Origin of the sequence: Terriglobus albidus, assembly GCF_025685425.1 — a bacterium.
Taxonomy (GTDB): domain Bacteria; phylum Acidobacteriota; class Terriglobia; order Terriglobales; family Acidobacteriaceae; genus Terriglobus; species Terriglobus albidus.
In genome coordinates this window covers 403700-451011 of sequence record NZ_JAGTAS010000056.1, presented here as the reverse complement: position 1 = coordinate 451011, position 47312 = coordinate 403700, and the positions used below count along the sequence as shown (strand labels likewise).

32 protein-coding genes and 1 tRNA gene (1 of these 33 cut by a window edge) are annotated in these 47312 nt (G+C 56.9%); 24 read left to right on the top strand and 9 right to left on the bottom strand.

The window, feature by feature from the left end; genetic code table 11:
- Positions 1 to 374: 374 nt before the first annotated feature.
- Positions 375 to 1862, bottom strand: a complete 1488-nt coding sequence (locus tag OHL21_RS16330) for a multicopper oxidase family protein (RefSeq protein WP_263418343.1) — start codon at positions 1860 to 1862, stop codon at positions 375 to 377.
- Positions 1863 to 2051: 189 nt separating this feature from the next.
- On the opposite strand from OHL21_RS16330, the gene OHL21_RS16325 reads away from it, so the two are divergent.
- The 13 genes from OHL21_RS16325 (at position 2052) to OHL21_RS16265 (ending at position 22199) form a co-directional block, all read left to right on the top strand.
- A complete protein-coding gene (locus OHL21_RS16325) occupies positions 2052 to 2846 on the top strand; it encodes a DUF4159 domain-containing protein (protein ID WP_263418342.1) in 795 nt (264 codons plus the stop codon).
- A 39-nt stretch (positions 2847 to 2885) separates the two neighbouring features.
- Positions 2886 to 5171, top strand: a complete 2286-nt coding sequence (locus OHL21_RS16320; protein WP_263418341.1) for a hypothetical protein — start codon at positions 2886 to 2888, stop codon at positions 5169 to 5171.
- Entirely contained in the window at positions 5168 to 6100 is a 933-nt protein-coding gene (locus OHL21_RS16315) for a hypothetical protein (RefSeq protein ID WP_263418340.1), read from the top strand. The genes OHL21_RS16320 and OHL21_RS16315 overlap by 4 nt, the downstream gene beginning before the upstream one ends.
- Positions 6097 to 8295, top strand: a complete 2199-nt coding sequence (locus tag OHL21_RS16310; protein ID WP_263418339.1) for a tetratricopeptide repeat protein — start codon at positions 6097 to 6099, stop codon at positions 8293 to 8295. The genes OHL21_RS16315 and OHL21_RS16310 overlap by 4 nt, the downstream gene beginning before the upstream one ends.
- Before the next feature lie 14 nt (positions 8296 to 8309).
- Positions 8310 to 9335, top strand: coding sequence for an AAA family ATPase (locus OHL21_RS16305; RefSeq protein ID WP_263418338.1), 1026 nt, complete (start codon positions 8310 to 8312; stop codon positions 9333 to 9335).
- Positions 9335 to 10225: a DUF58 domain-containing protein gene (locus OHL21_RS16300; RefSeq protein ID WP_263418337.1), complete on the top strand. Its 891-nt coding sequence runs from the start codon at positions 9335 to 9337 to the stop codon at positions 10223 to 10225. The genes OHL21_RS16305 and OHL21_RS16300 overlap by 1 nt, the downstream gene beginning before the upstream one ends.
- On the top strand, positions 10225 to 12234 hold the full coding sequence (locus OHL21_RS16295; protein WP_263418336.1) for a vWA domain-containing protein: 2010 nt from the start codon (positions 10225 to 10227) through the stop codon (positions 12232 to 12234). The genes OHL21_RS16300 and OHL21_RS16295 overlap by 1 nt, the downstream gene beginning before the upstream one ends.
- Positions 12231 to 16025 carry a DUF4175 family protein gene (locus OHL21_RS16290; protein WP_263418335.1) on the top strand — a complete coding sequence of 1265 codons (3795 nt, stop codon included), beginning with the start codon at positions 12231 to 12233 and terminating at the stop codon, positions 16023 to 16025. Before OHL21_RS16295 ends, OHL21_RS16290 begins: the two co-directional genes overlap by 4 nt.
- 132 nt (positions 16026 to 16157) lie before the next feature.
- Complete coding sequence (locus OHL21_RS16285; RefSeq protein WP_263418334.1) at positions 16158 to 17021, top strand: ChbG/HpnK family deacetylase; 864 nt, start codon at positions 16158 to 16160, stop codon at positions 17019 to 17021.
- A 15-nt stretch (positions 17022 to 17036) separates the two neighbouring features.
- Positions 17037 to 18179: an N-acetyl-alpha-D-glucosaminyl L-malate synthase BshA gene (bshA, locus tag OHL21_RS16280; protein WP_263418333.1), complete on the top strand. Its 1143-nt coding sequence runs from the start codon at positions 17037 to 17039 to the stop codon at positions 18177 to 18179.
- A gap of 46 nt (positions 18180 to 18225) precedes the next feature.
- Positions 18226 to 18313 (top strand) — tRNA-Ser (locus tag OHL21_RS16275).
- Between the two features lie 391 nt (positions 18314 to 18704).
- A complete protein-coding gene (locus OHL21_RS16270; RefSeq protein ID WP_263418332.1) occupies positions 18705 to 20987 on the top strand; it encodes an Ig-like domain-containing protein in 2283 nt (760 codons plus the stop codon).
- A gap of 804 nt (positions 20988 to 21791) precedes the next feature.
- Positions 21792 to 22199, top strand: a complete 408-nt coding sequence (locus tag OHL21_RS16265) for a YciI family protein (RefSeq protein ID WP_263418331.1) — start codon at positions 21792 to 21794, stop codon at positions 22197 to 22199.
- 106 nt (positions 22200 to 22305) lie between these two features.
- Here the strand turns inward: OHL21_RS16265 and OHL21_RS16260 are convergent, their stop codons facing one another.
- On the bottom strand, positions 22306 to 22593 hold the full coding sequence (locus OHL21_RS16260) for an MGMT family protein (protein ID WP_263418330.1): 288 nt from the start codon (positions 22591 to 22593) through the stop codon (positions 22306 to 22308).
- A 492-nt stretch (positions 22594 to 23085) separates the two neighbouring features.
- On the opposite strand from OHL21_RS16260, the gene OHL21_RS16255 reads away from it, so the two are divergent.
- The 4 genes from OHL21_RS16255 to OHL21_RS16240 are packed head-to-tail and all read left to right on the top strand — an operon-like array spanning position 23086 to position 29101.
- The gene (locus OHL21_RS16255) at positions 23086 to 24111 is read left to right on the top strand and encodes a P-loop NTPase family protein (protein WP_263418329.1); all 1026 of its coding nucleotides are present in this window, start codon (positions 23086 to 23088) and stop codon (positions 24109 to 24111) included.
- The gene (locus tag OHL21_RS16250) at positions 24093 to 25619 is read left to right on the top strand and encodes a DNA polymerase Y family protein (RefSeq protein ID WP_263418328.1); all 1527 of its coding nucleotides are present in this window, start codon (positions 24093 to 24095) and stop codon (positions 25617 to 25619) included. The genes OHL21_RS16255 and OHL21_RS16250 overlap by 19 nt, the downstream gene beginning before the upstream one ends.
- The gene (locus OHL21_RS16245) at positions 25612 to 28827 is read left to right on the top strand and encodes a DNA polymerase III subunit alpha (RefSeq protein WP_263418327.1); all 3216 of its coding nucleotides are present in this window, start codon (positions 25612 to 25614) and stop codon (positions 28825 to 28827) included. Before OHL21_RS16250 ends, OHL21_RS16245 begins: the two co-directional genes overlap by 8 nt.
- On the top strand, positions 28814 to 29101 hold the full coding sequence (locus tag OHL21_RS16240) for a hypothetical protein (protein ID WP_263418326.1): 288 nt from the start codon (positions 28814 to 28816) through the stop codon (positions 29099 to 29101). Before OHL21_RS16245 ends, OHL21_RS16240 begins: the two co-directional genes overlap by 14 nt.
- 13 nt (positions 29102 to 29114) lie before the next feature.
- On the opposite strand, the gene OHL21_RS16235 is transcribed toward OHL21_RS16240, so the two are convergent.
- A complete protein-coding gene (locus OHL21_RS16235) occupies positions 29115 to 30395 on the bottom strand; it encodes a hypothetical protein (RefSeq protein ID WP_263418325.1) in 1281 nt (426 codons plus the stop codon).
- Between the two features lie 186 nt (positions 30396 to 30581).
- Positions 30582 to 31469 (bottom strand): aldo/keto reductase, encoded by an 888-nt coding sequence (locus OHL21_RS16230; RefSeq protein ID WP_399258729.1) that lies wholly within the window; start codon positions 31467 to 31469, stop codon positions 30582 to 30584.
- Between the two features lie 502 nt (positions 31470 to 31971).
- Between OHL21_RS16230 and OHL21_RS16225 the strand changes: the two genes are divergently transcribed.
- From OHL21_RS16225 to OHL21_RS16215, 3 genes are all read left to right on the top strand, one after another.
- Positions 31972 to 32694 carry a 3-keto-disaccharide hydrolase gene (locus tag OHL21_RS16225; RefSeq protein WP_263418324.1) on the top strand — a complete coding sequence of 241 codons (723 nt, stop codon included), beginning with the start codon at positions 31972 to 31974 and terminating at the stop codon, positions 32692 to 32694.
- A 96-nt stretch (positions 32695 to 32790) separates the two neighbouring features.
- The gene (locus OHL21_RS16220) at positions 32791 to 33642 is read left to right on the top strand and encodes a c-type cytochrome (RefSeq protein ID WP_263418323.1); all 852 of its coding nucleotides are present in this window, start codon (positions 32791 to 32793) and stop codon (positions 33640 to 33642) included.
- Positions 33642 to 35309 (top strand): acido-empty-quinoprotein group A, encoded by a 1668-nt coding sequence (locus OHL21_RS16215; protein ID WP_263418355.1) that lies wholly within the window; start codon positions 33642 to 33644, stop codon positions 35307 to 35309. The genes OHL21_RS16220 and OHL21_RS16215 overlap by 1 nt, the downstream gene beginning before the upstream one ends.
- A 68-nt stretch (positions 35310 to 35377) precedes the next feature.
- Here the strand turns inward: OHL21_RS16215 and OHL21_RS16210 are convergent, their stop codons facing one another.
- From OHL21_RS16210 to OHL21_RS16190, 5 genes are all read right to left on the bottom strand, one after another.
- Positions 35378 to 36517 carry a sugar phosphate isomerase/epimerase family protein gene (locus OHL21_RS16210; protein WP_263418322.1) on the bottom strand — a complete coding sequence of 380 codons (1140 nt, stop codon included), beginning with the start codon at positions 36515 to 36517 and terminating at the stop codon, positions 35378 to 35380.
- 40 nt (positions 36518 to 36557) lie between these two features.
- Positions 36558 to 37394, bottom strand: coding sequence for a sugar phosphate isomerase/epimerase family protein (locus OHL21_RS16205; RefSeq protein WP_263418321.1), 837 nt, complete (start codon positions 37392 to 37394; stop codon positions 36558 to 36560).
- The gene (locus tag OHL21_RS16200) at positions 37385 to 38362 is read right to left on the bottom strand and encodes a Gfo/Idh/MocA family protein (RefSeq protein WP_263418320.1); all 978 of its coding nucleotides are present in this window, start codon (positions 38360 to 38362) and stop codon (positions 37385 to 37387) included. Before OHL21_RS16200 ends, OHL21_RS16205 begins: the two co-directional genes overlap by 10 nt.
- A gap of 37 nt (positions 38363 to 38399) precedes the next feature.
- Entirely contained in the window at positions 38400 to 39932 is a 1533-nt protein-coding gene (locus OHL21_RS16195) for a M81 family metallopeptidase (RefSeq protein WP_263418319.1), read from the bottom strand.
- 77 nt (positions 39933 to 40009) lie between these two features.
- The gene (locus OHL21_RS16190) at positions 40010 to 43381 is read right to left on the bottom strand and encodes a TonB-dependent receptor (RefSeq protein ID WP_263418318.1); all 3372 of its coding nucleotides are present in this window, start codon (positions 43379 to 43381) and stop codon (positions 40010 to 40012) included.
- 360 nt (positions 43382 to 43741) lie between these two features.
- On the opposite strand from OHL21_RS16190, the gene OHL21_RS16185 reads away from it, so the two are divergent.
- The 4 genes from OHL21_RS16185 to OHL21_RS16170 form a co-directional block, all read left to right on the top strand.
- The gene (locus tag OHL21_RS16185; RefSeq protein WP_263418317.1) at positions 43742 to 44887 is read left to right on the top strand and encodes an ROK family protein; all 1146 of its coding nucleotides are present in this window, start codon (positions 43742 to 43744) and stop codon (positions 44885 to 44887) included.
- 24 nt (positions 44888 to 44911) lie between these two features.
- Positions 44912 to 45901 (top strand): sugar phosphate isomerase/epimerase family protein, encoded by a 990-nt coding sequence (locus tag OHL21_RS16180; protein WP_263418316.1) that lies wholly within the window; start codon positions 44912 to 44914, stop codon positions 45899 to 45901.
- A 14-nt stretch (positions 45902 to 45915) separates the two neighbouring features.
- Positions 45916 to 47181, top strand: a complete 1266-nt coding sequence (locus OHL21_RS16175) for a Gfo/Idh/MocA family protein (RefSeq protein ID WP_263418315.1) — start codon at positions 45916 to 45918, stop codon at positions 47179 to 47181.
- Positions 47182 to 47302: 121 nt separating this feature from the next.
- Positions 47303 to 47312 carry the 5' end (the start) of a UdgX family uracil-DNA binding protein gene (locus OHL21_RS16170; protein WP_263418314.1) on the top strand. Its footprint extends 656 nt past the window's final position, so only the first 10 of its 666 coding nucleotides appear in the window; it begins with the start codon at positions 47303 to 47305; its stop codon lies off the right edge, out of view.

Sequence of the window (47312 nt, the reverse complement as noted above, 5' to 3'; positions counted from 1 at the left end):
AGCCAAGCTTCCACAACGAACCAAACATCGATCTTACCCTCGCGAAATCTGGGGAAAAGGAAAATCCTTCCCCTCAAAACATCACTTCGGTCCTCTCCCAAAATCAAAAAGTAAGTGACATTAGGCTGAAAGCCCACGGCTCCCACCGAATCGAGCTTCGCTCGAACATTCCGCCCATCGCGATGCGATGGATGGGGCACCAGAGTATCTGCTATCTGAATTTGTCGATACACCCAGCTATATGTCGACAGGCCCTTAGAGCATTTTCCCTGTAGGTGTAGAGTCGGGCCTCCGCATCTATGGGCGTTTTCCGCAATGAAAACGCCGCTTCGCGCCCGTTCCGGAGTACCCAGCAACAGGGAAATGCTCTCGGGTCAGGCGTAGCGGAAAAGAGCTTTGAAGCCGTAATCCATGTGGTTCTGGATGTGGCAGTGGAAGAGAGTCAGCCCTGGCTGGTCAGCGACAAAATCTATGGAGGCACGGCCAAAATACGGCACGACTACGGTGTCTTTGATCAGACCATGGGTCCATTTCCCGTTGACCTCCACAAGCTCAGTCTGATGGCGATGCAGGTGCATCGGGTGGGCATCATCGGTGCGATTGCGATAGATGAGACGGTAACGCTTGCCCTGCTCCAGCACAAACTCGCGTTCATGCGGATATGGTTTGCCGTTGATGAGCCAGGCATTGAACTTTCCCATACCGGATGGCATCTTCTCAAAGACCATGTCGATCACTGCATCCGGCTTTTGCGCCGGTCCTCCCGGTTTGCCGAAGATGGTATAGTCCCAATTTGCCGGCCCGGGCTTGTTCCATACCGCTTTCTTGTGCTGGTTGGCGTATTCCACGATGACGCCAAGACCGGCGTTGCGGATCATGTCATTCGTCGCCCCTAGAATCCATACACCCGGATTGTTCATCTCCACGACGGCGCAGACACGTTCCCCCGCTCCTAGAAAGATCGCATCCACCTCCGTCGGTGTGGGGACGGGATTACCGTCCATGGCGATGATCCGGAATTTGTGCCCGGCGAACGCAATGCGCCGGTTCTCGATCGCCGATGCGTTCAGTAAGTGGAAAAGAACTCGCTCTCCCTGTTTCACCCGGATAGGCTGGCCTGCCCCTAACGCCTTGTCATTGATGGAGTAGGTCATGGAACTGACCTCGAGCCCTGGTGAGCCAGGCAGGTCGCGGGTCGGCTTCTCGGGTTGAACCGCCGGTTTGCCGTCTTCATCGTCATCGTCTTCCATGGTCGAGGAGAAGAATGGCTCCCAGTCTCGGAGAGCGAGAAAGTGTTCCTGGTCGTAATGGCCCGGATCGCCCGATGCCGGGTCAATGTAGACGAAGCCGAATTGCCCGGTGTAGGCGCCTTTGTGCAGGTCAGATTCCGCCATGGCGTGGGTGTGATACCACCGCGAGCCGGCAAGGCTCGGCGTAAATTGCAGGCGGCGTGCTCCCTGCGGCGGAATAGGACGAGCGCCCTGCTCCTCTACACCGTCCATCTCCGGCGAGATCAGAAAGCCATGCCAATGGACAAGTTCCGGAGTATCCGTCCGGTTGATGACGTCCACCGTGACGGACTTTCCCTCTTTCATGCGAAGGATCGGTCCCGGCGACGTCCCGTTATACCCAATCGTCGACAGAATGCGGTCCGGGGCGAGCTCCACGGTCACCGGTTCAATGTGGAGAGTAATATCGGCAGGCGATGCTGAAGGCGATTCCGGACCGGGAGCGGCAGACGGTTTCCCTTGGGAAGGCGTGGCCATCTGCCCCATCTGGGATAGGCCATACGGGCCTGCGTCTCGCAGACTAGGAGCCGCCAGCACCATGGCGGCGGACCGTAAAAAATCTCGCCGTTTCACCTCGGGCCTCGTGTGAAGGTGATGGTCTCACGGTAAGAATTTCTCAGGCAAGCAGCGGCCGGCATACCGGTAAGACGCAGTACATGGAAAAAAGACGAGACTTTCGTGGAAACAACTCCTTGAGTCGCTTCGTCTATCCTGCAAGCCTTATACGCACGTAGACTGAGTACCTTCTCAGGAGGTCGCACGATGAAGCTGCTTGCCGCTACCGCAGTTGCTGCCCTCGCCCTTGCCTGCTGCTCCGTCGTTCGGGCTTACCAGCGGACCGCTTACTTCGGGTTTGATGATTCGGAGCAGCACCAGGCTCAGAAGGCCGAGTTCGTCTGGTCGCGCCTGGCCTATACCTCCCGCTCCGGCGGCAACGGATACGGCTGGGGTTGGGGTCGCGCCGCCTGGTCGCGCGACTATCCCAAAGCCGATCGCCAGCTTCTGGTCGCGATGAAGCGTCTTACGCGTATTGAAGGTCGCCCCTACGAGCAGGTCGTCGATCTGGATTCAGACGCCATCTTCGAATATCCCTGGATCTACGCCGTGCAGGTACAGGCCTGGACCTTCTCCGATGCGGAGGCGAAGCGCCTGCGCGACTACCTCAATAAAGGCGGATTTCTGATGGTGGATGACTTCCACGGCACCCAGGACTGGGAAGACTTTATGGAAGGCATGCGCCAGGTTCTTCCCGACCGCCCGGTAGAAGACCTGCAGAGCGGAGACGAAATCTTCCATGTTTTGTATGACATGGATGACCGCATCCAGGTCCCGGGCGAACACTACATCCGGACGCACAGGACTTATGAGAAAGACGGCTTCACTCCGAAGTGGCGCGCCATCCGTGACGATAAAGGGCGCATCATGGTGGCTATCTGCCACAACATGCATCTGGGTGATGCATGGGAGTGGGCTGATGATCCCGAATACCCAGAAAAGTTTGCCGCACAAGCATTTCGTGTCGGTCTGAATTACATCGTGTATGGCATGACGCATTGATCAACCAAACCATAGGCAGGACACCAGGCTCCGCGGCACATGTTCGAATTCTTCTTCAAGTATCCCTACACGGCCTTCGCCCGCGGACGGCTGATCCTGCTCAGCTCATGGCCACGCTGGATGCTCGTGATTGCCATCGTTCTGGGCGCTGTGGGTCTGGCAGGGCTGATCTGGTTCCGCTGGAGTGCAGCGGCGCCGAAGTTGAAGTCATGGAGATCCGCCGTGATCTGGGTCCTGCAGGCCGCGATGTTGACGTTACTGCTGCTTCTGCTATGCCAGCCGGCCCTCAACGTTGCGGAACTGCGTTCTCAGCAGAACATCATTGCCATTCTGGTGGATGACTCACACAGCATGGCACAATCGGATGCGGGCAATCAGCAGACGCGCGAACAAGCCGCAGTTGCTGCACTGAAGAACGGTGTTCAGGATGGCCTGAAGCAGCGTTTTCAAACCCGGCTTTACCACATCGGTGCTTCCATGGGGGAGGTCGACAGTCCGGATAAGCTGCAGGCTGCCGGACGCTCCACGCATCTCAGCGACGGACTGCGGCAATTCCTCACCCAGACACAGGATCTGCCGATCGGCGCCATTGTGCTGATGAGCGACGGCGCGGAGAACGCCTCTGGCGGTGACGAAGGGGGAGGCGGTGTCGACATTGCCGCACTCGATGCTCTCCGTAATCGTCACATTCCGGTGCATACGATCGGCTTCGGCAGTGAAACCGCAGAGCACGACGTGGAGATGGAAGGCGTCAGTGTCGCCCCCCGCGCCCTGGCGTCTTCACGCATGGTCGCGACAGTCAGGTTTCATCAGCACGGATTCTCAGGACAGAAGGCGATGTTGACTGTGCGCGAGAGCGGCAAGGCACTCGCCGGGCACGAGATTATTTTGCCTGCGAATCGCGAAACACGCACCGATACTCTTTATTTCGATGCCGGCGCCGCGGGCGCAAAGAGCTTTGAGTTTTCCATCTCGCCGATGCCAGGCGAACCCAATGTCATCAACAACAGTCTCAGCCGCATGGTGAACGTCAGCGGTGATAAACGCAGGATCCTGTTCGTGGAAGGCGAGCCCCGTTGGGAGTTCAAGTTCATCCGCCGCGCGTCAGATGATGACCCGCAACTGCAGATGGTCTCCATGCTACGGACGACGGAGAACAAAATCTATCGCCAGGGCATCAGCGACCCGAGTGAGCTTGCGGAGGGGTTCCCGACAAGAGCGGAGGATCTCTTCGGCTACTCCGGCATTATCATTGGTTCGGTCGAGAACGGATACTTCACACCGTCGCAACAAGAGTTGTTGCGGGAGTTCGTCGATCGTCGCGGAGGCGGCGTGCTCTTCCTCGGTGGCCGTTTTTCTCTCGCCGACGGCGGCTGGACAAGTTCCGGAGCTTCGGATCTTATTCCCACCTTTCTGCCGAAGACGAAGGAGACTTTTCATCGCGATCCGGCTTATCCGCTGCTAACCCAGGTCGGCGCCGAATCACCGGTGACGCGTCTTGCCGACGACGCCACTGTCAATGCTGCGCGATGGAAGAAGCTTCCCTATACCGCTGATTACCAGGATGCCGGCTCTCCCAAGCCCGGAGCGACGGTGCTTCTGGAGATGACTGACACGCACCGCAAGATGCCGATGCTGGTCACGGAACCATATGGCCGTGGACGTACAGCATTGATGGCCACTGCAGGTACGTGGCGCTGGCAGATGAGTATGCCCGTCGGCGACGGGTCGCACGATCAGTTCTGGAGACAGCTTCTGCGTTATATCGCGGCCGAGTCGCCCGGACCTGTCACAGCAAGCGTTCCGGCGCAGACGTTGATGGACGAAGGTCACGTCGTTCTCTCTGCCACGGTGCGGGACAAGCAGTATCAGCCCGCTTCTGATGCCGATGTCATGGCCCGCATCGTGGGTCCGGATGGTACGTCGTCCATGGTGCAACTGGCGGCTGTTCCTGGTGAAGCCGGAAGCTTCCGCACGGAATGGACCGCCGATAAACCCGGCTCTTATGCGGTGGAGGTTACGGGATCGCGCGCGGGTGAGGTTCTCGGCTCTGACATTGTCACGCTGGAACGGAAGGATGGCATAGCCGAGAACTTTCATACAGAACAGAACCGCGAGCTGCTGGAGCGTCTGGCAAACAGTACTGGCGGTCGTTACTGGAGACCTTCGGAGCTCAACACCCTTCCGCGTGACATCTCCTACTCTGAGGCCGGCATCTCAGTTCGTGACACCAAGCCTCTTTGGGATATGCCCATCAATTACCTCCTGCTACTCGGGCTTGTCAGCACACAGTGGCTGCTACGCAGAAAGTGGGGTGTGGTATGAAGCGCATGGTTCTTGGTCTGCTGCTCGCGGTTGCGGGACCTCGCTGCCATGCGGCCGTCTACTACATCACGGTAGCGGGCCTTGGCGGCGAGCCCGACTATGAACAGCGCTTCACCGCCAATGCCAAAGATCTCGATAAGATCTACCGCGGTTCGGCTGCCGGTCATGTTGTTACGCTGGCTGGCGATGATGCGACACGGGTAAAGCTGATGGACGCATTGAATGATGTGGCCCGCAACGCGAAACCTGAGGATGATCTGGTGCTCATCCTGATTGGTCATGGATCGTTCGACGGCGAAGAGTACAAGTTCAACCTCGTCGGTCCCGACCTCTCGGGGACAGAGCTTGCCGCCGTTCTGGACAAAATCCCTGCGAAGCGACAGTTGGTCGTGAATACGACCAGCGCCAGCGGAGGATCAGTTATTGCGCTGCAACATCCGGGCCGTGCCGTGATTACGGCAACCAAGACAGGCACCGAGAAAAATGCCACCGTCTTTGCACGCTACTGGCTGCAGGCGATGCAGGACCCTGCTGCTGATACCGATAAAAGCGGCAGCATCTCCGCGATGGAGGCATTCGTCTATGCGGATCGCAAGACCGCAGACTTCTACAGTTCGCAGAAACGTCTGGCGACGGAACATCCGGTCTTCGAAGATACCGGCAAGGGAGAAGCGGTCCGAACCATCCCGCAAGGATCTCGTGAAGGTGCACTGCTCTCTACCTTCACGGTACTGCGCCTCGATGGAGGCAATGCGGCCATTGCCAACGATCCGGCGCATCAGGCCCTGCTTGCAAAGAAAGAAGAGCTGGAGCGCAAGATCGATCAATTGAAGTATGAGAAGGCAGCGATGGAGCCTGGCGAGTATAAACAGGCTCTCACTGCTGCCTTATTGGAACTGGCCAAGGTACAGCAGGAGATGGAGAAATGAGATACCTCCTGCTTACGTTCGCACTCACGCTTTCATCACACGCGGCGACGTGGCAGGAATGCCGTGGTCTGGAGAAGCACGGCAAAGATGCTACGGCGTGTTATACCCAGCTCACGCATACGAATGATCCCGCGTTGCGTGCCGAGGGGTTCTGGGGGCTGGAGAATTACCAGCAGGCCAATGCCGAGTTTCGTGACGCAGTCGCTTCCCCGAGCAGCGGTGCGGCTGTGCGTGTCCGCTGGGGCCTGCTCTTCCACGAACGCTTCAATAATCCTGAGGCCGTCAACTTATTCAACGAAGCCCTGGCTAAGAACCCTAACTACGCGCCTGCATTCTATGGACTGGCTTTGGTCAGCGCCGATGGATTTGATGGACGCGCTCCACAGTACATCGCGAAAGCACTGACACTCGATCCGAAATCGGTGGAGAGCCGAGAACTGGCCGCTGATATGGCCTTCGAAAACTCCGACTTTGATACTGCGATCAAGGAGGCCGATCAGGCTATCGCGCTCGCGCCTGACGCTCTGGATGCTATGGCAATCCATGCTGCCATCGAGTTGCTGAATGACCGTTCGCCCGATGCCTGGCTGGCAAAGATCACAGCGATCAATCCCAAGTATGGCGAGGGATACGCCCGCATCGGCTATCACCTGGTGCAGAACCGCCGTTACAACGACGGCGTGACCTACTACCGCAAGGCCGTCGAGGTCCAACCCGGTCTATGGTCGGCGCACGCACAGCTCGGCATCAACCTGATGCGGCTTGGCCAGCAGGATGAACCCGAGAAAGAGCTGCAGCTTGCCTACGACAACGGATACCGCGATGCCGCCACGGTTAACAGCCTGCGACTGCTGGACAGCTACAAGAACTTCCAGACTTTTACGGACGACACTACCATCCTGAAGCTCAATAAAAAGGAAGCAGAGTTGCTGCAACCCTACTTCTCTGCTGAGCTGCACCGCGCCATGGCAGCCTACGAGAAGAAGTATCAGATGAAGTTGAAAGGGCCGGTCCAGCTCGAAGTCTATCCCGATCATGAAGACTTTGCAGTGCGGACGATGGGAATGCCCGGACTCGGGGCTCTGGGTGTGACCTTTGGGCAGGTAGTCGCCATGGACAGTCCGTCCGGCAGGAAGCCGGGTGAGTTTCACTGGGCCAGCACGCTGCGGCACGAGCTCAGTCACGTGTACGTCCTGTCCGCCACCAACCATCGCGTACCGCGCTGGTTCACGGAAGGTCTTGCTGTCCATGAAGAGACGCAGGCTGACCCGGAGTGGGGCGACCGCGTCACGCCGGAGATTCTGGTTGCGATTCGCGATAAGAAGCTGCTGCCGGTCGCGGAGCTGGATCGCGGGTTTATTTATCCGCAGTATCCGGCGCAGGTTATCGTGAGCTACTTCCAGGGCGGAAGCATCTGCGACTACATCGGTGAGCGCTGGGGCGAAGGCAAGCTGCTCGAAATTGTGCATGCCTATGCCAAACTGACGCCTACACCTCAGGTCATCCAGGCAACCCTCGGTATCTCCGCGGAGCAGTTCGATAAGGACTATATGGCCTGGCTCGACAAGCAGTTCGGCGACATCGTGAAGAACTTCGATCCCTGGCGGAAACAGCTTACCGAGCTGGCGCAACATGCAAAGTCGAAGGACTATGCTTTCGTTCTTGCAAATGGAGGAAAGGTGAAGGCTCTTTATCCGCAGTACATCGGCGATGCAAACGCTTACCAAATGATTGCCGATACTCAGCTCGCCGGCGGCAACAAACCGGCCGCCACTAAAGTTCTGGTGGAGTACGAAAAGATGGGCGGGCACGAGCCTGCCACACTGAAACAACTGGCGACGCTGGAAGAGGAGGCCGGTGATAAGGTAGCGGCGGCAGCCACGCTCGATCGGCTGAACTACGTCTATCCCACAGGCGACGAAGAGCTGCATCGCCGGCTTGGAACGCTCTTCCTTGATTTGAAGAACTACGACGGCGCCGTGCGGGAATATAACGCCGTTGTCGCGCTGCATCCGCTCGACGTCGCGGGCGCGCAATACAACCTGGCCCAGGCATACATGGCGAAGGGTGACCGGGCCAAGGCGGAAGAGGCTGTTCTTGCCGCGCTCGAGGCCGCGCCTGGCTACCGGCCGGCACAGACATTGTTATTGCAACTGCATAACGGCGGCGCATCGGCGCAGCCCAAGACCAACTGAAGACGAGGGACTGGATGGAGACCGCACTTAATAACCTGGATGCAGTAGAGCTCGAACAGCGGATACAGCGATTCCACGCCGTGCGCGATGGCATTCTGACGCAGGTCCGCAAGGTGATCGTCGGGCAGGATGAGGTTCTGGATCAGATTCTCACCGCTCTCTTTGTCGGCGGCCATTGCCTTCTCACAGGTATGCCGGGCACGGCCAAGACACTGATGGTGAGGGCCATCGCGGAAGCGCTGGGACTCTCATTCAAGCGCATTCAATTTACGCCGGACCTCATGCCATCAGACATTACCGGGACCGACATCATTGAAGAGAATCCCGCAACCGGACATCGAACCTGGACCTTTGTACCCGGACCGATCTTCGGCAATATCGTGCTGGCTGACGAGATCAATCGAACCCCGCCCAAGACCCAGGCAGCACTTCTGGAGGCGATGCAGGAACGCTCCTGCACGGTCCGCGGACATATCTACCCACTGCCCTCTCCCTTCTTTGTGCTTGCCACCCAGAACCCGATCGAGCTCGAAGGCACATATCCCCTTCCTGAAGCGCAGCTTGACCGTTTCCTCTTCAACACGGTGTTGGATTATCTCTCAGCCGACGACGAGGTAAAGGTCGTCGACATGACCACCGCCACCTTAAATCCAATCATCGATGTGGTTACCTCGGCTGACGAGCTTCTGGATCTGCAACAGCTCGTCCGCATGGTGCCAATTGCGGAGTCGCTGGCCCGGTGGGCTGTCAATATGGTGCGGGCGACTCGCTTCAAGAGTGACAACGCTCCGGACTTTGTAAAAAAGTATGTCAACTATGGCGGAAGTGTCCGCGCGGCACAGTTCCTCGTGTTAGCGGCGAAAGCACGCGCCCTGGCGCATAAGCGGTACCACGTCACCTATGACGATCTGAAGGCTCTGGCAGTGCCGGTGCTCCGTCATCGCATTCTGCTTAACTTCCATGCGGAGAGCGAGCGCATCGATACGGATGAGATTCTGCGGCGCCTGATCGCCCATCTTCCCGCACCAAAGGATATCTGATGCAGCGATTCCTCGATCCCGCGATTCTGGCAAGCATCGGCAATCTTGAATTGCTGGCCCGCACGGTGGTGGACGGCTTTGTCGCCGGTCTGCACCGCTCTGCCGACTTCGGCTTCAGCCAGGAGTTTGCCGAGTATCGCGCCTACACGCCGGGAGAGGATCCGCGCCATATCGACTGGAATCTCTTTGCACGTACGGAACGTACCTATCTGAAGCGCTATCGCGGCGAGACCAATAGCCAGGTGACCGTGCTTATGGATGCCAGCAACTCCATGAAGTACACCTCGCACGCCGTCAATAAGATGGATTACACCCGCTACGCCGCCGCGGCGCTCATGTACATGGCGATCAAGTATCAGCGCGACGCGGCCGGCATTGTCGTCTTTGATGATGACGTTCGAGACTCGGTACGGCCTTCGACGCGGCAGGGGCAGCTCTATCGAGTGCTGGCAGCCCTGGATCGCGCCGAACCGGCAGCGCGAACGAACTTTGCCAACCCGATGCGCCATGCCCATGAGCTGCTGCGCCGGCGCGGTATGGTGATGGTCTTCTCAGATTTCTTTGGCGATCCGGAAGAGATGGTGGAGGCAATTGAACCGCTTCGCTATCACGGCAGCGAGGTCACGCTTTTCCAGGTACTCGATCCGAAAGAGATCAAGCCGGAGCTCCGTGGACCCTCCGTACTGGAAGACATGGAGACCGGTCAGGTGATGGAGGTTATTCCTGACTACGCGAAGAATGAGTATCGCCGCCGCCTGCAGGCTCACCTTGCGGCGATCGAAGCACGTGCTCGTGCCGCTGGCATGGACTACCGTCTCTTGGTTACCGATCAGCCGCTGGATGCCACATTGCAGGCATACCTCTCTCTGAGAAAGGCGGTGGCTGCCTGATGGGATTCCTTGCGCCATGGTTTCTTGCCGGAGCACTCGCCATAGGCCTGCCGGTCTATGTGCATCTGTTGCGCCGCCACAAATCCATTCCGCTTCCCTTTAGCTCGCTGATGTTCTTCGAGCGCGGCACACAGAGCTCTACCAGGCACCGCCGCCTGAAGTATCTGCTGCTTTTCACGCTTCGCACTCTGATCGTCTTGCTGCTTGCGCTGGCTTTTGCCTCGCCCTTTATTCGAAGACCCGCTTCCAAGGCCCATGACAGGCTTCTGCTGCTGGTCATCGATCGCTCGCTCAGCATGCGTAGCGGTACGCAGTTTGCCGAAGCGAAGCAGCAGGCGCTCAATACGCTGAGTGGACGGCATCCGGGCCAGAAGGCGCAGGTGATGGCTCTGGGTGGCCAGCTCGAAGCATTGACACAGCCGATCGAAGATAATGAAACGCTGCGTTCGGCTATCAACGGACTTCAGCCCGGCGACGGCCACTCCAACTTCGGTGACCTCGGCCGCGGGATACGTGCGCTGGATGAAGCAAACCCTACGCCCATCGATCTTCATCTCTTCAGCGATATGCAACGGTCCAGCGTCCCCGGCAACTTCGCAGAGATGGTGCTGCCGGAGAGCACGAAACTTATCCTGCATCCGACAACCAATCGCACCGAAGAGAATTTCAGCGTCGTGAATGTGGACGCTCCCTCGCAAATAGCCGATACGAAGACCGCTCGCGTTCGCGCTGTTGTTGCCGGCTACAACAGTAAAGCTGCCACGAAGAAGGTCTCCTTAGTCATCGACGGCAGGACGGTCACCACGAAGACCGTAAATCTTGCAGAGAACGGTACGGCCACAGTTGAGTTCACTGGCCTGGATGTTCCCTACGGCCTTAGCCGCTGCGCCGTTGCGATTGAAGGTAGCGATGCACTTCCTTCGGATGACCAGTGGCGTTTCGCCGTACGTCGCAGCGATCCTGAGCACATCCTGCTGGTTCGCCCGGCGAACGACACACGCTCGCCGCTATACGTCAGTGCCGCGATCGCGTCTGCCAGCAAGGGAGCCTACCTGCTGCAGCCGATGAGTTCCGATGCTGTCACGGAATCCGATCCGACGAAGTATGCTTACGTCATCCTTTCGGATGTTCCTTCTCTGCCGATCGCCTTTGAGAACGCTTTGAAGAAATACATTCAGGGTGGCGGGAATGTGCTGATGGCGATCGGCACAAACGCCGGACGCCAGGGCAAGCTTCCGCTGCTCGGCACCGGTGCCGGGCAGCCGCACCTCTATACGCGAGAAGGCGATCCGATGGGTGTTGGTGATCTTGACCACACGCACGCAGTACTGCGTGAAACCACCGGTTGGACCGACGCACACTTCTCATTTGCCGCCAATGTCGATACGAATGGTATGCGCATTCTCGCAAAGCTGACGGATGGCACACCGCTGCTTATGGACAAGCAGCTAGGTGAAGGACATGTCCTCATCCTCGCCTCGGGCTTCGATAACCTGACGAACGATCTTCCACTCTCGCCGGCCTTCGTTCCGTTCCTGGATCTGGCGACACGTTATCTCTCCGGGACAGAACGTCTGAGCGGAGCCCGGTTGGTGGATGAATTCGTTCCTCTGCGCTCAGCTACGACCGGAAACGGACCGGGAACGAGTGTGGACGTCATTGCGCCCGACGGCCGCCGTCCCCTGACACTGGCCGAGGCGGCCACCGCGCAGACACTGCGGCTCAGCTCCGCAGGCTTCTATCAAGTGCGATTTGCAAACGGGCGCGACGGGCTGATCGGCGTAAATGCCGACACACGTGAGAGTAACCTCGAAATCCTTCCGCCCGATGTGCAACAACTCTGGGCGGGCAGCGCCAACGGCAATGGCGGAAGCACCGCCGGCGCCGCGCAAAATGACACCGTACGCGTCAGCTTATGGTGGTACGCTATGCTCGTCCTCTTCCTGGTGGCTCTGGCGGAGTCCATCGTGGCCGGGCAGTACCTGGGTACGCAAAGGGAGGAAGCATGAGCCGTCAACAACAGCTCAACGCCTATATCGACAGCGTCGAACGCCGGCTTCGGCTGGCAGCTACCCTGCGCGGTTCGGCCGTGATTGCGGCCACCGCCCTGATTGTGACTGTCGTCGCCGTGCTGATTCTGAATGCCTATGCTTTTCCGTTGCGCAGCCTTACCCTGGCACGCCTGGCCATGCTGCTGGCGATCATAGTCGCCGCGACCATCGCATTGGTGATCCCGCTGCTCCGGCTCACACGCGCGGCCAGTGTGAAACAAGCGGAACGCGCCTTCCCGGCCTTCGATGATCGCTTGCTCACCTTCTCTGAGCGGCACGAGAAACAGTCAGGCCCATTTCTTGAACTACTTGCAGGAGACACCCTCGCCGTTGCCGAGACGGCCAGTCCACACGACCTGGTGCCACAGCGCACCTTTTATGTACTGATGGCCGGGGGTGTGGTTTCACTCGGCATCCTGCTGTGGATGATCGCCGCCGGTCCTGGCTACCTCGGCTACGGTGCTTCGCTTCTTTGGACCGGCCCGAAGAAGGATGTTCCGCCGCTCTATGACATCCGCGTAAGTCCTGGCAACGCTGCCTTGCGGCGCAATACCGACCAGCTTGTTACCGCGCAGATCACCGGCGTGCAAACCGACAAGGTGCGGCTCTTTGCCCGTTACCAGAGTGCAGGACGCTGGGAACCTGTTCCTATGAAGCCGCTGGAAGGAGCTCCGGGCTATCAGTTCCTCTTCACTGCTCTGCCCGAGAATGTGGAGTACTACGTAACTGCCGGTCCGCTGACCAGCACCCACTACACCCTTCGTGTTGTAGACATGCCGCAGATCACCGCCATCAAGGTGACTTACAACTATCCCAAATGGACCGGCATGAAGCCGCAGGTGGATGATCACGGCGGCGACCTGCGCGCTATTGAAGGTACCGAAGCCGAACTTGAGATCCACACGGACCGGCCGTTACACGACGGGCTTCTCGCTCTCGACGATGGCACAACATTGAAGCTCAGCGGCGGCCAGCCCAATACCTACACAACCACGCTGAAGATGCAGAAGGACGGCGCTTATCATATCGCCGGTATCGACCAGGGCCAACCTGTACGTCTGACAGAGGACTACTTCGTCGCAACCAACAAGGCTGAGCCTCCAACGATTGCGATCGAGAAACCTTCCAACGATTACCGCGCCAGTCCGATTGAAGAGGTCACCGTCAAGGTAAAGGGCTCGGCGGAGTTTGGCCTGAATGCCATGGCTTTGCACTACTCCGTCAACGGCGGTGCAGAGCAGACCGTTCCCATGCTGAAAGCTCCGGGACTGCGTCAGGCGGATGGTTCGCAGATGCTGAGTCTTGAGAGCTTCAAGATGCAGCCGGGCGACGTCATCAGTCTCTACGCTACTGCCCGCGATGGACACGCTGAATCGAAGACCGAGATCAGCTTCATCCAGGCCGATCCATTTGAGCGCGAATTCTCGCAATCGCAGGCCGGCGGAGGTGGTGGTGGGGGTGGCGGCGGACGACAGGACCAGGGCGAGATATCCCGCCGCGAGAAAGAGTTGATTGCGCAGACGTGGAAGCAACAGAACGACAAGAAGGCCACGCAGAAATCCGGAGAGGATCAGGCGAAGTTTTTATCGGATGTGCAGAGCAAATTGCGTCAGCAGGTGGATGCTCTCTCCAGCCGCCTCGACAGCCGCGACATGACGGCTATGAACGAGAGCTTCAACTCCTTCGAGAAGGACATGCAGGAAGCCTCGAAGGCGATGATTCCCGCGACGGATAAGCTGCGCCAGATGCAGTGGAAGGAAGCCATCGCCAATGAGCAGAAGGCGCTGCAGTATCTGCTGCGTGCCGAGGCGACCTTCCGTCAGATTCAGGTCGCCTTTGGGCAGCGTGGTGGAGGCGGTGGCGGAGGTGGATCCATGGGACGCGACCTGGCCACGCTGCTTGATCTCGAGCTCGATACCGCAAAGAACCAGTACGAGAGCGCGCAGACAGGATCTCCACAGGAAGAGAAAGAGAAGAAGATCGACGATGCGCTGCAGAAGCTTGATGCTCTAGCACGGCGCCAGGAAGAGCTGGCACAGCAGCAGCGCAACAATCCGCAACAGAGCTTCCAGGAGCGCTGGCAGCAGGAGATGTTGCGGCGCGAGGCCGAACAACTGCAGAAGCAGATGGAGCAGCTCACCCAGAACCAGAACGGACAGCAGGGTCAGCAGAATGGACAGCAATCAGGCCAACAAGGAAGCCAGTCCGGTTCGCAATCCAGCTCTTCTCAATCCGGATCACAATCAGGTTCCCGCTCCGCTTCGGCATCCGGCTCTTCCGGAAGCCAGCCCGGCAATCAACGTGGGGATGATCCCCGTGTGCAACAGGCGCTCGATCGCCTACGCCGTGCCAACGATGAGATGAAGCGGGCTGCCAGTCCGCAGGCCGGCCAGCCGAACTCACAGCAAGCAGCGAATGAGGCAGCACGGCGCGCCGCGGAGTCTCTCCGCCAGGCAACCGGTCTTATGGGAGGCGCACAACAACAGCAGGCCAGCGGTAAGCTCGATGGCCTTTCGCAGGAGGCTGACCGCATTGCGAAGGAAGAACGCAACCAGGCCGATCGTATCCGTCAGTTTGTCGACGAGCAGAACCGGAAGGGTCCGGCAACCACGATGCAGGAGATGGTGGACCGATCCAATGCGCGGAACCGTATCGCTGACGATCGTCAGAAGCTCTCGGAGGATTTCTCTCGGCTGCAGAACAATCTTCGCAATACGGCTCGCCAGCTTGCGCCGACGCAGCCAGGAGTCTCCGGCAAACTGCGCGATGCTCTCAACGCTGCCGATCAGGATGGTCTGGACAACCGTGTTCAGCGCACAGCAGATTGGCTGCGCCGCGGCATCAATCCTGAATCAAACGGTACCGAAGAAGGGATTCGCGCCGGCATCGACAAGCTGAGCCAGCAGGTTCGCCAGGCCGCGAATGGTATCGGCAGCGGGAATGATGCCCGGCAGCAACAGCGGCAGAACTCGGGCGATCAGACGGCGGCTCTCAGTGCACTGGACCGTTTCCGCAGCCGCATCGAATCGCTCAACCGTGGCAATGGTCAACAGCCCGGTAATAACCAGCAGCGTGGACAGAGTGGCCAACCCAACGGTCAGAATGGTAGCCGCAATGGGCAAGGACAGGGACAACAACAAGGCCAGCAGGCCGGAAACGGTCAACAACCGGGAGGGCAGCAAGGCGGCAATCAACGCGGTGGCGGACAGCAGCAGATGGCCGGCAATGGCGGTGGCGGCGGCCGGGCCGAAGCAGCGGGAGGGGGTCTCAACAATGGTCTGAGCAACGATTTGGGCAACACCATAAACCGAGGTGGCGGCTATGACAACGGCACCGTATGGGGCAATGTGAATACCGGCAACAACCAGTTCGATCGCTCGCGTCGCGCTGTCGACCCTGGCAATCCCAACAATCCGGCTGATATGCAGCAGATCATCTCGCAAGGCATTCGCGATCTCAATAACCTGCGACAGGCTGCCGGTAACGATCCGCAGGCGAAGAAAGATATCGAAGAGCTGCAGCGCCAGATGCAGAACCTCGATCCACGTCGCTTCCCGGGTAATCCGCAGATGGTGGAGCACATGAGCGCCGAGGTTCTGGCGCAGGCCGACAAGCTCGAGCTGCGGTTACGTCAGAATGGAGCGCTCGATCAGGGGCAGGTGCGGAGTCCCAAGCCAAAGTCAGCGGCTCCGGCGTACCAGGATGCTGTCGCCGACTACTATCGGCGGCTCAGCAAGACACCGCAGTAACAACTAAAGCCTTTTCCCTGTAGGTGTAGAGGAGGGCTTCTGCATCTATGGGCGTTTTCCGCAATGAAAACGCCGCCGCACGCCTCTTGCGGGCTACCAAGTAACAGGGAAAACGCTCTACACTCAGGCTTGATGCCGCAATTGATCATCAACGCCGACGACTTCGGTCAGGCGCCTGGAATCTGCCGTGCCATCGCCGAGCTGCATGATGCCGGCGCATTGACCTCCGCAACCCTGATGGCCGGTGGTGTTGCCTTCGATGAGGCCGTATCCATCGCGAAGCAACGCCCGAACCTGGGAATCGGGTGCCACATCGTTCTTCTCGACGGTCAGCCGATGTTGTCGCCGGGTGAGGTTGCTTCCCTGCTTGGTCCCGATGGCCGCAGCTTCCGGCCGACACTTGGCAGCTTTGTATGGGCTTTGGCCGCGGGCAAAGTACGAGAGGAAGAGATCGAGCGTGAGGCGGCTACCCAGATCCGCAGGCTTCAGGACGCCGGTATTACTGTGACTCACGTCGACACGCACAAACATACGCACATGTTTCCCTCGGTCCTGCGGCCGGTACTTGCGGCGGCAAAAGCCTGCGGGGTTCATAGGGTTCGGAATTCCTTCGAACAGCCGTGGAGCCTTCAGGCCTCACAGGCCGATGCTCTACGCGAGCTTGAGGTGCGTGGCCTGCGCGCGCGCTTTCTTTCCCGCTTTCGCAGGCAAGCTCAACAGAACCATGTCTTCGCTCCCGATGGTTGCATTGGCGTTGCGGCTACGGGCCGGGTCAACGCTCCCATGATCGAAGCCTGGATGAAGGCTATGCCGTCCGGCGTCTGGGAGATTGCCTGTCATCCCGGTTACCGTGACAGCGTTCTCGCTTCGCAACGTACGCGCCTGCAGGCATCGCGCGAGGAAGAGCTGCGTGGTCTTCTGGCCATACTTCCCCGCATCCAAACCCTTCGCCCGGACATCGAACTCACACACTTCGGCAACATCGCCGTCCGGTAAGGAAATGAGTCGTCCATGAAGATCGGTATTACCTGTTATCCCACCTATGGCGGCAGTGGCGTCGTCGCGACGGAACTCGGTATCGAACTCGCAGCCCGTGGGCACGAGATTCATTTCATCACCTACGCGGAGCCCTTCCGCCTGACCGACCGTGAGACCAACATCCGCTATCACGAGGTTCCGGTCACCAACTATCCGCTCTTCCAGTTCCCTCCGTATGATCTGGCGTTGGCCACGCGTATGGCAGAGGTGGCGGAGTTCTACCAGCTCGATCTATTGCATGTGCACTATGCCATTCCACATTCGGTCTGTGCGCTGCTGGCGCGGCAGATGCTGGCTGCTCGCGGAATCAGGCTGCCGTTCATCACCACGCTGCACGGGACTGATATCACGCTCGTCGGACAGGATCACTCCTTTCTGCCAATCACCAAGTTCGGCATCGAACAGTCTGACGGCATTACGTCGATCTCGCAGCATCTGAAAGAAGAGACAGAACGCGCCTTCTCGATCACGCGTCCCATCGAGGTCATCCGCAACTTCGTCAATTGCGACGTCTACACGCGTCGCCCCGAGGTCTACGAACGAAACAGGCAGAAGTATGCTGCTCCGGAAGAAGCTCTGTTCGTCCATCTCTCAAACTTTCGTCCGGTGAAGCGTGCTACCGATGTGGTCCACACCTTTGCCAAGGTCACAAGGCAGCTACCGGCGCGACTCATGCTGATCGGCGATGGGCCCGACACCAGCGAGGCCGAGCGGCTTGCGGTGAGCTACGGCATCAAGAACCGCATCCACTTCCTCGGCAAGCAGAACAGCGTGGAGAACCTGCTGTCGCTGGCAGACCTGATGCTGATGCCCTCCCAGATGGAGTCCTTCGGCCTGGCTGCGCTGGAGGCGATGGCCTGCAGCGTCCCGGCAATCGCGACTCGCGTCGGCGGCGTACCGGAACTGATCGACGACGGCGTCACCGGCATGCTCTTCCCGGTAGGAGACACAGATGGTATGGCTGCCGCTGCTATCGACTTGCTGACCCATAAAGACCGGCTGGCAGAGATGTCGCGTGCGGCCAGGCAGACCGCCCAGAAGCGCTTCTGCACTTCCAACATCATTCCCCTGTACGAACGCTACTATCAGAGCGTTCTGGCACAGCCGGCGCTGTAAGGAAGCGCAGGATGTGATACCTTCAGAGATGTTGCACCCCCGCAACGGAGAGATGGCCGAGTGGCTGAAGGCGCACGCTTGGAAAGCGTGTATACCGCAAGGTATCCAGGGTTCGAATCCCTGTCTCTCCGCCATCCTTCCCCTCAATAATTTAGAGCATTTTCCCTGTTGCTAGGTATCCCGGAAGAGGCGTGCAGCGGCGTTTTCATTGCGGAAAACGCCCATAGAGGCGGATGCTCTGGGCTACACCTACAGGGAAAACGCTCTAACTATCCCGCACTCTTGACGAAGACAATCTCTGGACGGTGAAAACTATCGTATCCACCGCAGTTCGATGTATGCAGTGTTTTGCAATGTTCAATAACGCCCTGGCTCGCCTTCACGATTTCTCGCCCGCAAATTATCAAAACAAATAACTTACAGGTGCACTGGCAATTTGGTTCACAAATTGCATAAGCTTATGCGCCATGGCAAGGCGGTCTTTGTACCCTGACCAGAACGACGAACGGCGCTAAGGAGGGAGCTGTGACTTCGGATCTCAAGATCAGGGGGAGCTTCGCGATTGCTGCCGCTCTCCTCTTCGCAGTGATATGCGTTGTCTTGGTCGCACCGCTGCTCCGTGGTTTTACTACCGTGCCACGAGTCGTGGTTGCCAGCCCTTACGCCGGCGAGGTAGGTGTCGAGCCCCAGGAACCGATCACATTAGCCTTCAATAAGCCGATGTCACCCGAAACGATACTTCCGGGGACCTTCAGCTTGCGTGATGAACAGGGCAGGAGCATTCCGGCGACGGTCTCTTACGACGATGCAACAAACAAGGCCGTTCTCACGCCCCTCGCCGCATTGAGCCAGGGTTCCACCTATGAGGTAACACTGCGGGGAGGCAAACAAGGCCTCCTCGATCAGCACAATCGTTCCCTGGCGGGAGACATGAAATGGCGGTTCACGACCGGCGTTGCGGCTGCCGGATCGCCGGAACAAGGGCCAGACGGCCCCATCCTGCTTGTCACCAGTAAGGCAAATGGCTTCAGCCAATACTATGCGGAGATTCTTCGCAATGAAGGATTGAATGAGTTTGACGTCGAAGACATAACGCAGCTTTCCGCACAGGAACTCGCCAGCCATGACATCGTGCTTCTGGGGGAAATGCCTGTCGATACGAGCCAGATCCAGATATTGGCCGGCTGGGTGCGAAGCGGTGGAACACTGATCGCAATGCGGCCATCCCGAAAACTTGCGGAGAGCTTCGGGTTTAATCCGCCAACTTCCGAAGCGGACAAGGCAGTTCAGCATGGCGGTTATTTGCGCATCAACTCGAAGACTCCAGCGGGCGCCGGGTTGATTCAGCAGGCGATCCAGTTCCATGGCGACGCCGATCTATTCACTGCTGATAAAACGACCGTATTTGCCACGTTGTATACGGATGCCAAAACTGCGACTCAATTCCCCGCGGTCAGTTCTGTAACGCTTGGCGCCGGCAATGTCATCGTGTTTAGCTACGATCTGGCAAAGTCCGTTGTCTATACGCGCCAGGGTAATCCCGAGTGGTCGGCACATGAACGAGATGGTATCCCGCCGATACGGTCAGATGACCTGTTTTATGGGGCGAACGAAAAGGATCCCCAACCAGATTGGGTGGCCCGAGAAGTGATTGCGATTCCGCAAGCGGACATACAACAACGGCTGCTGGCCAACTTGATCATCACCTTTAATGCGAACAAAACACCGCTTCCGCATTTCTGGTATTTGCCCCGCGGTCTCAAGGCCGTCATCGTTATGACCGGGGACGATCATGGACATGGAGGAACGGCGGGACGCTTCCGTAACTATCAACGCAAAAGCGCCAGCAACTGTTCACTCGAAAAATGGGAGTGCATCCGTGCGACCTCGCATATTTTTGTCGGATCAATCTCTTCGAAACAAGCTGACGACTTCGTGAAGCAGGGATTCGAGATCGGATTGCACGTTTATACAGCATGCACAGATTGGCCGGCCCATCAGGTTCGAGAGAGCGACGGTGTTGTAAGACGAGAAATCGATCGCGAATTTGTAAACGATCTCTATTTGCAGCAACTTCAGGGTTTTGCCGCAAAGTATCCCAATGTTCCGCCTCCTGTCAGCAACCGGACTGATTGCATCACCTGGGGCGATTACGATACGCAGCCACAAGTAGAGTTGAACCACAGGATTCGGCTCGATACGAACTACTACTACTGGCCCCCGAAGTGGGTCAAAGATACGCCGGGGTTATTTACCGGCTCTGGGTTCCCGATGCGCTTTGCCCGCCGTGATGGGAGCGTGATTGATGTCTATCAAGCTGCCACCCAGATGACAGACGAATCAAAACAGAGCTATCCATTCACGATTGATACGCTCCTCGCGAATGCGCTGGGAAGCGAGGAGTACTTCGGCGTATTCACCGCCAATATGCATAACGATGAGGTAAAGTCTCCCGGCGCTGACGCCATCATCTCATCAGCACAAAAACATCACGTCCCGATCATTACTGCTGCACAGCTATTGAAATGGCTTGACGGACGGAATGCTTCCCGGTTTCGGGATCTCAAATGGTCAAACTGCCAGCTTTCTTTTTCAATCGACGTGGGAATCGGAGGAAGTGGCATCGAAGCAATGCTACCGATCCACTCCTCCGCCGGTGATTTGACTACCATTTCGCTCAATGGAGCGACCGTCCAGTGGCAAAAGCGAACTGTAGCAGGCCTTTCTTATGCGGTTGTGCAGGCGGCGCCGGGAACCTTCCAGGTGAATTACGGGCATTCGGCGGCAAATTGGATTGCGAGCCGTTGAAGTTCGGCAGGTATTCCTAAAAGATCCTGCAAACCATCTCGGCTAAGCCGAGATATGGGACACCCGCCCGTGGCACCCGTACGGGTGCGGATCTCTATCTGAAAAGCTTTGCATTAGAGCATTTTCCCTGTTGCTGGTATCCCGGAAGGGGACGTGCAGCGGTGTTTTCATTGCGGAAAACGCCCATAGATGCGGAAGCCCGACATACACCTACAAGAAAAATCCTCTACCGGCAGCGGTACGCTTTTCGGTGTGCCTCGATGACTGGAACGTTTCTTTTGACTGGTAAACAGCCCAGCCGGGAAAACGCTCTTGCAAAATGCAGACGACGTCAGAACCCTTATTAGTCTTCGCAGACTCAGGCTTCTCTCCTGGCAACCGAGCAGAAAGCCGCATGACGAAGAACAGGGACATGAACAGCGATGCGAATATCTTTGCTGCGATGGTGACAACGCCATTGACAGCGTAATCCACTACGAGCGGGGGTCTTGACGACGTACGGGGGGAAGATGCGGGCTTACCCATCTGAAGATTCCTAACCAAGGCAATTACAACAGTTGTTAGCCGGTCTTTAAACCGTAGCCTGAATCGGTGCTGCCAACAGCAAGGCCCGGCCATCAGACTTTAGTCCCCGGCCCAAAATGGGACCGATCTGTAGTTTGCCGCAGATTGTCGAACGTGATCTGCCAGGCACCGGACAAAAGAACCAGGATTTTATTGTTGCATGGTAGAAATCGGCACCTCCCATTCGACGTTTAGATAGAACGGCCAATTTGGCTGAAATCAATCACAGGAGAAGAGCAAATGCGTTTCATGATGATCGTGATCCCCAAGGGCTATCAAAATGCAGCTTCAGACGCGGTCCCAAGCGCCGAAGCAGTGGCCAAGATGATGGAGTACAACAGGAGTTTGCAGAGGGCCGGCGTACTGCTTGCTCTCGATGGGCTTCTACCCCCTTCGACCGGTGCACGTATTTCTTACACCGACGGCAAAGCTACGGTTACAGATGGGCCGTTCGCCGAGGCGAAAGAGGTCGTTGGAGGCTATTGGATCATTCAGGTGCGCTCGCGGGAAGAAGCCATTGAATGGGCAAAACGCGCACCGATGTCAGACAACGAGATCATCGAGGTCCGTCAGATTCAAGAGATCAACGATTTCCCCGAGGATGTTCGGAAAGCAGCAGAGGGCTTCGAAAATCTGACGAAGGCCTAGAACGTCAACATGACGAGACACGATTGAGGCGGTGTGGAGGATCGAATCCACCCGCCTTATCACGGGATGTTACCGCGACGGGGTCTTGCAGAGGGATTAGACAGACTCACTCGTAGACCTCCCAGGGTCTAAAGGTGTGCTCATGCCGTTCCATATCCACCTTCTCGCCAATAAAGCGGACGCCTTCCAGTTTGAGGCGTGAGCGCTGCTCCCTTGCGGCATCTCCATGCAGCTTGATCGCGCCTTCGGCGCCAAGCACACGGTGCCACGGCAGATTATCTGGCGGATCCGTCCGTAGAAGCCGCGCCACGGCACGATGGTAACGTGGATAGCCGGCCGCCGCGGCGACTCTGCCATACGTGCTGACCTTGCCAGGAGGAATAGAGAGAATCATCAGCCAAACGCGCGGTCGCGCTGCTCTTCCGGACGCGATGCGTCCCGCAGCAATCTCTTCTTAGTCTGCTGCACCGAGAGCTGATCGATGCCAGAGAGTCTTGTTGTCGTCGATCTCCGAATTGCTTTCCTATCAGCACGCACATTCATTCGGGTTGTGTGGTCCGGATTGGTGCCCCATATCTCGGCATGGCCGAGATGTGGGTTTTGCAGGAATGTAGTGTAGTATCTACTCCCACATCTGGCGATGATACCGTCAGATATGGGGCATCCAGGCACCCAGGATATCGACATCCAGATATCAGGTATTCACCTGTCAATGGAACCTTCGAAATAGCCGGCCGTAAGGGTCGGGTACCGAACCTAGCAAACGCCCGTCTCATTCTGCTAAGTATCTTATTTACTTTGAGATAGATAGCAATCACCGAGCATATTCTCGAATTTAATTGACTTGCCTTCCACAGCCGGAAAGGGCGAATATAAGGCGAAGAATATGCCGCTCGCCTCCACAATTCGACTGCAGGTTGAGTCAGCTCTTGCACGGAAGATTCCCTCAGCTTTGACGCCGGCTCCCAGGCTTATCCGGCCGCAGATACCCACGGGCCTGGCTGAGTTGGATGAGTTGTCAGGAGGAGGGCTTCCCCTGGGCGCTTTAACGGAGTTGGTCGGCGCTGAATGTACCGGACGAACTTCAGTGGCTCTCTCATTCCTGGCGCAAGTGACCGAGGCAAACAAGGTGTGCGCCTGGGTCGACTCGGCCAATGCCTTCGATCCTGCCTCTGCTGCTGCCATCGGAGTGGACTTAGACCGCTTGCTGTGGATCCGTTGTGCTGATGTTGCAGAGGCCTCAACGAAGACCACAAAGGCAGTAACGTTGCCTCAGAAGTACTTCATCCCTGGCTCTCCAAAAAAGGGGCTGCATGGCGGTGGATTCGGTCCTCATCCCAGAACGGAGATCCGCGGGCTCTCCGAAGCAATGGCCGGACTTTTCACAGGAGAGACTCCATTGCCCAAACCTGTTGAGCCATCTGCGACAAAGAGAAATCGCCTGGCTTCAGGCGAATCTATCCCTTCAATTCCCTTCACGCGCAGAAAGCGCCGCGCGAGGCACTACGACGCAATTGAGCGCGCTCTTCGCACCACAGATCTGCTCTTGCAGACTGGAGGTTTCAGCGCCATTGTTCTTGATCTTGCAGGTATCGCGCCGCAATACGTGGCGCGCATTGAGCTATCGACGTGGCATCGCTATCGTGTAGCTGCGGAAAAGACGCAAGCCTGCATTCTGCTTTTGACTCAGTATCCCTGCGCGAAGAGTGGCTCGGAACTGCAACTACGTCTACTGGAAGCCGAACCGATTCTTGAAGCCCACACGGTCTTCAGTGGGATGCGGCCGCGCATCGAGATCGTGCGTCAACGCTTCCTGCAAGCGGCAAGCAATGTCGTGTCAATGCGCAAACCTCCGCAAGCGGCCCGCACTGCTTCCTGGCAGAGCCGCACTCCATGGGCAGGTGCACAATGAACTCCGGTGAGTTGTATGCCTGTCTCCTGGTAAGAGAGTTCCCTGCGCAGGCGCTGCTACGCCTGCGGCCTGAGCTGCGCGAGAAGCCATGCGTGATTCTGGATGGCGAGCCACCGGCTGAAACGGTGTGCTCGTTAAATACCAGGGCCCGGTTATTGGGCGTGCAACGTGGAATGACGAAGGTCGAAGTGGATACCTTCGGAAGCATCACCATTCTGCCCCGCTCCAGATCTGTCGAAGCGGCGGCGAAGACCGCGCTTCTGGAGTGTGCTGGAGCCCATTCTCCGCGCGTTGAACTACAGGAAGAGGAGAATGTCTTTCTCTGCTGCCTGGATATCACCGGGACCGAAGCACTTTTTGGCCCTCCTGAAGTTCTTGCGAAGACTCTGCGACAGCGAGTGGCATTGCTTGGTCTCTCCGCCCAGGTTGCGGTAAGCGGAAACTTCCATGCGAGCATTCTGCTCGCGAAGGGGCTCCCTGCCAGAACAGCGATTGTCGTTGTCCCATCCGGCGCAGAATCAATGGCATTGGCTCCCCTGTCCTTATCGGTTTTAGCCATCTCGGAAGCACATGCTGAGACACTGTCTCGGTGGGGTATCCGTACCCTTGGCATGTTGGCGGCGCTGCCGCGGACAGACCTCATTGCCCGTTTGGGACAGGATGGCAAACGCCTGCAGCAGATGGCTACCGGAACCATGCCTCATCTCTTCCAGCCTATCGATGTTCCGTTTGTACTTGAAGAAACAGCGGAGCTGGACTATCCGCTCGACAATCTCGAATCTCTGCTTTTTGGCGTTGCCGTTATGCTGGAACAGCTCATCGTCCGCGCGGCCATGCGTGTCTATGCACTCGCAGCGGTAACGGTCGAACTCCATCTGGACGGGGGAGGAACACACTGCCGCACTGTCTCTCCTCGCGTTCCTACCAACGATAGACATCTGTGGTTGAAGCTGCTTCATCTCGATCTTGAAGCTCACCCCGCAGGTGCTCCCATCTCAAAGGTCTGTCTTCACGCCGAACCGGGAGTTACCAGCAAAGTTCAACTCGGATTGTTCTCTCCACAGCTTCCTGAGTCAGGCCGGCTGGATGTCACGCTCGCGCGCATTGCGGCGCTGGTCGGTGACGACAACGTAGGCCGTGCTGTACTCGATGACACACATACTTCTCCTGGTTTCCATATGGAGCCATTTGCTGTTCCTTCAGGCAGTTCGACCACAAAGGTTTCCCGCACCGCATATGGTTGCCTTCGGCGCGTATGCCCGCCGGAACGGCTCAGCATCACACTCGATTGCGGCAGACCATCAGGCTTTTTCTTTCGCGGACATCGCTATACGGTTCGGCATGCCTATGGACCGTGGCTTGCGGGCGGCGAATGGTGGAATGAACGGATCTGGGGACAGGAGCAATGGGATCTGATTGCACAAGGCGATGACGAAACGACATTGTATGGATGCGTGCATCAGGATTTTGTCCAAAAATCCTGGCTTCTTGTAGGGCTTTATGACTAGCGGTTATGTGGAACTCCATGCTGCAAGTGCCTTTTCCTTTCTCGAAGGCGGATCTTTGCCGGAGACAATAGCGAAGCGCGCCTTCGAAGTCGATATGCCGGCAATGGCATTGCTCGATCGAAACGGATTCTATGGATCGGCGCGCTTTCACAAGATTGCAGGCGAGAATCATATCCATGCACATGTCGGAGCTGAGGTCTCATCGGCCGCTTTCGGACAACGGCTCGCACCTCCAACCTGGCTGCCACATCAACATCGTTCGGAACCGGCTCGGCTGCCTTTGCTGTGCGAGACACGTCAGGGTTATCAAAATCTCTGCCAGCTCATTACGCGGTTCAAAATGCGTGAGAAGAAGAAACAGGAAGGCACGGCTACACTATCCGATTTGGAAGAGCATGCCGCAGGTCTTATCTGTCTTACAGGCGGCGATGAAGGGCCGCTGGCTTCAGCCTTACAGCGAGGAGGAGAAGAGGCCGGCCGGGATCTTGTCGAAAGACTGGTTCATCTCTTCGGACAAAGCAATGTTTATGTTGAGCTGCAGCGCCATTGTGAACGCGAGGAAGAGTGGCGTAACCAGGCCGCCATCCGCATTGCGCACTCGCTGAAGCTTCCTATTCTCGCGACGAATGGCGTACGGTACGCAACCAGGCAGGATCGCGAGATCCTGGATCTATTTACCGCGATTCGCAATCATACGGAGCTGGACAGGGCAGGACGCCTGCTCTCCATCAACAATCAACGTTATATTCGCGATGCGAAGCAGATGTCGGCGCTGTTTCGCGATATCCCCGGTGCGGTTGAAAACACGCTTGAGCTGTCCTCCCGTCTGACGTTCCAGCTTTCAGATCTCGGCTATGAGTTCCCTCGTTATCCGGTCCCTGAGGGTGAGACGATGGACAGCTTTCTTCGCAAGCGGGTCGATGAAGGCGTGACCTGCCGCTATGGGCCAAAGCGCAATAAAGAGCTGCTGGAGCGGGCGAAGAAGCAAGTTGATCATGAATTAAAGCTCATTGCGAAGCTGGGTTTCGCCGGCTACTTCCTCATTGTCTGGGACATCATTCGGTTCTGCAAAAAGAACGATATTTTGATCCAGGGACGTGGCAGTGCGGCAAACTCTGCCGTCTGCTATGCCCTTGAAATAACGGCCATCGACCCAGTTGGCATGGATCTGCTTTTTGAGCGGTTTCTCTCGGAAAGCCGTGGTGAGTGGCCGGACATCGATCTGGACCTGCCATCAGAGGAAAAGCGCGAACAGGCAATTCAATACATCTACCACCAATATGGCGAGCTTGGCGCCGCCATGACAGCGAATGTCATCACTTATCGCGGTAAATCCGCAACGCGTGAGGTCGGAAAGGCGTTGGGATTCGATGCGGAGTCCTTGCAACGGCTCTCTTCTATTGTGGCGAACTTTGAGTGGAAGGGGCCGACGGACACGATGGCGCATTCCTTCCGGAATGCAGGGTTCGATCTTCGCCATCCTCGCATCGCAAAATATCTGGAACTCTGTATGCGCATTCAGGACTTGCCGCGTCACCTTGGACAACACTCGGGTGGGATGGTGATTTGCCAGGGACAACTGGACCATATTGTTCCGCTGGAGCGAGCCTCAATGCCTGGCCGGACCGTTGTGCAATGGGATAAGGAAGACTGCGCCGAGCTTGGCATCATCAAGGTAGACCTACTCGGGCTGGGCATGATGGCCGTTTTGAAAGACTGTCTGGAACTGATTCCAGAACACTATGGAGAGCAGGTAGACCTGGCACAACTTCCAGAAGACGATGAAGTCTATCGCACGCTGCGGCGCGCAGACACAGTAGGCATGTTTCAGATAGAGAGCCGTGCACAGATGGCATCGCTCCCGCGCAACAACCCGGAGAAGTTCTATGACCTTGTTGTACAGGTCGCAATCATTCGTCCCGGACCGATCGTCGGAAAGATGATGCATCCGTATATGCGGAGGCGGCAGAAGCAAGAGGAAGTTACTTATCCGCATCCGTCGCTGGAGTCCACACTTAAGCGCACACTGGGGGTTCCACTCTTTCAGGAACAACTTCTGCGCATGGCGATGGTGGTCGCCAACTTCACGGGAGCTGAGGCCGAGGAGTTACGCCGTGCTGTCGGGATGCGCCGGTCATGGGAGCGCATGAAGAATCTCGAAGGAAGGTTACGTTCAGGCATGACCGCTAACGGCATCGACGCAAAGACACAGGACGATATCGTTCAGCACATCAGCTCGTTCGCCTTATATGGATTTCCCGAATCCCATGCAGCCAGCTTCGCTCTGATCGCCTACGCATCCGCTTATTTCAAGGTTAAATACCTGGCCGCGTTTACCTGCGCCATTCTCAATTGCCAGCCGATGGGCTTTTACATGCCTGCTGTCCTTGTAAAGGATGCACAACGGCACGGGCTACGCGTTAAACCCATTGACGTTCAACGATCACAATGGGCCTGCACCATTGAACATGAAGAGGATGGGATACTGTCGTTGCGCCTGGGACTCGGCTATGCCAAGGGATTCAGAAAACAGACCGCCGAAACGCTCGTCATGGAGAGAACGGAACGAGGCTTATTTCATTCTGTCGATGACCTTATAGCACGAGTTGGAATGATCAATCGGAAAGAACTGACCCTCCTTTCAAGCGTGGGGGCTTTGAACGTTCTTGACGGGGTGCAGCATAGACGCGATGCTCTTTGGCAGGTAGAACGCGCAGGACGGCCGGAAGGTCCACTGTTTTCACAGGTATCTGCGTTGCGCGAGGAAGATCCTTCCTCCCCGCTGAACAGGATGACGACAGAAGAGAGGCTGATGGCGGATTATGCGGGCACCGGCCTTACGGTCGGTCAGCATCCAATGGCTTACCGGCGGCAGGAACTTCATCGTCGCAACATTCTTTCCGCGGAAGAACTCAGGCACTACCACCACGGAGATTTCGTAAAGGCTGCAGGTTGTGTTATTGCGCGTCAACGCCCCGGCACAGCACATGGATTCGTCTTTTTGTCGATGGAAGATGAGACAGGTATTTCCAATGTGATTGTGACACCTGACCTCTTCGAGAGAGAACGTCTTATCGTCACAAGAAGCAAATTTGTTTTCGTTGAAGGTCTGCTCCAAAATCAGGACGGCGTGATTCACGTCAAAGCTACCCGGATACGAACGCTGAACGATTTGTCACTGGAGGTTCGATCACATGACTTCCACTAGCGCACGAGTAGGAGGAGTTCGTAAAGAAGTAGATGCTCAAAAGCTTGGTCCGGCGCTCTTGATTGCGTCGAGCCTTGTACTCGCAATTCGTACAGCCCGTTGGCCTGCAACCTCCGATGAGGGTTTAGCCAATGTGGATTGGCAAAAAGAGGTGGAGCATAGCGGGCATATAGCAAAAGCCATGTTGAGCCACCTGATCTCCCGCTATCCAAGCCTATTCCTTTTGAAGGATGTTCCCTGGTATGTCCCTACGGATGACGATGTCCCGGAATAAGCCTGCATCTCGCCTATTGGCGGCTGATCACTTTCAACTCCACCTGAGTATTTCTGGGAAACTCTACCGAATGTCCTTGAGAGAGGAACCGGAAGTAAATGGATTTCGCAAAGGCATACACTCCAAAACCGGTAGCGACGTTGCGGTCGTTAACGGTCAGCGCAACGACGCGGGCGACAACTCCGAAACCATTCGCGGCAACGGTCTGTCTTCCTAATCCATTTCCATCCCGATCGCGATCATGCCCTGCGACCGCCAGCACCCCCAGCAGCGCAGGAGCCAGAAAACGGTTCTTGTCGGCCGACGCCTTAACACCGCCCTCATTGTCGATGGAGAGATTGTCCGATTTAGAGCCGTCGACACTACTGATCACAGCGGAGACCGGCTTTGCTTCCCGGTTGTGCGGCTTCACTGTTTGAAAGACAAACCTCAACTGGCCATTTCTGCCGAAGCTTCGTGAGGGTTTTGCCTGTAATACCGTCCCATCCAGCGAGTCTCCCTCTGCCAGGATGAGATGCTTTGCATCATCGAAGACCGGCACAGTGACAATAGCGTGCACCACGTCACCCTTCCTTGCCGTCTCTGAGCTCAAGCGGTCCGCCAGCCTGGCTGTAACCGAAATCCCTTCCGGTCCAATCGCAGCCGAAGACAGCTCCGGCGATGCGGCGGCGGGCAAAGAAATCATCAAGGGCCGGCCAAGGTCCGCAACAAATCTCGTTCCCGACCAGATCCGTTGCGGATGGTACGGTAACTGACTGAATAAGAGCTGCAGAGCACGGTCGGAGCATCCCGGACCGAAGATTGCATCCTTCGTGTCGTTGATCTGCCCATGAACATAGCCAGTGGCCTGTTTCATCAACGACGGGCGTTTCTGCGCCGTGACAAACCGGATGGGCTGTGCGGTAGAAACAGTTGCCATCGCATCGATCGCGATCTCTTTGCCATCCAGCTCGAGCGACTGAAAATGCACGATTGGCTCATGCAGAGGAGTCAGGTCTCCATCGAGTCTGGCCTGCAGGCGAGTCTTGAAAGCAACAGGAGCGTAATCCTGAACGATACCGGTAACGCGGGTTCCCTCAGGTAAGACCAGTCTTTCCCGTACATAGACGGGCGCTACGAGAAAGCCCTCAACGGAGGCCCCGCGAGCGAGCGGTATGCTTTTCCGGATCTGGATACGAAGTGGCTCTCCAGCATCAATCGTCGTCCCCGTCTCATCAGAAGCCTGAGCCTTCGCGGCCACACACAAGAGAGACAACAGTACTGCAGGAAACAGCGAAAATACTCTCCGCATCATTTCGTCGTGGTATCCATTCCGGCTTGGACAGACCTGGTGAAGTCGGAAATCAGACTAGCTGTATTTCAGTTGTCCTCAACCAGAATAACGATTGCGGCTTAAGTCTCCATGAAGGTACGTCGCCAGCATTACGGACGCGTAAACAAAGGTCACCACTTTCGGAAAGTGAGGCGCCCTTTGTTCTATTTATTGCCGGCCTGCAAGGAGCTCCACTTCACGCCATTCCGTATCGCTCAGTTGCACATCTGCTGCTTTCAGATTCTCTTCCAGATGCTGGATAGAGCTCGTTCCTGGAATCGGCAGGATGACCGGCGAGCGATGCAGAAGCCAGGCAATCGAAAGCTGCGAGAGCGTGATGCCATGGCGCTGCGCGAAGATGTCGAGCTTGCCGCCTGGCTGCGTCAACTTACCCGCAGCCACCGGAAACCATGGGATAAAAGCCAGGCCCTCCTGATGGCAGTAGTCCAGCACCGCTTCGCTCTTACGATCGGCGATGTTGTAGAGGTTCTGCACGCTGACGATCTCAATGACCTTGCGCGCCTGCTTGATCTCCTCCACCGAAACCTCGCTCAATCCAACATGGCGGATCTTTCCCTGCTCCTGCAGCTTCTTGATCGCGCCCAGCGACTCCTCTAGCGGCACCTTTGGATCGATGCGATGGAGCTGCCATAGATCGATCTGCTGCAGCTTGAGACGCCGCAGGCTTAGCTCGGCCTGCTGTACCAGGTACTCCGGCCGCCCAAGCGGTATCCATATATCGGGGCCTGTGCGGGCAAGTCCAGCTTTGGTTGCGATCACAACACCCGGTTTGTAGGGAGCCAAGGCCTGGCCGATGAGTTCTTCGCTGATGGTGGGTCCATAGCTGTCAGCCGTATCGATAAAGTTCACGCCCAGCTCTACTGCCCGGCGCAATACGGCCTTCATTGCCTCACGGTCTGCAGGCTCACCCCACACTCCCTTACCTACAATGCGCATTGCGCCATAACCCAAACGATTAATTTCCAGATCTCCGCCCAGGCGGAAGGTCTTCGCCATCGATGCCATCTCGTCTCCCTCGTTCCGCTTAGATGTCATGCAATCTCAATAGGATTCGAGGCGATATAGAGCATTTTCCCTGTGGCTGGGTATCCCGGAAGAGGAGTGCAGCGGCGTTTTCATTGCGGAAAACGCCCACAGATGCGGAAGCCCTACTGTATACCTACAGGGAAATGCTCTAATCGCATTTTCCCTGTTGCTGGGTATCCCGGAAGAGGAGTGCGGCGGCGTTTTCATTGCGGAAAACGCCCACAGATGCGGAAGCCCTACTGTATACCTACAGGGAAATGCTCTAATCGCATTTTCCCTGTTGCTGGGTATCCCGGAAGAGGAGTGCAGCGGCGTTTTCATTGCGGAAAACGCCCATAGATGCGGATGCCCTACTGTATACCTACAGGGAAATGCTCTAAACGCTTTACTGCGCCCAATGCGCAGAAAAAATGAGCGAATAAGCCTTCCGCAATCGATTGACTTCTCTATCGACACCTTGAGCAATTATCATTTGGGGCAATCTCACTAGCGCAGGAGTACCGTCAGCGAAATGACCCCGAAGTTTGCAGGCTTGTCTTTCCTTACCCGCCTTGTTCCTACCCGTCGTCTCTTCTTCCTCGCCGGCGCTGCCTGTACTGCTGCGGTGACGCTGCTGACCGTCACCCACATGGGCCGCGTGGATGCCCAACAGGCCAAGCCCAAAACCCCTGGTAATGACTGGATTCAGCTCTTCAATGGAAAAGACCTCACCGGCTGGGTTCCCGTTGGAGCAGAAAGCTGGACCGTGGAAGACGATGGTGTGCTGCACGGCAAGGGTTTGACCAAAGCCTACGGTTATCTGGAGACCGATAAGGACTACAAAGACTTCCAGCTTTCGCTGCGTTTCAAGTGCGTCGGCGATGGCAACAGCGGTGTCTTCTTCCATACCGGCTTCAAACCGAACTCCGTCGATACCATACAGGGCATGCAGTTTGAGATCGACTGCACCATGATGCGCCACACCGCCGGCGTCTATGCTGAAGATGGACGCGGATGGGTCGTCTGGCCTGCACCTGAGAATGAAGGCGTCGTCCGCAGGGGCGAGTGGAACGATTATCTGGTGGAAGTGGTTGGCAACCGCTACCGGTCGCGACTGAACGGTGTACCGATGGTGGACTTCACCGATCCCAAGCCCGGCGCTCCCGATGGCCGAATCGCGCTGCAGCTGCATGCCGGCGGCGAAGGCAACATGCAGTTCAAAGACATCTGGATTCGCGATCTCTCGAAACGCTGATCCCAAACGTATCTAGCTCAGCTTGTCTGAAGCCGCTCGCTTCAACCTGCATCGCTTCAACCTTACACCGTTTAACTTTGCACTTAGGATCTCTTCATGCCTGAAAGCAACAGGAGCCGTAGTTCCTCCCGCCGCATCGCAGCGGCGGTCTTGCTGCTCATCCCTGCGGTGATCACGCTGTACAGCGTGGCGCAGCATATTGAGACGTCGAAATTCAACGAGGCGCCTATGCGTCCGGTCGATCCGCCTCAGGTGGTCGCTGCCGGCAAGGCTCTGTACGAAAAGAACTGTCAGAGCTGCCATAGCGCAGATCTACGCGGTAAGGAGAACATCGGCCCCAACATCCTTCGTTCTCAGGACGCGCTTGTCGATATGCACGGTGAATCGCTCGAACCGATCATCCGGGGCGAGAAGGCAGGACTCACAAATCACCGCATTCTGACAGAGAAGGACGATGTCGCGGCCGTCGCAGCCTATGTCCGCAGTATCCTGACCGAGATCGGCAGCCAGGGACGGCCGCCGGGGGATTCCCTGCGGTCACCCAATATCCTTGTGGGTGATGCGGCCAGCGGCAAACAGTACTTCGAAGCAAAATGCACTCGTTGCCACTCCGCCGAGGGTGACATGAAGGGCATCGGTAAGAAGATCTCCAGCCCGAAGACATTGCAATCGGCGTGGATCCGTGGCAACCACTTCGGTGTGCCTGTTCCGGTAATCACCGCAACAGTACAGGAGCCCGGCAAACCAGCCGTTGAAGGTACAGCGATTCACGTCGATGACTTCCTGGTGACGGTGAAGTTGCAGGACGGCACGATGCAAACTATCCGCCGGACACCGCAGACCAAAGTTGAGGTGCATGATCCCCTGGAGGCTCATCGCAACCTGCTTCCGACGTACACCGACAAAGATATTCACGACGTAACCGCATACCTGGTGACACTCAAGTGATGAAGCTTCGGATCTTCTCGTTTACTGCGGCGCTCCTGCTTGGCCCTCTGTCTCATGCTCAGTCCGTCACGCATGAGGACCTGATGCGCCCGCTCAAAGACTCATGGCTGACCTACAACGGTGACTACACCTCGAAACGCTATAGCTCCCTGACCGCGGTGAACCGCAAGACGGTGAAAAACCTCGGTCTCACCTGGATCGCCAAGATGGTGCCCGGGAATGAGCCGGCGCCGTTGACCGGCTATAGCCGCGTCAATGCACCGGTCATCGTGGGAGGAGAAGGTACAGAGCAGCGCAGTACTCGCGGCGGCTCGATTAAGGGCACGTTTCTGGAAAACAACGGAGTGCTCTATGTCACCATGCCCGACAATGTATGGGCTGTAGATGCCCGCAGCGGTGAAGTGCTTTGGCACTACTTCTGGAAGACGCGCGGCGGCACGCACATCGGCAACCGCGGCGTTGCCCTGTGGCATGACTATGTATTCTTCGAGACCCCGGACAATTATCTCGTCTCTCTCGAAGCCAAGACTGGCAAAGAGCGCTGGCATCGCAAGATCGCAAACGTTGAAGGCGGCTACTTCTCTACTGCCGCGCCTACCATCATCAAAAACCATGTACTCGCAGGTGTGGGCAATGACATTGATGCCCCCATGTTTCTGAAGTCGTACGATCCTGAGACCGGCGATCTGCAATGGACCTGGTACGTCACACCGCAGAACCCCGGCGATCCTGGACTCGATACATGGAAGAACCTCGATGCTGCGCGTCATGGCGGTGGCGGAACATGGGTCGCCGGAGCCTACGATCCGGAGACCAACCTTTATATCCTCGGAACGGGAAATCCCACCCCCTCATGGCAGACCGGTCTTCGTGGGGATGGGGATAACCTTTACACCTGCTCGCTGGTCGGTCTGGATGTGGATACGGGCAAGATGAAGTGGTACTACTCCACCTCGCCACATGACACGCACGATTATGACTCCGCCCAGGTTCCGGTACTGGTGGATGGTACGTTCAAGGGGCACCAGCGCAAACTGGTAATGACTGCTTCCCGTAACGGCTACTTCTTTGTGCTTGACCGGGTGACCGGAGAGCATCTGCTGACCAGCAAGTTGAGCGACGCAACCAACTGGGCAGAAGGCTATACCGAGAAGGGCGCCCCGAAGACCAATCCTGCTAAAGACGCTTCCATTGGCGGAACGCTGATCTCACCTGCCTCGGGAGGCACGGTCAATTGGCAGCCGCCGGCCTTCTCGCCGCAAACAGGTCTTTTGTACCAGTACCACGTCGATAGCTACTCCCTGGCCTATCTCACTGATCCCGATCCCCGTGGCGCTATGGGTCTGGGCGGTAAGGAAGAGGTCGGCATGGGAACTACCGGCAGCTACGTACTGGGTATCGACTATAAGACCGGCAAGCCACGCTGGCGTCGCAAGCTCTATGGGACCGGCTTTGGCGGCGGCGGTCTATTGGCTACGGCTGGAGGCCTGGTCTTCACCGGTGACGGCTCAGGCAGCCTGGTTGCTTATGATGCCGGCAATGGCAATCCGCTGTGGAGTACGCGCATCGGCTCTGTATCCAATGCTCCACAGACCTTCGAGCTCGATGGACATCAATACGTCATCTCCGCTGCAGGAGATACGGTGTATGCATTCGAGCTCAAGTAGCTGAGCTGTCATAGAAAATAAGAAGGCGCGCCCAGATCGGGCGCGCCTTCTTATTTGTAGAGCGTTTACTATAGCGCAGCCATGACCTCACGATAGAGATACTTTGCGCCTTCGATGCCGTCCCATGGACCATCTTCGTACTCCAGGGCGAAAACACCGATGTAGTTGTTATTCAGCATAATGCGCACGTTCCGCTGCACATCGGGTTGTCCCCAGCGATCCCAGAACTTCGCATGACATGTCGTGTGCGCGTAGGGCGCCAAGTCTTCCAGTGCGTGGTAGAGCAGATATTTGTGTTCCCAGTTGCAGAAGTCGGGCGAGGCCTCGCAGTAGGGGTTGTTGACCTCTTCGATGATGGTGCGGATGTTGATGGGATTCGCGGTAAGTCCCCAGTGGTTCTCCAGGGTTACTTTCACGCCGACCTGTGCGCCATACTCAGCCATCTCCTTGAATGACTCGATGCACTTGTCCATGTACTTTTCGAGGTCAGGATTCTTGGGATAGCTGGTCTCGTTCGGCTGTGGTGACGGAGCGATACGAGGACCTCCGCTGTTGACGCGCATGCTCTTCGCGCCGAGAATCGCGGCACCGTCCAGCCACTTCTTCGCTACATCGATTCCTGCCCGGCGCTTCGCTTCATCCAGATCACAGATATCGCGCGGAGCGTTGTTGGAGATGTGATGACATGCAACGCCTTCGGCATGCTGCTTCGCGGCCATCTTTTCGAGCCACTTTTTCCCATTGTCACTTGCGGGATTGAACTCGGTAATCTGGCGAGGCTTCCCGTCGTAACTGGTGATGGTCATCGGCTCATACTGGCTTTGATCGTCCACATCGCCGAAGAGGCTGGACCAGATGTCCATCTTCGTTACGCCGGGAAAGGTGGCTTTGGTGAATGCCGGAAAGTCCAACATGGTGATCTCGCCATACTTCTTCTTCATATCAGCGACCACTTTCTTGTCGCCGACATTGCCGCGGTTCTTGAAGATCCAGCGGATGGGATAGCTGTTTGAAGCGATGCGGGCGACTTTCTCTTTATCGGTAAGATCGCGCTTCACGCCGGCATGCGTAATGGGCTCTGGTGCCGTAGCCTGTTGCGCCTCAAGTGCTGATGGAGCAAGCAAACCGGCGGCCAGCCCTGTGCCTGCACCGCGAAGAAAACCGCGGCGGTTGTACTGCTTCGTGAAGCCGGATGCCATGTTGCTCATCGTTCGATCTCCTTCAAGGATTTCTGTGATGCTCGCGTAATCAGAGGGCCTGTTTCCAATCATTGAGCCGCTGCACGGCAAGCTTGATATCCGCAGTCCGTTGCGCTGTATCGGGCTCTTCGCGCTCAATCGTCAGCAAGCCGGTGTAATTGATCCGCTTCAGAAGTTTCAGAAACCCAGGAAAGTCGACTTCACCTTCCCCCAGCGCTACTTCGTTTCCGAGTTGGCCAGGGCCTGCTGGAGAGCGGCCATCCTTGCAGTGCACCGAGAGAACATGCTCCTGCAGCAACGCAAGCGCTTCCAGCGGATCGCCGGAACCGTAGAGCACCATATTGGCCGGGTCGAAGTTCACCCTGATGTTCGGCCGCTGCACATCGCCCAGGAAGCGGAGCAGCGTCTCGGCGCTCTCCTGGCCGGTCTCAAGCACGAAGTTCTGGCCGTTGACACCGCAGATATCGCATAGCTCTTGAGCAATACCGATCAGCTTTTGGTACAAGGGGTCTGAGGCATCCTCAGGGATAAAGCCAATATGACAGGAGAGAGCCTTCAGACCGAGCTGTGCGGCAAAGTCGGAGACCTGCCGCGTTCGCTCGATGCGCTCGGCGGCATAGCCGGGAGCCGTAAATCCGACAGTCTGGTGCACACGCTCCAGATCGGCATAGTCCTCTCCAGCGTATGCAGCCACGGCGCTGGAGAAGTAGACATCTCCGCTTGCCAGGGCGTCTTTCCAGCCGGCAAGCGCTGCTGTTGTATCCAGACTGGGCGGCACACCAAGCTGTCCGGCGCTCAGACCAAACGCTTTCAGCTCCTCAAGGTGAACTGCCGGTTCCTTTTCTGCCCAGAAAACAAGCCCCAGTTGCATCGGTGTTACTTCCATTGCATCTCTCTTCCCTGCTCCTCGCGGGAGCGTTTTACAAGTTCAGCCAGACGCACCACGCGAGCGGAGTCCGCCGGAGGACAGCGGAGGGGAGCCAGACCGCGCGTTGCGCAATCAACAAAATAAGCGATCTCATCAGCATAGGCGTCGTGCTCGGGGATAGAAATCTCTTCCGCGACATCGCCCTGCTGCTGCTTAAGTACGCTGCCATCGTAGTGCAATCCGCTCTCCGCTGCACTTACCTGAAGGCTGGCCGAAAACGGCGTCTCCGGCGCCAACCAGCCTCCGGTGACCTGGACCTTGAGATTGTTCGGGTAGGTCAGCGTGATCTCCGCGGTATCGACGTCGCCAATGCTTACCGCGGAGACGGATGCAGGAGCTCCAAACCAGAGCAGCACCTGATCAAGATCGTGGCTTAACAAATCGAGAATCGCTCCACCGCTGCGAGCTTCGTCCGAAAGCCATGTGCTCCACTGCGGATATCCGGTGCTGCGCTGCAACTGGCAGGAACGAATACTGTCCGCACCTGATCTCCATACATACTCCATGGCATAGACGTAGGGCTGCATGAAGCGAAGCACCTGGGCAACCATGAAGACTTTGCCTGCCTTGTCGGCAGCAGCCATCAGTTCCTCGCACTCGGTCGCGTGCAGAGACATCGGCTTCTCGCAGAGCACGTGCTTCCCTGCCTGCAACGCCGCCGTGATGACCTCCTGGTGAAGGTGAGTCGGCAAGCAGATATCGACCGCATCGATAGCCGGATCATTGATCACGTCACGCCAGTTCGGAGTCCATTTCACAGACTCGTCAATCGTGGCTGTCTTCAGCGCCAGGTTACCGCGCGTAGGGCTATCGGCCGAGGGGCGTGTGTTGGATGCAAGGGCATACAAGGTCATGCCCGGGAGACGCTGAATAGCGCCCGCATGGGCACCGCCCATGAAACCGTATCCGATAAGACCGATCTTCATTTACAACTCCGCATTCATTATCCCAGTCAGGGATGTATCAGGCACGGCTTCGAGCCGAAGTGTAAACAGTGGGTGTGAACGTCAGGTCATCCACAAACGGGAAGGTGGGTTTGCGGTACTTATTGGTTGGCAGATGAACGATGTCCTGATTGATGGAACCATCCGTCAGCGCCATCAGGTTAGGATTGGCGATGGCTTTGATCTGCGGTTCGAGATAACCGGACTTCACAACGACGATCTTTGCCGTCTTCGGGTCGATGCCCATCTTCGTAAAGTCGACGATCTCGTGATACGGACGGCGGTAAGCACTCAAAATCAGCGTAATGCCCTGGATCTGAACCGCCGCTTCGCGCTTCGCCGGATCAGCAATATCGAGCAGCGACTTTACCGTAGCCTGCACCTTTACCGGTTTACTGGCGTACGGATCGAGCGTAGCTCCGATCGACAGCGGGATGGTCTTTCCGACACCCGCCTGATAGCAGGCCTCGACTGCGGGCCGGTCGGCAATACCGCCGAAGACGACATCCTTGGCGCCAGCCTTCAGCAGGGCTTCCAATACGGTGGCCTGGTCGCCATTACCTCCGCCGGTAGGGTTATCGCCAGAGTCGGCAAGCACGACGGGAGAGGTCTTGGACGCCATGGCTTTCTGAATGCAGGCATCGAGCGAACAGACCTCGGTGCCGAAGTCGAACTCGCGACGAGCATCCCAATACTGTTGTGCGAGGTTCTTCGCGATCTTCTCTTCCGCAGCGGGGTTGGTTCCAGTCACGACCACGGATGCGGCGCCGCGCGGCTCGTCTGCCCACACATATCCAACCAGCATCGATACATCGAGCACGCCGGGGGTCTTATTCAACTCCGGCAACTGGGACCATAAACGCTTGCCGGGATTCCATTCCGTCGAGCTCCGCTCACCGGGCATCAGCACCGGGATGCTGGCCCACATCAGCGTTGTGCGGATATTTCCCTGGATGCACTTCACCAGCATGTCGCAGGCGCGGCTCATGGTCTCTTCGCGATCAATATGCGGCGCAGTCCGGAAGGCAGACATCATGTCCAGCGTGTCGATAATGCGCTTGCTGATATTGCCGTGTAGATCATAGCTCGCAGACATCAGGCACTTCTGTCCGACGACCTTGCGTGCCGACTCATACCAGTCGGCCTCGGCATCCTGCATTCCCTCCACGAACATGCCTCCGTGCATGGGAAGGTAGAGCCCGTCGAGCGGCAGCAGAGCCTGCAGACGCTTCAGAAACTCTGCTTTGATCTTGTCGTAGGTATCTCGCGCGATCGGACCTCCAGGAACGGCGGTCGCGACGAGTGTCGGCATAAATGGAACGGTAGGATAACGCTTCTTCAGAAAGGCAAAGCGGGCGTTCTCATCCGCTTCTTTTCCACGCAGGATGGTGAAGTCCTCCATGCGTGCGCGGATGTGGCCGTAGGTGCTGCTCTCAATTCCAATACCGCCGTATGCGATACGCGGCGTCGTTCCTGCCGACCATCCGCGGTTTGAGGCTGCAAGGGCAAAGGCAGACGCCGAAGCGGTCTTCAAAAACTCTCTACGCTGCATGGGTGCAGATGCTCCTGGAAAGTTGAAACGATTCAGGAAATTGGGGCGGCCTTTATGGCCGCCCCGTGGGTTGTTGGTTAGAACTTCACGCGCGCCGCGAACTGAATGAGACGCGGGTTATAGGCATTCGCCGTTGAACCGATGGTTCCGAAGGTCGATACAGGCGCAAAGCCCGCAGTCGGATAGCCATTGCAAGTAGTCGTACATGGACTGATCTGCAGCGAAGCAGACGGATTCACAAACTGTGCGGTGTTCAACACGTTGAAGGCCTCGGTGCGGAACTCCAACTTCACCGCTTCAGTGATATCGAAGTTCTTGAACAACGAGAGATCGACGCGCTGGAGTCCGGGGCCATAAAGCTGATTCCTGCGTTGATTGCTCACTGTTCCGGTCGGCTGGAAGGTGAAATCATTTATGTCAAACCATTTGAAGATGGTGGAATGGCTAAGCTTGCCGTTGCCTACCATATTCGATCGGTCACCATTGGCAACAGTCGGACGTGTACCACTGCGGTTCGTGCTATTCGTAACGGAGAACGGCATGCCTGTATTCCACACCACGACACCATTTGCCTGCCATCCCCTTGCCAGCACTCCTCTGAAGCCATGCAGGTTTTGACCAAAAGGCAACGTATAGTTGAAGGTTCCTGTCACACGATGACGAACATCAAGGTTGCCGTTACCGTATTCGAGGGTTGGAATCAGATCCGCTGAGGAGCCAAAGCCGTTTCCTCCGTTATTACTGATCGACTCCGAGTTATCCAATAGACGAGCCCATGTATAGCCGACCTGCAGATCCAGTCCTTTGCTGAAGCGGCGCTTCAGGACCGCCTGCATTGCATGGTAGCTGCTTGAACCGGCACTCTGGTACAGCGGGATCGACGTAACTTTTTTCAACGTGAGGGCGTAACGACGATTGGCGTTGAAAGTAGTTGTAGTCAGAGGCGTAGTCGTCGTGGTATCACCCGGATTGACGAACGACGCGCCTCCCTGCGAAATCGGAATAGTGTTGTAGTCCGAGAGGTAATAGGCGTTGTGGCGACCTAACTCCCCCACATAGGACAGTGTCCCCACAAAACCGGAGAATTCACGCTCCAGCGTCAGGTTGAACTGTTCGATATAGGTAGAGCGGAATTTTGGATCCACTGCAGCAGTGATGCTACCGCTAGGATCGGTATAGCTATTGGGCCCAGGTGTAGGCAAGCCACCCGCAAACTTCAGGTATTGCGACGATCCCGCCGCAGAGGCTGCTTGTTGGGGAGTATAAGGCCCCCAGGTCGCTATAAAGGGCTGGTTGACCAATGCTGAACCCGAGGTAGTGTTCTCCGGAGCAAAGGTCAAGCCAAAGCCACCACGAATTACCGTGCGAGGCATAGGTGTGTAAGCAAAGCCGAAGCGCGGAGCGAAGTTGCTGTAGTCCGTTTGAATACCGCCATGCGAGTCTGCATTTTGACCTGCCACCACGATTCGACCTTGATAAATATCGAAGTTGGACAGGATGTTGTTGATTTCCGTATACGGTGTGAATAGATCGTAGCGGACGCCGACGTTCAGGGTCAGATTCGGAAGCACGTGAATGTCGTCCTGCACGAACACATGCGGCTCCCAAGTCCGGTTGTGTGGCACATACAGTATCCAGTTGCGACCGCCACTGGTGTAGTCACCACTCAATAATGTGGAGAAGTCCGGGAATGTCCAATTGCCGTTCGCGGTGTCCGTTTGCGTCGTCGAATCCTGACGGCGAATGACACCACCGCCGATCTTGATGGTCTGCTTGTGACGGATGTAGTTAACAACACCTTCATACTGCCAGGTGTTCTCGTGATAAATAATCGGCGGACGGTTACCTAGCGTCGGAGCGGTTCCCTGGCTGACAGTCACTGCAGAGAGCTCTGCCGTTCGGCCATCAACATTGATGTTGGGTTGCCCCATCGCCTGATTGATTGCCTTTCCAAAGTTCAGCGGATACTGGGCATTGTCAAGAAGCGTGTAGCCAGCCTTCAGCTCAAGCAGAACATTGGGAGTAAAGGTATGGATGTAATTGAGATGAGCCTGATGCGCACGAGTTAGCGCGGGACCAGGGTAACTGCTTAGGTTGCCGCCTGGCTCAATGACGCCCGCCGCGGTGTTTACGGCTGGGAATAGCGTCCCAATTTTGGTGTCGACTCGATTGTAGGTGTATCGGACATAGGTTAAGTCGCCATTACTGAAACGGTGATCTACACGCGCATCGCCCGTCTTGGCGAACTGGCTGTCTGCGCGAGCTCCTACGTAATTGCTGGCCACAAGGCTATTGTTCGTCGGCAGCGGGAACAAGTTGAAGTATTGCTGACCGATTTTGTCGAAGGAGGCTGCTGGAACGACTTTATTAATCGCCGGATTGTCGGTAAAGTTCCCAGGATTCTGGCGTTCAAACAGCGTAGGCACCGTCGTGGTCGTCGGATTCTGATTCCTGACAATGTTCAGGCCTTCGTAATCCACGAAGAAGAAGGTTCGGTCCTTGATGATGCGGCCCCCCAGGCTGCCACCGAACTGGTTCTGACGAAACTTAGGCTTAGGGATATTGGCGCCGAACTTGAACGGGTTCGCATTCAGCACATCGTTACGGAGGAACTCGTACACAGAACCATGGAAGGTGTTGCCACCGGACTTGGTGATGACGTTCACAATCGCGCCCGCTGCACGACCTACTTCCGCCGTAAAGACGTTTGCCTGAACACTGACTTCCTGGATCGCATCGACCGAAGGACGAACGCCAATCGAGCCGATCACGCGCTCGTTGTTATCGATGCCGTCGATGGTCTGGTTGTTCATCATGTCGGCCTGACCGTTCATCGAGATAGATGACGTCTGACGACGATCGTCCGGCCGGTTGCCGCTGGCAAGACCATTATTCAGACCTTCCGTCGCTCCCGGGGTTACCTGGACCAGGTTGATGAAGTTACGGCCATTCAGCGGCAGTTCCTGGGTCGCCTTTTCCGTAACGGTTGTAATCAGCGCTGATGAGTCCGTATGCAGCGCTGGAGGAGTGGCCTCGACATTTACGATCTCGCCCTGGGAACCCACGATCATGTGTGAGTCTTCACGAGCGCGGTCACCGGCTGCGATGCTGAACGAGTCGATCCGGAAGACCTTGAATCCGGCAGCGGTTACGACCAACGAGTAACGGCTTGGCTTCAGCAGGGTGAAGACGTATTCACCACCGTCACCCGAGGTGAGGGTGCGCGTCTCGTGCGTTTCGATGTTTGTCAGCTCAACCTTTGCATTCGGGATAACGGCGCCGCTTTCGTCTGTAACCGTACCGACGACATCAGCAGTCGTGTTCTGCGCCAGAAGCGGCGCCCCGGTAAACAACAAAGCAGAGCCGGCAAGCAGGGCTCCGCCAAGGACGAAACGCGTGAAACAAAGGGAACTCGCCGGGAACCATCTGCCCGGCCTACGTTGACTCAAACTCCTAAAACCAAACTTCATTTGCGGCCTCCCACAATCTCGATTGGTTGTGTGTGATGCGGGGCTGCCCACCATAACGCCAGGAAAAGACCCGCGGAGTAGGAATGCGCTGCGATTCTATGTTTGTCTTCGGATTCTTTCAGTCACCGAAATTATTCGGCGCCAGGATCAGCGTCATTCGTTGTACGATCTACAGGAAAGCAGGAATGCAATGTTTCGGTGACTGGATGATATCCATGCGCCGTCAGGCGGTCAAGGCGATTTGTAACCCTGGTTTGGTCGTCCTGTAACCGCATGATGGAGTACGGCGTCCCGTGCCGTTTTGTTCCGCCTTGCTGACCGGAGAAGCTGTCGTTGAAGGTGCCGTTTCAATCCGCGAAGACCTCGATCATCGCAGCCTTGCTGCAGTACGACCGCCTCTCAAGGCTTGAACTTAGTGAGCTCACCGGGGTCAGTCCAGCGGGCATCACCGAGGTGACCCAGAAGCTTCTGCAGCAGGAGCTCCTGGCAGAGACTCCCTCTATCGACCCTCCCGGCCGTGGCAAACGTCGCGGGCGGCCGCCGGTACAGCTCTCTCTTCAGCCAGGGCACTCCTGCTTTGCCGGTATCAATATCGGCGAAGGCGAGATGGTACTCGCGATTACAGATCTGAAGGGAGAAGTTCTGGAACAGCGTCATGTTCCGGCGGTTGATTCCCTTGCAGAGATTCCCGACGCGGTACGCGCAGCGTTCCTCGCTGCGCTACATCATGCCTCAATTCCGCGCACCCGTGTACGAGGCGCAGGCATCGCGGTATCTGGAATCGTCGACGCTGAACAGGGCATCTGCCGCTACTCGGCCGCGCTGGACTGGCGTGACGTTCCCATCGCTCGCATGATTGGAGAGGCTCTGGAACTGCAAGCGTGGGCTGACAACGATGCCAATGCAATTGCCATTGGAGAACATATCTTCGGCAATGCGCGGGAGTACGACCACTTCTCTTCCATCGTGCTCGGACGCACGATTGGCTCTGCCCACTATATGCATGGAATCCTGTATCGCGGACACGACGGCAGCGCCGGTGAGATTGGGCATATTTCTGTCGATCCCCATGGAATACTCTGCCGCTGCGGACGCAATGGATGTCTCGATACAATTGCCGGCGGCTCTGCACTGCGGCAGGCAGCTCACGAGAAAGGCCTGGGGATTGAGACGATGCGTGACCTCGAAGATCTGGCTATGCATGGTGACCGGGACGCTGTGCAACTACTACGCTGCGCAGGCAAGGCTCTTGGATCTGCCATTGCTTCGCTGGTCCACATCAACAATCCGCAGGCGGTTCTCTTTACCGACCTCGAAGGCTTTGAAAATGGTGTCTTCCGTACAGCCATTCGCCAGGGAATCGAAAACAGTATCCTTCCCCGCTATCTCGGTTCTACCGAGATTCTTTTCACCACCGCCGATCCAGTGTCGTTGCCGCGAAGTGCGGCTTCCATCGCAGCTTTCAACTACCTGATGTCCTTATAGAACTTCGTACACGGAGGTCCTGAGATGTTTGCAACACAGCAGAAACAGGAAGAGATGCCGACCGAACGCCGTACCTTTCTCAAGCAGGCCGCTGCTGCTGCCATCGGTGTAGCCGCGGGTGGAATGGCTCCAGCAGCTGTCTTCGCGCAGGGCGTGCGAAAACAACCCGCGTACGCACCGATGGAGCTTGGCCTGCTGATCAAACCCTCTCCGGATCCCGAAGCGAAGATTCGCCTGGTCCACGATCTCGGCTTCAAAACCTGCTTCCTCTCGCTCGACGGCTACCTGAACAACTTCACACCCGCACTAACGAAGCAGATGGCCGACCTCCTGGACAAGTATCAGGTGATTGCAACCACCGCTGAGGTTGTGAATCCCCAACCGCTCAAATGGAACTTCACGGAAGGCCCTGCCACCATCGGCCTGGTGCCACGCGCCTACCGTCAGGCCAGGCTCGATGCACTGAAGCAGTGTTCTGACTTCGCCAAAACGCTTGGCATCGACAAGGTCCAGACACACTGCGGATTTATTCCTGAAGATCCTAAGGACCCTCTCTATCCGGAGACAGTGGCTGCCATCCGTGAAATCACCGAGCACTGCGCTGCTAATGGCCAAAGCTTCCTGATGGAGACCGGGCAGGAGACGCCCACTACCATGCTTCGCATGCTGAAGGACGTGAACAATCCTGCGCTCGGTGTTGGTCTCGATACCGCCAATCTGATTCTTTACGGCAAGGCCAACCCGGTGGACGCGTTGAAGGTCCTCGGGCCCCACGTTCGCGCCATGCACGCCAAGGACGGCAAATGGCCGACTGATCCAGATCAGCTTGGCAAGGAAGTGCTTATTGGTAAAGGTGAAGTGGACTTCCCGAAGGTCTTGTCCATGCTGCATGACCTTGGCTATAAAGGCGCAGTCAGCATCGAACGTGAGACCTCCGGACCGCAGCAGGTCGAGGATGTAAAAGCTGAAAAGCTGTATCTCGAAAGCATTCTCAACAAGATCAAGAAGGCATAACCAGACGGAGACAGATGATGAATCGCAGAAAGTTTTTGCAGGGTGCAGGCGCGCTGGGTGGCCTGATGATCGTGAAGCCCAGTGTCGCTTTCAGTTACGCAGCAAACTCAACCGTGCAGTATGCCCTGCTGGGCTGCGGCAAACGCGGCACCTCGGTCGCAACCTCGTTTGCAAAGAATACTCAGGCCCGCATCGTGGCTTTGGGAGACATCTTTCCCGACCAGCTTGCGAAGGGTAAGCAGCACTTCGACCAGGTCAATGCATCGCTTGGCTTGCCTGCAATCGACGACAAGATGACGTTCCACGGGTGGGAGGCCTACAAAGCCCTGGCAGCTAACCCGAACGTCGATGCGGTACAGATCTCCACACCTCCTTTCTTCCATGTCGAACACATGGATGCCCTCACCGCGGGCGGCAAACATGTCTACTGCGAAAAACCCGTCGGTGTCGATATTCCCCAGACGCGGCGGGCGCTTGAGATCGCAAAGCGTGTCGGCGGCAAAGTGAGTGTCTCTGTCGGTTTCCAGATTCGCTCTGCTCCTCCCTTTGTCGAGGTCGTTAAGCGCATCCACGACGGACAGATCGGCAAGATTGCTTCCCTTAGCGGCCACTACAACGCTCCGACTGCCACCTATCCTGATCGTGGCGCCATGCCACAGGATGAACAGCGGCTGCGGAACTGGCTGTGGGACAAGACACTCTCCGGCGACATTCTGCTCGAGCAGAACATTCACGTCATCGACGTCTGCAACTGGGTAATGCAGGCTCATCCTGTAAAGGCCACCGCCCGAGCCAGCCGCAAGGTTCTGCAGAACTTTGGCAACATCAACGACAACTATGAGGTGATCTTCACCTATCCCAACGGAGCCGAATTTGTGTTCAGTTCCACGCAGTTCAACTCTGCCGGATATTTTGATGTGAAGGAGACCATCTTCGGCTCTGAAGGGCTTGCCGAGATGCCGTATAAGGGCGCACTTGGAATTCAAGGATTGAAGCCGTGGACCTGGGCCGGAAGCGACCAGACAACGAATACCAAATTCGCGGCCGATGGCGCCTTCAGCGACAACCTCGCAGAAGCCGACAAGAAGAAGGACCAGAGCTTCATTGAGAGCATTACTGAAAACAAATTCCAGAACCAGATCGCTGCCGGCGTCGATAGTGCCCGCACTTGCATGATGGCCCGCAAGGCCGCGGAGACAGGGCGCACTGTGACCTGGGAAGAGATCGAAGCTGACAAAGAAGAGTACAAGCTCGGCCTTGATCTTCGAAAGTACGTCTAAATACTGATTCACCCACGAATGCCCGGCAATGTGCCGGGCATTCGTGCCTCCGCCTCTCAAAAATGCCATGACAACGGCCTGCTGATCCACGACATCTAATTCCGGCGAGGAGACGTTCCCGATGCCGAAAA

Bases quoted from the DNA above. Each gene is read 5' to 3' on its own strand.
- OHL21_RS16295 (WP_263418336.1), top strand. From the start codon at position 10,225: ATGGGATTCCTTGCGCCATGGTTTCTTGCCGGAGCACTCGCCATAGGC.
- OHL21_RS16250 (WP_263418328.1), top strand. From the start codon at position 24,093: ATGGGCAGGTGCACAATGAACTCCGGTGAGTTGTATGCCTGTCTCCTG.
- OHL21_RS16180 (WP_263418316.1), top strand. From the start codon at position 44,912: ATGTTTGCAACACAGCAGAAACAGGAAGAGATGCCGACCGAACGCCGT.
- OHL21_RS16305 (WP_263418338.1), top strand. From the start codon at position 8,310: ATGGAGACCGCACTTAATAACCTGGATGCAGTAGAGCTCGAACAGCGG.
- bshA (WP_263418333.1), top strand. From the start codon at position 17,037: ATGAAGATCGGTATTACCTGTTATCCCACCTATGGCGGCAGTGGCGTC.
- OHL21_RS16320 (WP_263418341.1), top strand. From the start codon at position 2,886: ATGTTCGAATTCTTCTTCAAGTATCCCTACACGGCCTTCGCCCGCGGA.
- OHL21_RS16205 (WP_263418321.1), bottom strand. From the start codon at position 37,394: ATGGAAGTAACACCGATGCAACTGGGGCTTGTTTTCTGGGCAGAAAAG.
- OHL21_RS16315 (WP_263418340.1), top strand. From the start codon at position 5,168: ATGAAGCGCATGGTTCTTGGTCTGCTGCTCGCGGTTGCGGGACCTCGC.
- OHL21_RS16325 (WP_263418342.1), top strand. From the start codon at position 2,052: ATGAAGCTGCTTGCCGCTACCGCAGTTGCTGCCCTCGCCCTTGCCTGC.
- OHL21_RS16255 (WP_263418329.1), top strand. From the start codon at position 23,086: ATGCCGCTCGCCTCCACAATTCGACTGCAGGTTGAGTCAGCTCTTGCA.
- OHL21_RS16285 (WP_263418334.1), top strand. From the start codon at position 16,158: ATGCCGCAATTGATCATCAACGCCGACGACTTCGGTCAGGCGCCTGGA.
- OHL21_RS16225 (WP_263418324.1), top strand. From the start codon at position 31,972: ATGACCCCGAAGTTTGCAGGCTTGTCTTTCCTTACCCGCCTTGTTCCT.
- OHL21_RS16210 (WP_263418322.1), bottom strand. From the start codon at position 36,517: ATGAGCAACATGGCATCCGGCTTCACGAAGCAGTACAACCGCCGCGGT.
- OHL21_RS16230 (WP_399258729.1), bottom strand. From the start codon at position 31,469: ATGACATCTAAGCGGAACGAGGGAGACGAGATGGCATCGATGGCGAAG.
- OHL21_RS16220 (WP_263418323.1), top strand. From the start codon at position 32,791: ATGCCTGAAAGCAACAGGAGCCGTAGTTCCTCCCGCCGCATCGCAGCG.
- OHL21_RS16300 (WP_263418337.1), top strand. From the start codon at position 9,335: ATGCAGCGATTCCTCGATCCCGCGATTCTGGCAAGCATCGGCAATCTT.
- OHL21_RS16175 (WP_263418315.1), top strand. From the start codon at position 45,916: ATGATGAATCGCAGAAAGTTTTTGCAGGGTGCAGGCGCGCTGGGTGGC.
- OHL21_RS16235 (WP_263418325.1), bottom strand. From the start codon at position 30,395: ATGATGCGGAGAGTATTTTCGCTGTTTCCTGCAGTACTGTTGTCTCTC.
- OHL21_RS16195 (WP_263418319.1), bottom strand. From the start codon at position 39,932: ATGCAGCGTAGAGAGTTTTTGAAGACCGCTTCGGCGTCTGCCTTTGCC.
- OHL21_RS16290 (WP_263418335.1), top strand. From the start codon at position 12,231: ATGAGCCGTCAACAACAGCTCAACGCCTATATCGACAGCGTCGAACGC.
- OHL21_RS16200 (WP_263418320.1), bottom strand. From the start codon at position 38,362: ATGAAGATCGGTCTTATCGGATACGGTTTCATGGGCGGTGCCCATGCG.
- OHL21_RS16215 (WP_263418355.1), top strand. From the start codon at position 33,642: ATGAAGCTTCGGATCTTCTCGTTTACTGCGGCGCTCCTGCTTGGCCCT.
- OHL21_RS16240 (WP_263418326.1), top strand. From the start codon at position 28,814: ATGACTTCCACTAGCGCACGAGTAGGAGGAGTTCGTAAAGAAGTAGAT.
- OHL21_RS16265 (WP_263418331.1), top strand. From the start codon at position 21,792: ATGCGTTTCATGATGATCGTGATCCCCAAGGGCTATCAAAATGCAGCT.
- OHL21_RS16245 (WP_263418327.1), top strand. From the start codon at position 25,612: ATGACTAGCGGTTATGTGGAACTCCATGCTGCAAGTGCCTTTTCCTTT.
- OHL21_RS16260 (WP_263418330.1), bottom strand. From the start codon at position 22,593: ATGATTCTCTCTATTCCTCCTGGCAAGGTCAGCACGTATGGCAGAGTC.
- OHL21_RS16310 (WP_263418339.1), top strand. From the start codon at position 6,097: ATGAGATACCTCCTGCTTACGTTCGCACTCACGCTTTCATCACACGCG.